This is a genomic window from Methylomonas subterranea (assembly GCF_024505185.1).
GTDB lineage: Bacteria > Pseudomonadota > Gammaproteobacteria > Methylococcales > Methylomonadaceae > Methylomonas > Methylomonas subterranea.
Window position 1 is genome coordinate 57,672 of sequence record NZ_JANIBJ010000010.1, and the last position, 57,671, is coordinate 115,342.

56 protein-coding genes (2 of these 56 cut by a window edge) are annotated in these 57,671 nt (G+C 54.7%); 15 read left to right on the forward strand and 41 right to left on the reverse strand.

All coding sequences use genetic code 11. From position 1 onward, the window contains the following. On the reverse strand, positions 1-225 hold the 5' end (the start) of the coding sequence (locus tag NP590_RS06940; RefSeq protein WP_256601644.1) for a threonine aldolase family protein. It extends 825 nt beyond the left edge of the window; only the first 225 of its 1,050 coding nucleotides appear in the window; the start codon lies at positions 223-225; its stop codon lies beyond the left edge, outside the window. A 237-nt stretch (positions 226-462) separates the two neighbouring features. Between NP590_RS06940 and NP590_RS06945 the strand changes: the two genes are divergently transcribed. Further along, complete coding sequence (locus tag NP590_RS06945) at positions 463-795, forward strand: hypothetical protein (protein WP_256601578.1); 333 nt, start codon at positions 463-465, stop codon at positions 793-795. Positions 796-942: 147 nt separating this feature from the next. Here the strand turns inward: NP590_RS06945 and gspF are convergent, their stop codons facing one another. Genes gspF through NP590_RS06965 form a run of 4 tightly spaced genes read right to left on the reverse strand, consistent with a single transcriptional unit; the run spans position 943 to position 6,097 of the window. After that, positions 943-2,154, reverse strand: coding sequence for a type II secretion system inner membrane protein GspF (gspF, locus tag NP590_RS06950; protein ID WP_256601579.1), 1,212 nt, complete (start codon positions 2,152-2,154; stop codon positions 943-945). A gap of 3 nt (positions 2,155-2,157) precedes the next feature. Further along, positions 2,158-3,684 (reverse strand): type II secretion system ATPase GspE, encoded by a 1,527-nt coding sequence (gene gspE, locus NP590_RS06955; protein WP_256601581.1) that lies wholly within the window; start codon positions 3,682-3,684, stop codon positions 2,158-2,160. Next, positions 3,671-5,542, reverse strand: a complete 1,872-nt coding sequence (gene gspD, locus NP590_RS06960) for a type II secretion system secretin GspD (protein WP_256601582.1) — start codon at positions 5,540-5,542, stop codon at positions 3,671-3,673. Before gspD ends, gspE begins: the two co-directional genes overlap by 14 nt. Before the next feature lie 21 nt (positions 5,543-5,563). After that, a complete protein-coding gene (locus NP590_RS06965; protein ID WP_256601583.1) occupies positions 5,564-6,097 on the reverse strand; it encodes a type II secretion system protein N in 534 nt (177 codons plus the stop codon). Between the two features lie 285 nt (positions 6,098-6,382). On the opposite strand from NP590_RS06965, the gene NP590_RS06970 reads away from it, so the two are divergent. Further along, positions 6,383-6,910 (forward strand): hypothetical protein, encoded by a 528-nt coding sequence (locus NP590_RS06970; RefSeq protein WP_256601584.1) that lies wholly within the window; start codon positions 6,383-6,385, stop codon positions 6,908-6,910. A gap of 194 nt (positions 6,911-7,104) precedes the next feature. On the opposite strand, the gene rimI is transcribed toward NP590_RS06970, so the two are convergent. From rimI to NP590_RS06990, 4 genes are all read right to left on the reverse strand, one after another. Next, on the reverse strand, positions 7,105-7,659 hold the full coding sequence (gene rimI / locus NP590_RS06975; RefSeq protein WP_256601645.1) for a ribosomal protein S18-alanine N-acetyltransferase: 555 nt from the start codon (positions 7,657-7,659) through the stop codon (positions 7,105-7,107). 5 nt (positions 7,660-7,664) lie between these two features. Continuing rightward, entirely contained in the window at positions 7,665-8,450 is a 786-nt protein-coding gene (locus NP590_RS06980) for a uracil-DNA glycosylase (RefSeq protein WP_256601585.1), read from the reverse strand. A 9-nt stretch (positions 8,451-8,459) separates the two neighbouring features. Then, positions 8,460-10,004 carry a 2-isopropylmalate synthase gene (locus tag NP590_RS06985; protein WP_256601586.1) on the reverse strand — a complete coding sequence of 515 codons (1,545 nt, stop codon included), beginning with the start codon at positions 10,002-10,004 and terminating at the stop codon, positions 8,460-8,462. Between the two features lie 1,276 nt (positions 10,005-11,280). Further along, positions 11,281-12,003, reverse strand: a complete 723-nt coding sequence (locus NP590_RS06990; protein ID WP_256601587.1) for a hypothetical protein — start codon at positions 12,001-12,003, stop codon at positions 11,281-11,283. 165 nt (positions 12,004-12,168) lie between these two features. Here NP590_RS06990 and NP590_RS06995 point away from each other — a divergent pair, with 165 nt between their 5' ends. Continuing rightward, complete coding sequence (locus tag NP590_RS06995; protein WP_256601588.1) at positions 12,169-12,306, forward strand: hypothetical protein; 138 nt, start codon at positions 12,169-12,171, stop codon at positions 12,304-12,306. A gap of 36 nt (positions 12,307-12,342) precedes the next feature. Here the strand turns inward: NP590_RS06995 and NP590_RS07000 are convergent, their stop codons facing one another. The 8 genes from NP590_RS07000 to hslV all read right to left on the reverse strand — a co-directional run bounded on the left by NP590_RS07000 (position 12,343) and on the right by hslV (position 19,085). After that, entirely contained in the window at positions 12,343-12,879 is a 537-nt protein-coding gene (locus NP590_RS07000; protein ID WP_256601589.1) for an REP-associated tyrosine transposase, read from the reverse strand. 303 nt (positions 12,880-13,182) lie between these two features. Then, positions 13,183-14,760, reverse strand: coding sequence for a ubiquinone biosynthesis regulatory protein kinase UbiB (ubiB, locus tag NP590_RS07005; protein WP_256601590.1), 1,578 nt, complete (start codon positions 14,758-14,760; stop codon positions 13,183-13,185). 17 nt (positions 14,761-14,777) lie between these two features. Further along, entirely contained in the window at positions 14,778-15,422 is a 645-nt protein-coding gene (locus NP590_RS07010) for a ubiquinone biosynthesis accessory factor UbiJ (RefSeq protein WP_256601591.1), read from the reverse strand. Continuing rightward, entirely contained in the window at positions 15,422-16,015 is a 594-nt protein-coding gene (locus NP590_RS07015; RefSeq protein WP_256601592.1) for a Uma2 family endonuclease, read from the reverse strand. Before NP590_RS07015 ends, NP590_RS07010 begins: the two co-directional genes overlap by 1 nt. A gap of 28 nt (positions 16,016-16,043) precedes the next feature. Next, a complete protein-coding gene (gene ubiE / locus NP590_RS07020) occupies positions 16,044-16,793 on the reverse strand; it encodes a bifunctional demethylmenaquinone methyltransferase/2-methoxy-6-polyprenyl-1,4-benzoquinol methylase UbiE (RefSeq protein ID WP_256601646.1) in 750 nt (249 codons plus the stop codon). Positions 16,794-16,801: 8 nt separating this feature from the next. Then, entirely contained in the window at positions 16,802-17,191 is a 390-nt protein-coding gene (locus tag NP590_RS07025; RefSeq protein ID WP_256601593.1) for a gamma-butyrobetaine hydroxylase family protein, read from the reverse strand. A gap of 3 nt (positions 17,192-17,194) precedes the next feature. Beyond that, complete coding sequence (gene hslU / locus NP590_RS07030) at positions 17,195-18,514, reverse strand: ATP-dependent protease ATPase subunit HslU (protein WP_256601594.1); 1,320 nt, start codon at positions 18,512-18,514, stop codon at positions 17,195-17,197. Between the two features lie 4 nt (positions 18,515-18,518). Beyond that, complete coding sequence (gene hslV, locus NP590_RS07035) at positions 18,519-19,085, reverse strand: ATP-dependent protease subunit HslV (protein WP_256601595.1); 567 nt, start codon at positions 19,083-19,085, stop codon at positions 18,519-18,521. A 175-nt stretch (positions 19,086-19,260) separates the two neighbouring features. Here hslV and NP590_RS07040 point away from each other — a divergent pair, with 175 nt between their 5' ends. Then, entirely contained in the window at positions 19,261-19,728 is a 468-nt protein-coding gene (locus tag NP590_RS07040; RefSeq protein WP_256601597.1) for a hypothetical protein, read from the forward strand. Positions 19,729-19,760: 32 nt separating this feature from the next. On the opposite strand, the gene NP590_RS07045 is transcribed toward NP590_RS07040, so the two are convergent. The 8 genes from NP590_RS07045 to NP590_RS07080 all read right to left on the reverse strand — a co-directional run bounded on the left by NP590_RS07045 (position 19,761) and on the right by NP590_RS07080 (position 29,086). Beyond that, on the reverse strand, positions 19,761-20,603 hold the full coding sequence (locus tag NP590_RS07045; RefSeq protein ID WP_256601598.1) for a hypothetical protein: 843 nt from the start codon (positions 20,601-20,603) through the stop codon (positions 19,761-19,763). Between the two features lie 434 nt (positions 20,604-21,037). Further along, a complete protein-coding gene (locus NP590_RS07050; protein ID WP_256601599.1) occupies positions 21,038-23,185 on the reverse strand; it encodes a putative bifunctional diguanylate cyclase/phosphodiesterase in 2,148 nt (715 codons plus the stop codon). Then, positions 23,182-24,072, reverse strand: a complete 891-nt coding sequence (locus NP590_RS07055) for an ABC transporter substrate-binding protein (RefSeq protein ID WP_256601601.1) — start codon at positions 24,070-24,072, stop codon at positions 23,182-23,184. Before NP590_RS07055 ends, NP590_RS07050 begins: the two co-directional genes overlap by 4 nt. Positions 24,073-24,341: 269 nt before the next feature. Beyond that, positions 24,342-26,318 carry a TonB-dependent receptor plug domain-containing protein gene (locus NP590_RS07060; RefSeq protein ID WP_256601603.1) on the reverse strand — a complete coding sequence of 659 codons (1,977 nt, stop codon included), beginning with the start codon at positions 26,316-26,318 and terminating at the stop codon, positions 24,342-24,344. Between the two features lie 63 nt (positions 26,319-26,381). Beyond that, positions 26,382-26,846 carry a nucleoside deaminase gene (locus tag NP590_RS07065; RefSeq protein WP_256601604.1) on the reverse strand — a complete coding sequence of 155 codons (465 nt, stop codon included), beginning with the start codon at positions 26,844-26,846 and terminating at the stop codon, positions 26,382-26,384. Beyond that, positions 26,847-27,911 (reverse strand): homoserine O-succinyltransferase MetA, encoded by a 1,065-nt coding sequence (gene metA / locus NP590_RS07070; RefSeq protein ID WP_256601605.1) that lies wholly within the window; start codon positions 27,909-27,911, stop codon positions 26,847-26,849. Between the two features lie 13 nt (positions 27,912-27,924). Next, positions 27,925-28,773, reverse strand: a complete 849-nt coding sequence (locus NP590_RS07075) for an ATPase (protein WP_256601606.1) — start codon at positions 28,771-28,773, stop codon at positions 27,925-27,927. A 10-nt stretch (positions 28,774-28,783) separates the two neighbouring features. After that, on the reverse strand, positions 28,784-29,086 hold the full coding sequence (locus NP590_RS07080) for a DUF6763 family protein (protein ID WP_256601607.1): 303 nt from the start codon (positions 29,084-29,086) through the stop codon (positions 28,784-28,786). Between the two features lie 118 nt (positions 29,087-29,204). Here NP590_RS07080 and NP590_RS07085 point away from each other — a divergent pair, with 118 nt between their 5' ends. Further along, positions 29,205-29,411 (forward strand): SlyX family protein, encoded by a 207-nt coding sequence (locus tag NP590_RS07085; protein ID WP_256601608.1) that lies wholly within the window; start codon positions 29,205-29,207, stop codon positions 29,409-29,411. Between the two features lie 228 nt (positions 29,412-29,639). Here the strand turns inward: NP590_RS07085 and NP590_RS07090 are convergent, their stop codons facing one another. The 12 genes from NP590_RS07090 to NP590_RS07145 all read right to left on the reverse strand — a co-directional run bounded on the left by NP590_RS07090 (position 29,640) and on the right by NP590_RS07145 (position 39,615). After that, on the reverse strand, positions 29,640-30,905 hold the full coding sequence (locus NP590_RS07090) for a D-alanyl-D-alanine carboxypeptidase family protein (RefSeq protein ID WP_256601609.1): 1,266 nt from the start codon (positions 30,903-30,905) through the stop codon (positions 29,640-29,642). Positions 30,906-31,086: 181 nt separating this feature from the next. Further along, positions 31,087-33,384: a TonB-dependent receptor family protein gene (locus NP590_RS07095; protein ID WP_256601610.1), complete on the reverse strand. Its 2,298-nt coding sequence runs from the start codon at positions 33,382-33,384 to the stop codon at positions 31,087-31,089. Positions 33,385-33,810: 426 nt separating this feature from the next. After that, positions 33,811-35,133, reverse strand: coding sequence for a sensor histidine kinase (locus NP590_RS07100; protein ID WP_256601611.1), 1,323 nt, complete (start codon positions 35,131-35,133; stop codon positions 33,811-33,813). After that, positions 35,130-35,795, reverse strand: a complete 666-nt coding sequence (locus NP590_RS07105) for a response regulator transcription factor (RefSeq protein WP_256601612.1) — start codon at positions 35,793-35,795, stop codon at positions 35,130-35,132. The genes NP590_RS07100 and NP590_RS07105 overlap by 4 nt, the downstream gene beginning before the upstream one ends. 16 nt (positions 35,796-35,811) lie before the next feature. Continuing rightward, positions 35,812-36,000, reverse strand: coding sequence for a hypothetical protein (locus NP590_RS07110; RefSeq protein WP_256601613.1), 189 nt, complete (start codon positions 35,998-36,000; stop codon positions 35,812-35,814). Between the two features lie 31 nt (positions 36,001-36,031). Beyond that, positions 36,032-36,400: a hypothetical protein gene (locus NP590_RS07115; RefSeq protein WP_256601614.1), complete on the reverse strand. Its 369-nt coding sequence runs from the start codon at positions 36,398-36,400 to the stop codon at positions 36,032-36,034. A gap of 140 nt (positions 36,401-36,540) precedes the next feature. Next, complete coding sequence (locus NP590_RS07120; RefSeq protein ID WP_256601615.1) at positions 36,541-37,098, reverse strand: HupE/UreJ family protein; 558 nt, start codon at positions 37,096-37,098, stop codon at positions 36,541-36,543. 45 nt (positions 37,099-37,143) lie between these two features. Beyond that, a complete protein-coding gene (locus NP590_RS07125) occupies positions 37,144-37,575 on the reverse strand; it encodes a DUF6694 family lipoprotein (protein WP_256601616.1) in 432 nt (143 codons plus the stop codon). A 28-nt stretch (positions 37,576-37,603) separates the two neighbouring features. After that, the gene (locus NP590_RS07130; protein ID WP_256601617.1) at positions 37,604-38,218 is read right to left on the reverse strand and encodes a hypothetical protein; all 615 of its coding nucleotides are present in this window, start codon (positions 38,216-38,218) and stop codon (positions 37,604-37,606) included. After that, the gene (locus tag NP590_RS07135; protein WP_256601619.1) at positions 38,215-38,607 is read right to left on the reverse strand and encodes a copper resistance CopC family protein; all 393 of its coding nucleotides are present in this window, start codon (positions 38,605-38,607) and stop codon (positions 38,215-38,217) included. The genes NP590_RS07130 and NP590_RS07135 overlap by 4 nt, the downstream gene beginning before the upstream one ends. Before the next feature lie 8 nt (positions 38,608-38,615). Next, positions 38,616-39,020, reverse strand: a complete 405-nt coding sequence (locus NP590_RS07140; protein ID WP_256601620.1) for a hypothetical protein — start codon at positions 39,018-39,020, stop codon at positions 38,616-38,618. A gap of 16 nt (positions 39,021-39,036) precedes the next feature. Then, a complete protein-coding gene (locus tag NP590_RS07145) occupies positions 39,037-39,615 on the reverse strand; it encodes a hypothetical protein (RefSeq protein ID WP_256601621.1) in 579 nt (192 codons plus the stop codon). Between the two features lie 124 nt (positions 39,616-39,739). On the opposite strand from NP590_RS07145, the gene nikR reads away from it, so the two are divergent. The 9 genes from nikR (at position 39,740) to NP590_RS07190 (ending at position 52,107) form a co-directional block, all read left to right on the forward strand. After that, the gene (gene nikR / locus NP590_RS07150; protein ID WP_256601622.1) at positions 39,740-40,189 is read left to right on the forward strand and encodes a nickel-responsive transcriptional regulator NikR; all 450 of its coding nucleotides are present in this window, start codon (positions 39,740-39,742) and stop codon (positions 40,187-40,189) included. A gap of 655 nt (positions 40,190-40,844) precedes the next feature. After that, complete coding sequence (locus tag NP590_RS07155) at positions 40,845-41,870, forward strand: GlxA family transcriptional regulator (RefSeq protein WP_256601623.1); 1,026 nt, start codon at positions 40,845-40,847, stop codon at positions 41,868-41,870. Positions 41,871-41,945: 75 nt separating this feature from the next. Beyond that, positions 41,946-44,108: a hemerythrin domain-containing protein gene (locus tag NP590_RS07160; RefSeq protein WP_256601624.1), complete on the forward strand. Its 2,163-nt coding sequence runs from the start codon at positions 41,946-41,948 to the stop codon at positions 44,106-44,108. 164 nt (positions 44,109-44,272) lie between these two features. Further along, positions 44,273-44,425, forward strand: a complete 153-nt coding sequence (locus NP590_RS07165; protein ID WP_256601625.1) for a hypothetical protein — start codon at positions 44,273-44,275, stop codon at positions 44,423-44,425. Between the two features lie 27 nt (positions 44,426-44,452). After that, positions 44,453-45,196: a DUF4405 domain-containing protein gene (locus NP590_RS07170; protein ID WP_256601626.1), complete on the forward strand. Its 744-nt coding sequence runs from the start codon at positions 44,453-44,455 to the stop codon at positions 45,194-45,196. A gap of 218 nt (positions 45,197-45,414) precedes the next feature. Next, on the forward strand, positions 45,415-48,885 hold the full coding sequence (locus NP590_RS07175) for a PPi-type phosphoenolpyruvate carboxykinase family protein (RefSeq protein WP_256601628.1): 3,471 nt from the start codon (positions 45,415-45,417) through the stop codon (positions 48,883-48,885). 61 nt (positions 48,886-48,946) lie between these two features. Further along, positions 48,947-49,351: a bacteriohemerythrin gene (locus NP590_RS07180; protein WP_256601629.1), complete on the forward strand. Its 405-nt coding sequence runs from the start codon at positions 48,947-48,949 to the stop codon at positions 49,349-49,351. Between the two features lie 267 nt (positions 49,352-49,618). After that, complete coding sequence (locus NP590_RS07185) at positions 49,619-50,155, forward strand: REP-associated tyrosine transposase (protein ID WP_256601630.1); 537 nt, start codon at positions 49,619-49,621, stop codon at positions 50,153-50,155. Positions 50,156-51,249: 1,094 nt separating this feature from the next. After that, positions 51,250-52,107 carry a TOBE domain-containing protein gene (locus NP590_RS07190; RefSeq protein ID WP_256601631.1) on the forward strand — a complete coding sequence of 286 codons (858 nt, stop codon included), beginning with the start codon at positions 51,250-51,252 and terminating at the stop codon, positions 52,105-52,107. Here the strand turns inward: NP590_RS07190 and NP590_RS07195 are convergent. Then, complete coding sequence (locus NP590_RS07195) at positions 52,087-53,679, reverse strand: phospholipase D-like domain-containing protein (RefSeq protein WP_256601632.1); 1,593 nt, start codon at positions 53,677-53,679, stop codon at positions 52,087-52,089. The genes NP590_RS07190 and NP590_RS07195 overlap by 21 nt on opposite strands. A gap of 250 nt (positions 53,680-53,929) precedes the next feature. Here NP590_RS07195 and NP590_RS07200 point away from each other — a divergent pair, with 250 nt between their 5' ends. Beyond that, positions 53,930-54,190, forward strand: coding sequence for a hypothetical protein (locus NP590_RS07200; protein ID WP_256601633.1), 261 nt, complete (start codon positions 53,930-53,932; stop codon positions 54,188-54,190). Between the two features lie 202 nt (positions 54,191-54,392). On the opposite strand, the gene NP590_RS07205 is transcribed toward NP590_RS07200, so the two are convergent. The 3 genes in view from NP590_RS07205 to NP590_RS07215 are tightly spaced (at most 3 nt apart) and all read right to left on the reverse strand, a layout consistent with a single transcriptional unit that may run on beyond the window. After that, a complete protein-coding gene (locus tag NP590_RS07205; RefSeq protein WP_256601634.1) occupies positions 54,393-55,862 on the reverse strand; it encodes an endonuclease/exonuclease/phosphatase family protein in 1,470 nt (489 codons plus the stop codon). Between the two features lie 3 nt (positions 55,863-55,865). Beyond that, the gene (locus NP590_RS07210; protein WP_256601635.1) at positions 55,866-57,473 is read right to left on the reverse strand and encodes a glycoside hydrolase family 57 protein; all 1,608 of its coding nucleotides are present in this window, start codon (positions 57,471-57,473) and stop codon (positions 55,866-55,868) included. Next, on the reverse strand, positions 57,466-57,671 hold the 3' portion of the coding sequence (locus NP590_RS07215; protein ID WP_256601636.1) for a DUF4912 domain-containing protein. Its footprint extends 481 nt past the window's final position; only the last 206 of its 687 coding nucleotides appear in the window; the start codon falls outside the window, past its right edge; the stop codon is at positions 57,466-57,468. Before NP590_RS07215 ends, NP590_RS07210 begins: the two co-directional genes overlap by 8 nt.

Below are 57,671 nucleotides of genomic sequence, written 5' to 3' on the forward strand. Positions count from 1 at the left end.
GCCGCCCGGCCGGTTTACCGCCGCCAACGCCAGGGAATTGGCCGCGGTGCCCGTGCCGACAAAGAAAACCGCCACTTCGCGTTCGAACAGGTCGTTGAATTTTTGTTCAACCAGCCTGTCCAGCTCGCTGGCGCCGTAGGGTACGGAAAAACCGCCCGACTCCTCCAGCAGCCGCCGCGCAATCACGGGGTGGGCACCCGCCCAGTTATCCGAACCAAATATCATCACAGTTTCTCCTGACCTGTAACCACGCCAAGGGCTTAGGATTCCGCCCAAAATAACTTCCGCATTCTATTCCCGCCGGAGGCTATCGTGAAAGCCAATCAGTCCCTTCTCCCGCCGCACCCGCGGGGCATAAAGGAGAAGGTTAGGATGAGGGATCAGCGAAGTAATTAGGAACGGGTTCCTTATGGCCGCTATTTTCCGAACGCTTCCCTATCCGCGCATGGGCGCCGACAAGGGATGGATAAAAAGTTCGATTTATCCGCCGACTCTTTTAATTTAATCATAATCAAAACTTCACGGCATTTTAAGGCGGCAACGTTAGAATCCTCACGCCCGATCCGGTTTATGGGATTTTGTCCCGCCAGCCTCATTCGCCTTGGCGGTGCAGACAAACCGGGGTTTCGGGCGAACCGGCAAGAAGGGGGAACAGACATGAAAAACAAAACAACCGCCAATAATGATCTTTATAAAACCATGGGCTATGCCGCGCTAATGTTGAGCCTATCCCTTCCGCTTTCCATCTTGGTCATGCAGATATTCGACTTCATTTTGGACAACAAGGGCATCTGACGAAGCCTTCCGGCGGTAATTTGATCCCCGCCCCGTAATCCGCTACGTTCCGGCTCACTGAAAAAACATTCCAACGCCGGAAACGCTGAAATCGCCAAGAAAATCCAAGCGTTCGACTCTTTATAACCTTTGGCGGCGCGCCGTTTCTCAGCGAATCAGCTGATTCATTTCGAATATCGGCAACAAAATCGCCAGCACGATGAGCAACACCAGCAAGCCCATGCTTAAAATCAGCGCCGGCTCGAACAGCCCCATGGTCAGTTCGGTCAGATCCTGCATGTCGCGTTCCTGGTCATCGGCGGCGCTTTCCAACATGCGCGGCAACTGGCCGCTGGCCTCGCCGCTGGCGACCAGATGTATGGTCACCGGCGGAAATAGTCGGCTGGTTTCCAGAGCCTTATTAAGGCTCTGCCCCTCCCGCACTCTCAGCGCGGCGGTTTCCACGGCTTTGCGCATGGCGTCGTTGGCCAGTACCTGGCTGGAAATTCTCAAAGCCACCAGCAATTCCACGCCGCTGTTGGTCAAAATGGCCAGCGTGCGGGTAAAGCGGGCGTTGTTGATGCCGCGGGAAAACTTGCTCACTATCGGCGTATTCAACAGCCAGCGGTGAAACAGCATGCGCGGTTTATCCCGCCGCAATACCAGTTTGGCCGCCAAACCGGCCAGCGCGGCCAACAGCAACAACAGCAAGCCGTAACGCTGAAAAAATCCGCTGCAGGCGATCAAACCCTGGGTAATGCCGGGCAGTTCCCGCCCCGTCTTGTCGAACACCCCGGTAATTTCCGGCACCACGTAAGTCAACAAGCCTATCACCACCAACAGAGACACCAGAGTCAACAGAACCGGATAAATCATTGCCATTTGCAATTTACGATGCAACTGGCCCTTGTCGCTCAAATAATCCGCCAGTTTTTCCAGTACCTGATCCAGCTTGCCGGACGATTCGCCGGCCTCGATGGTGGCCCGATACAAGGGCGGAAAGGTGCTGGGAAACCACTGGCAGGCCTGGGCCAGACTCTGGCCTTCCAACACCCGGCTTCTGACCGCCAGCAAAATCCGCCGCGCCTTGGCCGATTCCAGTTGCCGCGCCACGATGGCCAGGGCTTCGTCTATGGCCAGACCGGATTTCAACAGGGCCGCCAGTTGCCGGGTGATATGCGCCAGCGCCCGCATACCTATGCGTTGTTGCCAGAGCCGCAAACCACCGCCGGCTTCCTTTTTACGGACTTCCTGTATATCCAACAGCGTCAGACCCCGACTCTTCAGCTGCTGGCGGGCGGTTTTGGCGCTATCGCTTTCCAGCGCGCCCTTAAGGCCGCGGCCTTGCTTGTCTATCGCCTGATATTCGAAGGCCGGCATGGTTTAGTCCTTCAACGTCATCCGCAAGGCTTCATCGAGACTGGTTTCGCCGGCCAGCACCTTGTCCAGCGCGCTTTGCTGAATACTGGGCGCCAGCGTGCGGGCATACTGCTCGAGCTCCATATCGCCGGCACCATCATGTATCCGTTTTGTCATGCCGCTATCCAGCGCTATCAATTCAAAAATCCCGGCCCGGCCCTTGTAGCCGTGGCCATAACAGAGCGGGCAACCCTGCGGCCGATAGACCTTCACGACGGCATCCGGCATCCCCGCATACCCCAGGCCGAGTAAATCCCGCCCATCGACGGCGGCCGCTTGCTTGCAATGCGGACACAACACCCGCACCAGGCGCTGGGCTATCACGCCGACCAGACTGGAAGCCAGCAAAAACGGCTCTACGCCCATGTCGCGCAAGCGGGTAATGGCGCCGACCGCGGTATTGGTATGCAGGGTGGACAGCACCAAATGCCCGGTCAAACTGGCCTGCACGGCGATTTCGGCGGTTTCCCGGTCGCGTATCTCTCCCACCATCACCACATCCGGGTCTTGCCGTAAAATGGCCCGCAAGCCCTTGGCGAAAGTCATTTCCACCTTGCTGTTGACCTGGGTCTGACCTATGCCGTCCAGGTAATATTCTATGGGGTCTTCCACGGTCAGAATATTGCGGCTGCGTTGATTGAGCTGGTTGACGATGGCGTACAGGCTGGTGGTTTTACCGGAACCGGTGGGGCCGGTCACCAAAATGATGCCGTGCGGGCGGGCTATCATGCCTTGAATACACTCCAACTCGCTCTGAGCCATGCCGACCTGCTTCAGGTTTAATTGATTGGCCTGCTTGTCCAGCAAGCGCAACACCACCCGCTCGCCGTGGCCGGACGGCAGGGTCGATACCCGCACATCCACCGTGCGACCGCCGATATTCAGCGAGATGCGTCCATCCTGCGGCAGGCGTTTTTCGGCGATATCCAGTTTGGCCATCACTTTCAAGCGCGAAATTACCATGGGGGCGAATTCGCGCTGCGGCTCGATAATCTCCCGCAACACACCGTCCACCCGAAAGCGCACCACCATGCGCGCTTCGTAGGGCTCGATGTGTATGTCGGAGGCATTTTCCTTGACGGCTTCGGTCAGCAAGGCGTTGATCAGGCGAATGATCGGCGCTTCGTCCTCGCTTTCCAGCAAGTCTTCCGGCTTGGGCAGATGCTGGGCCATCTCGGATAAATCGAGATTTTCGTGCAGGTCATCGACCATTTGCCGGGCATGGCCGGCCTTATGTTCGTAGGCCGTTTGCAGGCGGCGCTCGAAATCCCGCTCGGAAACCGCTTCGAAAGGCGCCGCCCGCTCCAGCAGGCGTCTTACTTCCAGCAAGGCCGTCACAGGCGCGTCCGGACGATAAACCACGCGAGCCTGTTGCGCCTCGTTGTAGACCACGACGACGCCGAAGCGCTTGGCAAAGCCGTAGCCGGGCATGCGCCTGGCCGCAGACACCGGTTCCGTTAATTCGCCGCTCGGCAATTCAAGGTTCGACATTTAGAGGGTATTGATCGGTGGCGTCCGGCAACAGCGGCGGCTGCTCGTTGGGCAGCAACAGCAGTCCGTCCCGATTGAACTGCCGTTGCTGGTCGCGCATATAGCTGTATTTGTCTTGGGTCACGCCGGCGGCGGCTTCGCCTTCCCGCATGATGCGCGCTCTTAAAAACACCATCAGATTGGTCTTGTTGACCGTGGTACTGGTCGATTGAAACAAATAACCCAATAGTGGAATGTCCGAAAGCAGCGGCACCTTGTCGACCACTTCGTTGACGTCGTCCTTGATCAAACCGCCCAGCACCAGCACCTTGCCGTCGTCGACCAACACCGAGGTTTCGATCTGGCGCTTGTCGAAACTTTGTCCATCCTTACCGGTGACGCTGGACACTTCCTGGGTGACTTTCAACTTGACCGCATCGCCTTCGTTGATTTGCGGCAACACCTTGAGTTTGATGCCCACGTCCTGACGCTGCACGGTCGTGAAAGGGTTGCTGGCTCCCGAGGTATTGGTGGTGAAGCTGCCGGTATTTAACGGGATGTTCTGGCCGACGATGATGCTGGCTTCTTCGTTATCCATCGTCACCAGGGATGGAGTCGACAGAATGTTGACATCGGTATCGGTGGCGAAGGCATTGATCAAAGCCTTGATTTCGCTGCCGGCCAGATAGCCGACGCTCAAGCCCTTGCCCAGGGAAGTGACGAATTGCGAGAAATCCAGCGATTCCTTGCCGTCCTTGCTATAGGCACCGAACACCTTGCTGCCTTCCTTGGTTTGCCATTCCACCCCCAGTTGCTGGTTCTTGTCGTAGCGCACTTCGGCAATGATGGCTTCGATATGCACTTGCGCCCGTCTGACGTCCAGTTGCCGCACCACGTTTTTCAAGGTACGCATCTTGTCGCGCGGCGCCGTGATAATCAGTGAATTGGAGGCTTCGTCGGCCCGCACGTCGAACACTTTGTCGGCATGGGCCTTGGGCGTGGCCTTGTCGGCGGCCGCGTCCTTCAAGGCGCCCACTCCGGTCAAGGTTTCCACCAAGTCCTTGGCCAGAGCGTAACGCATGTATATCACTTCGGTGTCGCCGTCCTTTTCTATCGGCGCGTCCAAGTTGGCTATCAAGGCCCGCATTTGCAGCCGCGTATCCGAATTGCCGCCGATGATGATGCTGTTGGTGCGCTCGTCCGCCACCAAGGGCGGCGGAGGCGTGGCTTTACCGGCATTGCCGGCGGTGAGCATATTGTTCAGCGGTTGAATCAGCTCCACCGCATTGCCGTGGCGCAGATTGATCACTTCGATGGCTTGGGCATCGCTTTTGTCGACCTGTCTGATCATCATTTCCAGCCGCGCCACGTTGGCGGCGGTATCCGAAATGATCACGGTATTGCTCTCGGGCACGGCCGCCATAAAGGCGTATTGCGGCATCAGCGGCATCAAGGTCTGCACCAGTTGATTGGCGTCGACATGCTGGACCTGCACGATGCGGGTTTGCTGTTCGTCGGCGTTTTTGGCATCGGGCCGCAACTCGCCCGGCGCTCCGTCCTGCTTGGCCGAAGTATTGGGCACAATTTTGACGATATTGCCGTTGGGCACCGCCGAGTAGCCGTGCACCTTCAATATCGACAGAAATACATCGTATACCTGTGCCGACCGCATGGGAGTGGAGGTCACCACGGTAATGTTGCCGGTGATACGCGGGTCGACCACAAAATTTTTGCCGGTGGCGTCCGCCACGGTTTCGATCAAGGCCCGGATATCCACATCCTTGAGATTCAGCGAAAACTCCTGCTGCTCCGCCCAGCTGGTTTGGCATAACAAAACCAATAGCCAGCCCAGCCACGCGCGTGTTTTTTTAATTGCCATGCTGTTGAATTGAAGAGTGAATTAGGGATTGGGCGCCGACAACGACAGGGGATTGGGGTCGAATTGCAGGGATTCGTTACGCTGCCGGCGTTCCAACAGTACCCGCGTTTTTTCGATACGCCTCAGCACCGCTTCTTCCGGCAGAGTGTCGCCTTCGCGGTACTTTTGTTGCATGCCATCGGCGTTTTGGATGATGGCGTAACGGTTAGCCGACGGGCCGGAAAGTAAAAAAGTCCCCAACAATTTGAGCCGCAAAGTGGTCGCCGCCACTTCGGCGGCCTCCTCTTCAACGCCGGTTTCTTCCCTTCCGAGTAAATGCCAGTCGGCGATATCCAGATAATCGGCGACAGGTTCTGCCGCCGGCGCCGGCGGCAACTCCTCGGCCGGCATCTCCGTGAATTCCGCCGGTCCGGGCCAACTAAACAAAACCCAAATCAGATACAGCGCGCTGGCAACGGCCGCCGCCAGCGGCGGCACCACTTGCCCGCCGAATGACAGGGTGGAAAATCGCGCCTTCGCGGTTTCGTTTACGGATAGTAGCCATAACTTCGTCATGGCCGAATTATGCGAAGTCAATATGACTGTTTTATGACAGGAGGCGGATTCCCGACCGCTGGCCCGCTCCGATTCAATCAGGGACTGCAAGCGCCGGCGGCTGAGACGGGCATATTTACCCCGAACGGCCGGGTTACGGCAGGCCTGCCGTCAGCGCCGGCAGTCTGCATGAAAAAGAACTTTGTAATCAAACTGTTATAAAGCTGTAACAAAACAGCAGTATTCTGGCCGGATGTAACCTTAGCCACCTCGGCCTTGATTGATACTTTAAAAAGGAAGCAGGCATTGAGCGAAAACGAATTATTTAACGATAGGAAGTACATAGTCTCCATGCGTTTGAGCAATGCGGACCGCATCGCCGTCAGATCGACGGCGGCCCGCTTATTTGTGCGCGAATCCAAGCTGTACCGCTTTGCCATTCATCATCTATTAAACCGGCTGCACCGGCTCAACGACGACAGCTGTTGCGGCAGCGACTTGTTATTGCTGTTTCTGGAATTCAAGGAAGAACTTTCGGTACACCTGGAATTGAAAAAGCACCAGTTGTTCAAGATTTTCAACGGCCGCAACACCCATCCGGACAAATACGTGGCCATGGCCGACATCGAGTTGTTGCTGATGCCCGACCATGCGGTCAGGCAGAGACTGCAAATGACGCCGGACGCCGCCAAGAGCAAACATGCGGAAACCAGAGTCTGGTTGCGGGGATATTTTTTGGATAAATACCAGATAGCCGCGGACGCCTACACGGATTCCGACGATTTCACGTCCCTGGTCAACGAAATGCAGCGCGCCGCGCAAGAAGACGATTGAACCGGAAACGCCTATCAGCTCGGGATTCCGCCCAAGATGATTTGCGCATTCTGCTCGCTCGCTCTCTGGGAGAATTAACGTGGGAGCGCCTTTCATTTGCCGGGGCGATACACCGACCTCATGATCGTTAGGGGCGGAATCCTTTCCAATGCCCCATGGGTATTTCGGTCCAGCCGTGAATCCGTATCCGGGTTTTACAGCAACGGCACCAGATCCAGCTCGAACATGATGGCGTCTTCCCGGCCGCCCTTGGCGGGGTAATAACCCTTGCGCACGCCGATTTCCCGAAAACCGGTTTGCCGATACAGACTGATGGCGCCGGGATTGCTCGGCCGCACTTCCAGAAACAGCTTCTCGGCCCGCGGCCGGGCGTATTCGACCAGATGATTCAGCATCTTGCGGCCGGCGCCCTGGCGCTGAAATTCCGGGCTGACGCTGATGTTCATGATATGGGCCTCGCCGGCCATCACCGAAATGATGCAATAGCCGACAATAGCGTCTCCCGGCGCCTCGCAAACCCAGTTGACGTAATTCATGGCCCTGAAACAATCCTTGAACACGCCTTCCGACCAGGGAAAGTCGTAATTCAGGTTTTCGATTTTCAACACCTCGGGCAAATCGCCGTGGTCCATCTTGCGCAGCCTCAGCAAATCCTTTCTGTCCACCGAATCCGGAAACACCTTGGCGTAAAACTCTCGGTCGGCGTCGTATACCACGGCGTCTTTCAATTTATGCAACAATTTCCACATCATTATTATTGTTCTGGTAGCGATTGATAAACGGACAACGCAAATTGCAGATCGTCCCAGGCTTTGGCTTTTTCCGTTAATGCGCGTAACAAATAAGCCGGATGATGCACCACCACCAGCGGAATATTTTCCAGCCGGTGTTGAATTCCGCGTAATTTTGCCAGAGGTTGCTGGGTTTCGAGTAAATTTTGCGCGGCGATGCGACCAACCGCCAGAATGATTCTCGGTTGCAGCAGCGCAATCTGCCGACGCAGAAACTCGCGACAGGCGGCCACTTCTTCCGCTTGCGGATCGCGGTTGGCGGGCGGACGGCATTTCAGCACATTGGCGATAAAGACTTCACGCCGCTCCAAACCGATTGCCCGCAGCATTTCGTTCAACAACTGGCCGGCCTTGCCGACGAAGGGCTCGCCTTGTAAATCCTCGTTTTGGCCCGGCGCTTCGCCGATCAGCATCCAGCCGGCCCGATGACTGCCGACGCCGAACACGGTCTGCGTGCGGGTTTCGCACAGGCCGCAGGCCCGGCAACGCGAGACTTCCAGTTGCAATTCGTTCCAGGCGCGGTCGTCGGCATGCGGTTCGGGTTGGTCCGAATGCGATACCGCCGAGCGCTCGGGTGCTGGTATCGCGATGTTTTCAGATGTAACGCCAGAACAAGCGATGGCCGGTTCGGCCAAAACGGGCCCGGATAGATCTTCCAATGCCCGCATGGCGGCGACGGGCGGCTGTCTGGCAACCCAAACCGCTATGCCCATCGCCTCCAGATATTGCAAGCGAAGCGATTCATCCATGCTCAACGATCAGACATCGCCTTTTTGCGGATGCTGGCGTTGGTCCGGACTTTGCAATTTATTGACCGCATTGATGTAAGCCTTGGCCGAAGCGATGACGATGTCGGTATCGGCGCCGGAACCGTTGACGATGCGGCCGGCGTTTTCCAGCCGCACGGTCACTTCGCCCTGGGCGTCGGTGCCGTTGGTGATGTTGTTGACTGAATACAAGGCCAAGGTGGCGCCGGTTTTCACCAGGCTTTCGATGGCTTTCAAGCTGGCATCCACCGCGCCGCCGCCTTGGGCACAGCCGGTCATTTCCTTGCCGCCTACGCGTATGGTTACCGTGGCGTTGGGCACCTCACCGGTTTCGGAACAGACTTTTAACGCCACCAACTTGATATGTTCGTCCTCGGCTTCGAAACCTTGTTCGGAAATCAAGGCCTGCAAGTCTTCGTCGAAAATTTCGTGTTTTTTGTCGGCCAATTGTTTGAAGCGGAAAAACGCATCGTTCAACTCGGCTTCGCCGGCAAAATCCACCCCTAATTCCGCCATGCGGGTTTTGAAGGCATTGCGGCCGGAATGCTTGCCCAATACCATGCGGTTGGTGGTCCAGCCCACGTCCTCGGCGCGCATGATTTCGTATGTCTCGCGATTCTTGAGAACGCCATCCTGATGAATGCCGGATTCGTGGGCAAATGCATTGGCGCCGACAATGGCCTTGTTCGGTTGCACCGGAAAACCGGTAATCGACGACACCAATTTCGAACAGGTAACGATTTCCCGCGCATCCAGGCCGGTATCGCAATTAAAGAAATCCTGCCGGGTGCGCACCGCCATCACCACCTCTTCCAGGGAAGCGTTGCCGGCCCGTTCGCCCAAACCGTTGATGGTGCATTCCACTTGGCGGGCGCCGTTCATCACCGCCGACAGGGAGTTGGCTACCGCGAGACCTAAATCGTTGTGACAATGTACGGAGAAAATCGCTTTGTCGGAGTTGGGTATGCGCTGGATCAAGTTGGCGATGGTGGCGCCGAACTGTTGCGGCATGCTGTAACCGACCGTATCGGGAATATTCAAGGTGCGGGCACCGGCATCGATCACCGCTTCCAGAATCCGGCACAAAAAGTCCTCTTCCGAGCGGCCGGCGTCTTCCGGCGAAAACTCCACATTATCGGTATATTGGCGCGCCCGCTTGACCGCACGCACCGCGTACTCGATGACCTGATCCGGGGTCATGTTGAGTTTTTTCTGCATGTGGATGGGGGAAGTGGCAATAAAGGTGTGGATGCGCGAACTCCGCGCGCCCTTCAAAGCCTCGCCGGCCCGGTCGATGTCTTTATCCAGCGCCCGCGCCAAACCGCATACAGTGCTGTCTTTGATCGCATCGGCCACGGCTTGCACCGCTTCGAAGTCGCCTTGACTGGCGGCCGGAAAACCGGCTTCAATCACATCGACCTTCATGCGTTCCAACGCTCGAGCAATCCGCACTTTTTCATCGCGCGTCATCGACGCACCGGGGCTTTGCTCGCCGTCGCGCAAAGTGGTATCGAAAATTATCAATTTGTCTTTCATGAGAACTCCGTCATGAAGCGTTCGGCTTTATGCGCCGAGTAACAGAAAAAGGGTTTGTTTTTAAGTAGATAGAATGCGCGCCCCTCAGGGCAGCAGCAGTCTTAAAGACAGGGCGAACGGTAAGCCGCCGGAGAATGGCAGGCAAATCAAATCAGCAAAATGCATGTGTGACTGAGTGTTCATGGCTTTGAACTATACTGCATTGCGAAAGCCGGCTCAAGTCTCCGATTGCCACTGGGTGCGATTCAAACCGAGGCATCAGTTAATAATCGCTAAGCGAAACCGGTTTTGACGCCGGTTGCGTGTCGAATAAGGGAATTAGTGGGAAATAGTCGATTGATTTTTATCCGGATTTTGTGCCACTAATTATTGAAAAACTTCGCACCGCGCGAATTTCACTAAAATCCGCCGGCGATTCCAATTTAACCCTCTCGGGCAAACCCGCTGGTGCAGACCGGCCAAAAATCGCCTGACGGAATAGAAATACCAAGGACAAATGTCCAGCCGAAAGCAGTCATTGGGTGTGGTGAGTTTACGAACCGCACCAATCGCGAACGATGCGCTTCACGCTGTGAAGCACATCCTACGGCCCTGCTTTCGGGCAGAAGAGTATGCCCATGCCTACTGCCGAATCTCCAGCTATCTGCAAACCATGGCCAGCCGGGGATATAATCTGCTCATCGCCATTCAAATGGCTTTGGCTGGCAACGCTCTGACTATGGGGCGCGAGTAGTTACGATTTAAGAACTATTCCCTCTCCCGCCGGGTTAGGGTGAGGGGAGTTTTAAATTTGTGTCGCTGCCTCGACAGTTATTTAGAAGTCGGTTCGCGGACCGACGGCCGCGATACTTTTCTTTGCTTGTCCTCGGCAATTGCTCCTGCATTGCCCTACCTCCTGCATCCATGCAGTCGAAAGAAAAATATCCAAAAGAAACGACACCCGGATGCCGCTTTTATCCTGCGTTTCGAAGGCTTTGAGCGGGGTTTCCCGAAGGGGCTTCCCAGCCCCGCGGAAAACGCGATGCATCCCTGCATCGCCCCTACCGGGCTGTTCCGCCCAAACTCTCCGGTGCTCGGCGCGGCATGACGGGGATAAAACCTTCCCGCAATTCGTGAGAAACCCAATACTAAAATTACGGTTACGAAATGTAGGATGTGCCAAAATTCGGAGGCGCATCAATCGCGAATGATGCGCTTCACCTTGTTCAGCACATCCTACGGCCCTTATTTAATATCCTTTCGATTCAATTGCCTCATTAAATAAACAAGTTAAATTTTAATAGTTGATCTTCACATTATAAAGTCTCAGCATCAAGGAACAAAAAATATCTTTATCTCTTGTTGCATGAATAGTAAGATCCCCATGAATTTCTTTTGTATAATGCGATGAATTTATTGACAAGCCTATCAATCCTCTCCCGACCTTGTTTAGAATTGATGGGTTTATTGGCACAAGTTCAATAAAGGAATCATGATTATGGATCTTATAATCAGCAAGTGATATTACCTTCTTTCCCCTGGTTTCTATTCGACCATCATTGAAGAATTTGCAGTTATCATAAATAAAGTATTTTTCTGATTTCAACACCCTTGCGTATGAATTGAATCTCGATACAAAAGATATTCCTGATAAAAAATTTTTTGCTGTCCATATGTCATCTTTTTCTTCAACTAAAATTAACGCTCTCGTTTTTCGTTTTTCTTTGATAATTTTGCCATCTGTCATGTGTAAGGTTAATTCGGCTTTTGTAGACTCAGACATTGGATGAAGACCAAAATATGTCTTAGTATGCAATTCGTCAAAGTCTATATGTCTTATTTCGGTATACTTATGCTTTTTACCTTTGTACTCGAAATTATCTAAATTTAGAATGAATGATCCGTAACTAATTGGCCACTCAGCTGGAGTTACAAGCATATGCATAGGCCAATAGCTACACTGTGAACAAAGCCCTTCGTTTGAAGCGGTATTATTCCCACAAAAATTACAATAAGCCATGATTTGTCCTTATATAAATAATTGAAAACTTGATTAATAATCAATTTTCTGTGTATGGTGGGCACCTGTCTTTACCCTGAATCCGTGTTTGAATTTAGATAATTCGCTGTATACATATGACAAATAAGGTAAAATATAGTTTTCCCATATTCACCCATTTTGATTATGGCACGATTTAAGCTTAAAGAATCCAAGAAGGAACTCACGTCCTATGCAGGGCTGTCGTTAATCGGCCAATGCCTGGAAGTCGTCAATGTCGAAGCGATAGTGGACGGACGAATTCCGGTTTCGCTAGGGCCGTAGGGCGGATAAGCGTAGCGTCATCCGCCGATAAAACCATCAATTATCCGGTTCACCCACTTCCAACAATGGCAAGTCCAACCCCGCCCAATTTAACGGATAAATATCCATCTTGACCAAGCGATGAAAACTTGAATATGGCCAATCCTTAACTGTGACTGCCCAACCATGCTTGACCGGGTTGTAATGGATGTAATCCATATGTGCCGCATAGTCGGCATCATCGATAATGGTATGTTCCCAAAATCGACGTTGCCATATTCCGCGCTCGTGGCGTTTTATTCGGATTGCTGAACGATATTCGGTTTTAGGTATCGCTTTCGAGAAGGCTTTTTTTATCGCTCGCCATCGGTTGGAATATTGATCGTCGCCGGCCGGTAATGTCCAAATCGCATGCATATGATCAGGCAAAACCACCCAGGCATCGATATGAAATGGCTGCTTTTCCCGGATCACTCGCACCGCTTCCCGTAACTCTGCAATATGCTCGATCAACAGCGACGATTTCCGTTCGAGCAAGTTAACGGTGAAAAAATAGGTGCCGCCAGGAATACGATTGCGTCGATAGTTTGGCATGAAAAGAGTTTAATTGATTTGGCGGATGACGCTACGCTTATCCTCCCTACAGCCAATTTGAAATGTTGAACAAACTGCCGGGATTAATGGGTTCTTGTAAGGGCTAAACCAGTCATTCACTAGTAATATGGGTCTGCCTGCTCATGGTCGTTCTTACCAGTCAGCGTAGCCCATTGGAATGTAATGAAATCCGGGGAATGAAGCTATAAAATCCTGATTGTGTTTCGCATTGGGCGAAGGTTTTCGGAAGGGGAATTCCGCCTCAAGGGAAACTAAAGGCCTACCGGAAAAAGCGGGTAGGCTTTAACCGAGAAAACCCGCCAACAACGGCGATTGCAGCAGAATTGCTCCCGCCACCGCCAACGCGCCGGTTAAAATCGCCCACAGCGTGCGGTTATTATTGCGGTTTAACTGTTTACGCAGTTGCATCATTTCCTGGTTATGCTGCTGAATCTGTTGCTGCATCTGGGCGTTGCTTTGCAGAGCCTGAAAGATCAGGGCCGGAAATTCCGGCAGTTGCTCGGTCATTTCCGGCAATTTGGACAGCAATTCCTTGATTTTGGCTGCCGGGCCCAACCGTTGTTTAAACCAGTTTTCCAGAAACGGTTTGGCGGTTTGCCATAAATCCAGCTCTGGATATAGCTGGCGGCCCAAACCTTCGATATTCAGCAAGGTTTTTTGCAGCAGAACCAGTTGAGGCTGCACCACCATATCGAAACGGCGGGCGGTCTGGAACAATCTCAACAACAGCAAACCGAAGGAAATGTCTTTCAAGGGTTTTTCGAAAATCGGCTCGCAGACGCTACGGATCGCCGCCTCGAATTCTTCCACCCGGGTGGTCGGCGGCACCCAGCCGGATTCGATGTGCATTTGGGCGACGCGGCGGTAATCGTGGTTGAAAAACGCCAAAAAATTTTCCGCCAGATAACGCTGATCGGAATCGGACAGGCTGCCGACGATGCCGAAATCCACCGCCAGATATTTGTCCGGCAATTGCACGAAAATATTGCCGGGATGCATGTCGGCATGGAAAAAGTTATCCCGGAACACCTGAGTAAAAAAGATTTCCACCCCGCGCTCGGCCAGCTTTTTGAAATCGGCGTTACCATTGCGTAAGGCCTGAATGTCGCCGACCGGAATGCCGTAGATGCGCTCCATCACCAGTACCTTGCGGCGGGTCAGCGGCCAATGGATTTCCGGAATGTAGAGCGATTCGGACTTTTTGAAATTATTGCGTATCGCGCTGGCATTGGCCGCCTCGCGCAGCAAATCCAGCTCGTCCAGTATGGTTTTTTCGAATTCGGCCACCACTTCGGTGGCCCTCAGGCGGCGGGCGTCGCTCCAGAAACGCTCGGCCAGCTTGGCCAGCTCATACAACAGGCCGACGTCGGAATAAATCTTGTCTTCGATATCCGGCCGCAAGACCTTGACAATGACTTGTTCGCCGGTTTTTAGGCGGGCGGTATGCACTTGCGCTACCGACGCCGAGGCTAGGGGCCGAGGGTCGAATTCGTCGAAAGCCGCTTCGATGGACTGGCCCAATTGTTCTTCTATGATACCGCGCGCGGTTTCGGCGGAAAACGGCGGCACCCTGTCCTGTAATTTGACCAGTTCTTCGGCAATGTCCTCGGGCAGCAAGTCCTTGCGGGTGGACAGGGTTTGGCCGAATTTGACGTAAATCGGCCCCAAGTCTTCCAGGGTACGGCGTATCCTGACGCCACGCGATTCCTTGGGTTTGCGAAACCAAAACGTTGGCGACAGATAAGCCAGATAACGGATAGGCCGCAGCAAATGGGTTTTTAGAACGATCTCATCCAGGCCGTGAGCCATCATGACCCAATTGATATGGATCAGGCGCATGAGAATTTTGGGGCGTATCACAACAAAAGTCCTTGTGTTTAATGAGGCTGGTCGGCTTTATGCAGCGCGGCCGCCAGGCGCTCGACCCTGGCATTCAGCCGGTCGGCATCGCCGCGCAGGGCGTCTACCCGTTGAAAAACCAGCTCGGCCTCGGCCTTGGCGGGCAGATCGCGGGTTTCTTCCTGCAGGAATTCTTCCAGATTCAAACGGAAACTACTCAAGCCATGCCGGGTCCAGTCGCGGCTGCCGCGCAGCCAAGCGCTCAAACGTCGGGCAAAACCGTCGCCGGTGTAACGGGCCAGTTTGGCTTCCGGATCGATATCCAGTTTTTCGAACAATCGTTGCAGCTTTTGCGCCAGCTGGGTGTCGCCTTCCATACGCACATCACCCTTGAACAAGGCACGCATCGGAGTGGCGCTCAAGCCCATCAGACCCAGGGCCGACAGCGAACCGCTCAAGCGGGCATCCGCCTCGCCGGCGTAATTTTCCAGGATCTGCATACGATCGTGGGTGGGACACAAATACAGGGTTTCGTTAAACGGGGTAATATGAACGGCGATGACTTTGCCGGCCATGGGCGCCAAGTACTGCTCGATATGCTCGTCGAGGCTCAGATAGCTGTTCAGCGCAGTTTCCAGGGCGCCGATAAACAGCGGTTTGATATACATTAAATTGCCGGTCATCAGCCTGCCTGTTGCGCGAGTTGTTGCAGATAATCCCGCATGTCTTCGTTGTCGACCCGGTGGTACAGGTCGGTAACATTAACGGTCAAATCTATCGATTCCAGGTTAAAGCTATCGCCGAGAAAATAATGCTCGGCAAACCAATTTTGCGATCGGCGAAATAGTTCGACTTCGACATGGTCCTGTTCGATCAGCACATATTCCAACAGGCTGGGCAAGGTTTTGTAAGCCGCCAGTTTGGTGGTTTTGTCCATACGGCGCGTGGTTTTGGACAACACTTCGACGATCAGTGTCGGTTTGTCGATGTAATACTCGTCACCATTGGCATCATCGCAAACCACGACCAAATCGGGATAAAAAAAACAGCTTTCGGCCTTGACCTTTAAATCGTTAGCGAACGGCTCGCACGGATGATTAGCCAGATACCGATTCAACGCCGCATGCAGATTTCCGACCAAGCGCTGGTGATTGCGACTAGCCCCGGCCATAGCAAACACTTCGCCATCGATATACTCGTGTTTGGTTTCGGCCAGCATCTCGCCGCTAAGATACTCGGTTTCGCCGATAAAATTCTCTGCCCGTTTTAACGACATAAAACCTCCTAAGCGTGTGGCGGCGGCCTTAAAACTTATAACCCCTATGCACCGCCACGATACCCTGCGTCATGTTGAAATACTCGCAACGTTCCAGACCGGCCTCTTCCATCATGCGTTTCAATTCATCCTGCTTGGGATGCATGCGGATGGATTCGGCCAAATAGCGGTAGCTGTCTTCGTCCTTGGCGACGATGGCGCCGATTTTCGGCAGCAGATTAAAGGAGTAAAAATCGTAGACTTTTTCGGTGACCGGATCGATGGGGTGGGAAAACTCCAGCACGATCACCCGGCCGCCCGGTTTCAATACTCGGTACATGGAGCGTAGCGCCGCATCCTTGTCTGTGACGTTGCGCAAGCCGAAACCTATGCAGACGCAATCGAAGGTATTGTCGGCGAACGGCAGGCATTCGGCGTTGACTTGCGCATACTCGATATTGCCGGCCAGTCCGCGGTTGATCAGGCGGTCGCGCCCGGTGCGCAGCATGGCGGCGTTGATGTCGGCCAATACCACCCGGCCTGTTTTGCCCACCCGCTTCTCGAACAGGGTGGTCAAATCGCCGGTACCGCCGGCCAGATCCAGCACCTGGTCGCCCTCGCGCACATTGGCCAATTGCACCGCCACCCGTTTCCAGATCCGATGTATGCCCAGCGACATCAAGTCGTTCATCACATCGTACTGGCTGGCTACCGAATCGAACACGCCGCGCACCAGCGCAACCTTGTCCTGTTTGGGAACTTGCTTGAAACCGAAGTGGGTAGTGTTGTCGTTTGTCATATTGGCCATTAATTTTTTAGGGGCGACTTGCGGCTGATGCCGGCCGCGCTGAGTTGTTCCAGATAATTCGACCACAGCAGCGGAAATTCGGAACCTAGTTTATACAGCAAATCCCAGGAATAAATTCCGCTGTCGTGTCCGTCGCTAAAGGTCAAGGCAATGGCGTAATTGCCGACCGGACGGACATCGGTGATAGTGACATCCTGCTTGCCGATTTGCAGGGTTTCCTGGCCCGGGCCATGGCCGACGGCTTCGGCGGATTGGGTATACACCCGCAGGTATTCGCTGGGCATCTCGAAAATGCTGCCGTCGTCGAAATGGATTTCCAGGATCGCCGACAGCTTGTGCAGCTTGATTTCGGTCGGCGAGCAGTGGCAAGGGGTGATTTTCAGGCGCATGGTTTACAGAATGTAGCGGCTCAAATCTTCATCGGCGGCCAGCTCCCGCAGATGCGCGTCCACATAGGCGGCATCGATACGAACGGTTTTTTCCGGCATATCCGGCGCATCGAAGGAAATTTCTTCCAGCAGTTTTTCCAAAATGGTATGCAAACGGCGCGCGCCGATATTTTCCACGCTTTCATTCACCTGCCAACCCAGTTCGGCTATGCGTTGGATACCGTCGGCGGTGAAACTGACGTCCACGCCTTCGGTGGCCAACAAGGCTTGATATTGCTCGGTCAGGGAGGCATCCGGCTCGGTCAGGATACGCACGAAATCCTCCGCGCTCAAGGCGCTGAGTTCTACCCGGATCGGAAACCGGCCTTGCAGTTCGGGAATCAGATCCGACGGCTTGGTCAAATGGAAGGCGCCGGAAGCGATAAACAGAATATGGTCGGTTTTGATCATGCCGTATTTGGTGGTGACGGTGCTGCCTTCCACCAGCGGCAGCAAATCGCGCTGCACGCCTTCGCGCGACACTTCGCCGCCGCCCATTTCCGCCCGCTTGCAGATCTTGTCGATTTCATCCAGGAACACGATGCCGTGCTGTTCGACGGCTTCCAGCGCGGTTTGCTTGATATCGTCTTCATTCACCAGCTTGGCCGCTTCCTCTTCCTGCAGCAGCTTGATGGCGTCCTTGATTTTCAATTTGCGTTCCTTTGTGCGGCCGCTATGCAGATTCTGAAACATGCCCTGCAACTGGCTGGTCATTTCTTCCATGCCCGGCGGCGCCATGATTTCCACACCCACCGCGGGTGCCGCCACGTCAATCTGAATTTCCTTGTCGTCCAATTGGCCTTCGCGCAATTTTTTACGCATTTTTTGCCGGGTGGATTCCTCGGATTCGGATAGCATGCCCCCCTCCGCTCTGGGCAACAAAATATCCAGCACTTTTTCCTCGGCCGCATCGGCGGCGCGGTTTTGCACCTTTTCCATCGCCGACAGACGGGTCATTTTTACCGCCGTGTCCACCAGATCGCGAATGATGGACTCCACATCGCGGCCGACGTAACCGACTTCGGTGAATTTGGTGGCTTCGATCTTGATGAAAGGCGCATTGGCCAAGCGGGCCAAACGGCGGGCGATTTCGGTTTTACCGACGCCGGTGGGGCCTATCATAAGTATGTTTTTCGGGGTGATTTCCTCGCGCAGTTCCGGCGCGACCTGGCTACGGCGCCAGCGGTTGCGCAACGCAATGGCCACCGAACGCTTGGCGTCGGCTTGGCCGATAATGTGTTTGTCCAGTTCGCTGACGATTTCTCTTGGGGTCATTTGACTCATGGGCTTATTCGTTCTCCGACGCTTGCGGCGCGGCATCCAGTTCTTCGATGCGCAGATTATGATTGGTGTAAATACAGATATCGGCGGCAATATTCAGGGATTTTTCCACGATTTCGCGCGCGCTCAAGTCGGTATTTTCCAGCAAGGCACGGGCGGCGCTTTGCGCAAACGCACCGCCGGAACCGATGGCCATGAAATCGTGCTCGGGCTCGATGACGTCGCCGTTGCCTGAAATGGTCAGCAAGGCCTTGCCGTCGGCTATGATCAGCAAGGCTTCCAGTTTGCGCAAGGCCCGGTCAGTGCGCCAGTCCTTGGCCATTTCCACGGCGGCGCGGGTCAGGTTGCCGCGATGTTTTTCCAGTTTACCTTCAAAATGTTCAAACAAGGTGAAGGCATCGGCGGTGGCGCCGGCAAAACCGGCAATCACCTTGTCGTGATACAAGCGCCTAACCTTGCGGGCATTGCCCTTCATGACGGTATTTCCCAAAGTGACCTGCCCGTCGCCGCCGATTACGACCTTATCGCCGCGCCTTACGGCCAGGATAGTGGTGCCTCTCAGTTCTATACTCATGTGTTCCAACTGCTACCAGGAAAAGCCGGGGATTTTACATGGTCTGACTGGCGATGGGCCAGAAGTTTAAAGTGCCCACACCGCTTATCCGGTTGTTTAATGATTGAATTGTGCGAAAAAACTGATTAAAGTTGGATTGGAAAAACATAATAAAAACAACATCAAGAGGCCCACTATGAAATCGTCCACATCCTGGAAATGCGCCATCCTGCTAACCGGCTTGGCCTTTGCCCCCCTGGTTTCGGCAGTCACTCCCGCCGAGGAAACGGAAAAGAAATGCGTCAAACCCAAATTCAGGGACTTTTCTCCCGCTCCCAATGTGGAAGTCAAACCGGAGTCGGACATTTCCTTTCACATCAACCGCAACGCCGATCCCTTGCACGTCAGCGCCAGCGCCAAAAAAATTCCGCTGAAGGTTGTCGTCAACGACAAGAAGACTTTTTATTACGTCACCGCCAAATTGCCGACGGAACTCAGAGACGGATTTGCCCGCATTCACATAGAGGCCAAAGCGGCCGAAGGCGACTGCCTGGGCCAGGACGGCTGGCTGATTAAAGTCTCGGAACAAGCGGGCGCCGCAAGCGAAACAAAAACCGAAACAGCGCAGAAGCAATCCGCCCCCACTACCGAAGACGGCAAATGACCCATCAAGCCGTCCGGCATTAGAAACTCAGATCAATTATCAAGCGCGAGCCGGTATCTAAGCTTCCGGCTCGCTTCCAAGCCAGGGGTGGCGGCAAACAAAACCCAGCCCAACAAAATCAGCATGAAGGAACCAGGCTCGGAAACCGTAACCGACTGTATGGTGGAACTTAACTGGGCGGGGGTAAATACAATCAGATTTTGCGTACTTCTGCTTGCCCCCGCGTCACTTAAATACGTCAGGGTAAAATTTCCCGTGCGAGCCGCGACATCCAAATTCGCCAACCAATCGTTAGCCATGGCGACATATTCCGAAATGGCGGTATGGGCGTCCACGCGAAAACCTGGATCGTTGGCGGTAATTCGATATTGTCCATTTTGATCCGGCGTCCCATAAGTAATTGCCCATACCGCCAATTGAAAGGCCGCGCTGTCGACCCTGGTTGCCAACGTGCTGTAAACCGTATTGGCCAAGCCAAGCAAATCATTGACACGCTGCGCGCCGTCAAAAGGACCCGGGCGTAACCCCGTTAACAAGCCGGCAAGCTCGCTCCCGGTTTCAACGTTATAGACCGAAGTACCCGTCGACATCCAGTTATATATATCCACGCACCAGGCATTAAACACCCCGGCGGATGAGAATAAATAGTCGGTATCATGCGTGGTTAAACCGATTCCGCCGATCCCCACCCCTCTGAGACCGGATGACGCAGGATTTGGGGCGATTTGCCCATACTGATAACCTACCTGTTGACCATTCAGAATGGCGGAACCCGAATAATTGACGACGATGTTCGCCGCATCGACCGCGCTTAACGGAGTCACTGCAGCCAAGAACCCCGTCATTAATAAGCCATTGATTTTGTTGAGTTTCATTGACACTATTCCACGTTAAATTCTTATGATTAAGCAAAATAGATACCAATAAAATATATTTAAGCCGAATTAAAGACTTAAATAAAACCCGCTTCACAATAAATCGCGCGCCCGACAAAATTGGCAGCTCACAAAAATCAAAAAAACCTACCATATCAACAACTTGCAAAAAGACCCCATTTTAAAAGTTCGCCAGAAATGGCAGGCATGACAAGCTCGCATGCATACCGCCAAGGCAAGCGCGGCTAGACTGGAACCACCGCCAAAAGCACTAACTAAAGCAGTGTTCCGCTCAAGCGGAAATAAAGCCGAAAAGCTGAAGCAGAGCCGACCGAAATCGCCGCGGTACACAGCCATGCAAGGCTCCACCATTAATTTGAATTTCGCCGCAAATAAAACCATGCTCGAATCGCTTGCAAGCAAAGCGAACGAATTCAGGTCGATACCGTCAACCCCGTCCCGTTCAATACCGAGGTTCCACATATCGGATGCCGGGCGAAATCCCGGCAAAATCCGGCAAACATTTCCGCGCTCATGGGTTTGGCCAACAGATAACCTTGCAGCAGATAGCAGCCGGCATCCCTTAGAAAAACCGCGTGTTCGGTCGTTTCCACACCCTCCGCTATCACTTCCAGCCCCAGACCGCGAGCCATGGCGATAATGGCACGGATGATGGTGGCATCGCTGGGGTCGTCAATGCAGTCGCGGACAAAGGATTGATCGATTTTTAAAACATCCAGCGGAAATTGTTTCAAATAGCTGAGACTGGAATAGCCGGTACCGAAATCGTCAACGGCAAAACGCACGCCAGCCCGCCGCAAGCGGTCAAAGCAACGCAAGCTTTCTTCGGTGGGGCGAAGCAGACAGCTTTCCGTCAATTCCAGTTCCAAGGCACCCGCCGCGTCGGGCAGGAAATGCCGGAGTATATCCAGTGTGTGCTGGGCAAACCGAGGATGCCAGAATTGCGACGGCGCCACATTGACCGCCATATGAAAATGCGCATCGACGATACCGGCCGCGCGCCATTCCGCCAGAGTTCTCAGCGCCGTTTCCAATACCCATTCGCCAATCGGCAGTATCAAGCCTGTTTCTTCCGCCAGCGGGATGAATTCCACCGGCGACACCCAAACATCTTGAAACCGCCAGCGCAGCAAGGCTTCCGCTCCTATCAGCTTGGCGCCACGACTATCGTATTTGGGCTGAAAATAAAGGGACAGCTGATCGAGTTCCAAAGCTTGTTTCAAGCCGTTTTCCAAATACAGGCGCCGCATGCCCCGTTGCTGCAGCGAGGGATCATAAAAATGGTAGGTATTGCGTCCGCGCGTTTTGGCTTCATACATCGCGCAATCGGCATTGCGCGTCAACTCTTCGCCCGATTCGCCGTCGTGCGGATAAAAGGCTATGCCGATACTGAAACTGGTGCTGATGTTGTGCTCATGAATGGAAAACGGCTGACTCAAAACCTGACCGATCTGTCGGGCAATGCGGCTGGTATCCCGCCGGGCCAATTCCACATCCGCATGCAGATCGTTGAGAATCACAATAAACTCATCGCCGCCCATGCGGGCCACGGTATCCCCTGCCCGCAGCTGCAGGCGCAAGCGCTCGGAAATTTGTTGCAGCAATCGATCGCCAAACGAGTGACCCAGGGTGTCGTTGACGTACTTGAAGCGATCCAGATCCAGAAACAACAACGCCGAGGTGGTTTTACGACGCTGAGCGCTGCTTATGGCTTGTTGCAGATGATCCTTGAGCAGTACCCGATTCGCCAATCCGGTCAAATCGTCATAATAAGCTTGGCGTTCCAGCATGGCTTGATAACTTTGCACCTCGCCGTGATAGTCGCTCAGCCAGTTGATCATCAAATTGAAGGCCTTACCCAACTCCTGTAACTCCGGCCCTCCGCTATCCAGGGTCTGCGCCGCCAATTGGCCTTCAATGACCTGGTGCGCGGCTTCGCTCAATTGCTTCAGCGGCCGGGTAATATGCGCGGTCATGAGCATGAAAATAGCCAGACTGACAACCAAAATCAGCAACACCACCGCCAGGCTCAGCAAAAAGGTATTGCGTAAAATTATCTCGAAATAGGCCGGATTCATCGCCAGCCGGACCTGCCCAAGCGTTTTGGCCGATGCGGCAGAATCGAGAAACAGCGCATCCTCGTGTTGCAAATCGCGGCTGTTTATCGCCTGCACAATGTCGGAAAACCCTTGACCGCCACTGCGTTGCCACCAACGCCAGAAAATCAGCGAATTCCGACTGCCGTCCAGAGGCCGCGGATTGATTCGGGCCAGTATATTGCCGTCCGCATCCAGAATAGCCACATATGCCAGACCCGAAAGGTCCGCCAGCCTGTCCAACTGCTTTTCCAATAAAGCATATTGCCGCGTGTAGACTGCGTATTCACTGGATTCAGCCAATAGGCTGACCAGCGCCTGATTATATTCATGCCGGGCATCGAATTGCGCCGATAGCAATTTATAGGTGACGATAAAGCCAACGCTCAGGGCGGTCAGCAACACCAGCGCCGCGTTGAGCAAATTGAAACGCGTGGCCAAATTCAACGACTGAAACGGCTTCATGGGATCACCTCCGACAATTCGGGCAACCAGCGTTCGGCTATCCGCAGCTTCATGTGCTCGGCGGTTTTTAGATTCAACACAGCCCTGACCTTACGGGGAGCGCGAGGCGGCAATGCCGCCGGCGGGATACCTTTCAGCAATATGTCGGCGGCAAGGTCGGCCAATTGCGCGCCCAGATCCCAGTAATCCCAATCCAGCGCATACAAAGCACCGGCCTTGACCCATTGCGCGGACAAACCTATCAACGGCACCCGGTTGCGAAACGAATACAACAGCAACTCGCGCACGGCCGCCGCGCTATACGCCGACGCTCCATCGACCACCCACAAGGCATCGAGTTGCGGCGGCAAATTTTGCATCATCGCCGGCAAATCCGCCGCCGCGCCGATGGGTGCCCGCGTCAACGTGATGCCTTCGACCAGTGCCAGTTTTTGCAGCTCTCGTAAAAGCACCGAACCTTGCCTTGGCTCATAAAGTACCGCGATTTGCCGGGCATCCGGCAACAAGCGCCGCAACCACAGCCATTGCAGATCGGCGGAAAAATTCAACCCCACTCCAGTAACTTGGGGGTTTCGGTTCAGTTCGTCGGCATCCAGCACCAAGCCGGCAACGATAGGCGTGCCGGCCACCCCTGCCAGCGCGGCTCGGGTGGCGGGGGTCCCCAGAGCCAGGGTCAACTTGATCTCGGCCTGCCGTGACAACGGATTCAGCACATCCTGCTCGTTCGACAAAATCAGCGTCCGGTAAACCGCCTCCAGGCGACTGTGCGCCAAGCCTGCCTGAAAGCCCGCCAGGGTCTGTTGATAGGGCATGCTGTCATGGCTTTGCAGAATCAGTATTTCGCTAGCCGCGGCAGCCGCCGTACAGAACATCAGGCAGCAGATCACGGCCAGACTAAGGATTCCGCCCCTGATAACTTCCCTATTTATATCCCTCACCCTCTCCGGGAGGGCGAGGGAACACAATGCGGAAGTGATTTTGAGCGGAATACCAAATGCCGCGGAATACGGCAACATGAGAAGTAGACAAGGATCTGTGCGATGAGCTTTTGCCAGCGCAGCTTCCATCTTGAAAGCCAAACCCCGGCCGACCATAATTGCGGACGGTATGGATTGGTGCGTATGCAGCATGCCGGCGAGTTGGTCGGGCCGCCGCATCAGAACTCGTAAATCATCCGCAGACGAAAGTTGCGGCCATCCTGAGAGATGCTATCGGGCGACAAAGGCGGACTGGCGGGATCGGCGTAACGCTCGTTGAACAAGTTATACAGGCCGCCGCTCAGTTCCAAACCAGGCAACCAACGCCGCGAGGTCAACGTCAGATTGGTCAAGGAATAGTTGGGCAGCCGATTGCCGGCAATAGTGGCGCGCGAACTGACATATTGCACTTCCAGCCCGGCAAACAACTTGTCGCTCCAAAGCGGCGCACCGAGATTAAGCTTGAGCATGTGCCGGGCCGCGTTGGGCGCCGCCACATAGCCGGCGATGCGGCTTTGTTGATAGGTATGGCTGAAACGCCCCTCGAAGTTTTCATAATGCCCCTTCAACTGGGTTTCCAAGCCATGCGCTTCGGCATTGCCCTGATTCTGAAACTGCCTGACCTCGGACGGGGAGACTGTCAGATTGATCAGGTTGCTTAAGCGGTTGTAGTAAGGACTGACCCGCAAATCCGCATACGACCCCAGACGCTGTTCCCAGACGAATTCGTAACTTTCGATTTCTTCCGGTTTCAGGCCTGAATTACCTATCCACGGCGTAGAATCCGCGCAACAGGTATAAACGCTCTCAAAGGCGTTGGGGGCGCGAAAAGCGGTGCCGTATAACAACTTGAGGGTGGTGCCGTCGAACGGTTCGGCTATCAGGCCCAGGCGCGGGTTGAAGGTACCGCCGAAGTTGTCGTAATGATCATAACGAGCTCCCGCCTGCAGACTTAAATTGGGCAATATCGTCCACTCGTCCTGTAAATAAATACCGTAAATACTACTGGTTTCGCGCGTGTTGGCCCAGAGAAAATAGGGCTCGACATCGTGATTGAGCATCAGTTGCCGAAAATTGCGCCGATACTCGCTACCCACGGTCAGTCTATGACTGTCAAAAAACGTGCGACTGACCATCAACTCGGCGCCAAACCACTGTCCACGCCACAAGTCTTTGTTGACAGTGACGGGGCCACCCGCTGCCCGGTAAGGCAAAACATCGTCAAACTCATAACTGTCCCAAAAAGCTCGGCCGGTCACATCCCAGTCAGCGCTGAAACTATGGTGATAATTCAGATCGGCGTAGGCCCGGCGGTCACGATAATTGGTTTGAGGTTCGCCGAAGGTGGTGCCGGTGGTGCCGGTGGGTAAATATTTTTTCCGCCCCATCCAGCTACCGCTGAGGGTAAAATCGTCCCAAGCCAGCTTGCCATGCAAGCGCTCGACTTCTTCTTGATCCAGATTATGCGCGGTTCCCAGGCCGGGAAAACTCAGATTCTCCCGGCCGTCGCTATAGAAATGACTGGCGGATATAAAGGATTCCATGCCGTTACTGAATTTTTGGCCGTGACTGACCTGGCCGCGATGCGTGCCGTAGCTGCCCAGATCCGCGGACAGCCGCACTCCCTGCAAGTCCCGTCCCCGTTGCGTAATGACATTGACGACGGCAAACAAGGCGCTACTGCCATAGAGCGCCGAAGCCGGCCCGCGTACCACCTCCACCCGCTCGATATTCGCCATGTCGACTAAAAAATCCCGACCGAGCCCGGCATAGTCTTGCAGGCTTTCGTTGACCCGGTGACCGTCGATCAATACCAAAATGCGGGTATTGTAGTCTCCGGGCGGCGCAAAACCTCGCACGCCGTTGTGGTGGTAGGCACGATCATAGGTACTGATAAAACCTGGCAAACTGCCGAGCAAGGCGGAAACAGTCCGCCAGCCGTAACGCTTGATTTGTTCCGACGTTATGATGTCGACCGAGGCCGGAGCTTTAGTGACGGGTTGCTCGTGGCGCGAGGCGCTGAATACCGAGGGCAGCTCGCTAAACAACAGATCCTGCTCATCGGCGGATTCCGTGGCCAAGGGCCGCAGCTCCTCGGCATGAGCCAAAAGGCCAAAACACAACAGCGCGGCGATGGTGAGTGGATAAGCAGGCATAAGTCAGTAAACTCGATGCATCGCAACGCATGCAACAAGCCCGGGCTTACATAACCCAAACATTCAATAACGCCGCTTGTTTTCCAACCGGCTCCAAGCCTGAAATGGCGACCTGGCCCCCGCCAAATCGATCAAGTGCATGGCGATGTTGCGTTCCTCCGGTAATTTGGGAATTTCATCGTAAATAAAGCTGTCGTCGAAGCCGGCGGCGGCGGCGGCGAAACGGTTGCAGGCAAAATAAACGGCTTGCGGACGCGCCCAATAAATCGCTCCCAGACACATCGGGCAAGGCTCGCAGCTGGAGTACAGAATGCAACCGGTCAACTGAAAATCGCCCAAGTATTGACAGGCGAGCCGGATGGCCATGATTTCGGCATGGGCGGTAGGATCGAGATTGGGTGTAACCCGGTTTCCGCTGCTGGCGATAATGCGATTATCCTTGACCACCAGCGCGCCGAACGGCCCGCCGCCGCCAGTGACATTGTCGCAAGCCAACTCGACCGCCTGTCGTAAAAAATCCGCGTGCATTTACAAGCCCAAGGGGTTTTCCGGATCGACGCCGTCCATAAACGGCAGACCCCGGTCTTCGTTGGTGATTTGATACACCTTGCCCAACCAGTTGTTAAACACCGCCTTGGCCGAATCGCGCCAGGTAATATCCAGATGCGGCAGAATCAGCGCTTCCGGCATGGCTTCCAACGGTAAGCCCTTGGCCTTGGCGAGTATCACCCGGCCGGCATAATCGGCCAGTATTTTTTGCACCTCGGCATCGAAATAATGCTCGGGAAAGGGTGGATAATCGTTCCGTTCGCCGTTGTAGTACCTCAAGACCTCTCGCTTGTATTCCTTCAGCAGGCTGATGTCGTCGTATTCCGGATGACCTTGAAAAAACACGATGCGAAAGCCGTCCGGACTAACCGCCAGATGCACGCCGGCCTCTTCGCTGGCCACCAACACCCTCAAGCCATGCTTTTCCATGTCGGTTTGAAACACTTCGTTAAAACGCGAATGCGGCACATCGAAGCGAGTGTTGATTTCAGCTATCAGGGGATGCCGCCTGTCCACGACCTTATGCGAAAACACGCCCCAGCGCTTTTCCGGCAAGCGGGTGCGCTCGACGCCGTAACAACTTTGTATCAGTGCATGCGTGGCCAGACAGGAACAGAGGATGGACGTCACGTTGAGTTTGGCCCATTCGAACACTTCGGTCAGGGGTTGCCAAAAAGCCTCGTCCTGCAAATGATCGTGGGTGACATTGGCGCCGCTGATAATTAGCGCATCCAGGCCATCCTGTTTTATCTGTTCAAAGCTCTCGTAGTGTCTATGGATATGATCCCAGGCCGCCGGACTCCTTTCCAGACCTTCGATGGTAAAGGGATGCACATGAAACTGGGCAATCTGGTTACAGGCGCCCACCAGACGAAAAAACTGCCGCTCGGTGGCCTCCAGCGCCGCATCCGGCATGATGTTGAGCAGGCCGATATGCAGCTCGCGTATGCATTGATGACTGGCGCGGTCCGGACTGAGGATTTCCTCGCCCTCTTCTTGCAGGCGCCGGAAAGTCGGCAAATCGGTATGGGCAACTAAGGGCATTGCGACAACCCGCTCACTGTTGCTGTTGCGCAATCGCTTGCGCAATCAATTGCATGAAATCGTCTTCATTACGAATTTTGGCCACCTCGTCGCCATCGACCGTGTAACCGTATTGTTCGGCAATGGCCTCATAACGCGGCACCCGCGCCTTGAACAACTCGGGAAACACCCAACAAACGAAATCGTCCGGATCGATCTGCTCGGTGGAGGTAAAGCCTCTTTCGCGCATGAACAGCGCCAGCTTTTCATCGACGAATTCCGGCCGGTAGTACAGCGGCTTGGGATCTTTTTTGGCTCGCTCGATGATGGTCTGTTCCAGATGCGGCGGGATTTTGATGTACAGAAGCAAGGTATGCCGGGCCAGATTTTCTATCGTTTCCGGGCAATTCAATTCGCAAACGCTGCCGCCGGCGTCATTGATGAAGTGTTTGTAGCCATAGATGGCTTCTGCCTTGTGAATGAACTCGGGCACGTCGTTCATGGCGGCAATTTCCGCCTCATGGTGCAGGGCCTGCCGGCGTTTGAATTCCGCCAAACTCAAACCGCCCTTGGCCGGATCGCCGATTTTGCCCAGAAAGCTGGACACCGGCGCCAGATTGTCGACCGTGATGTTGCTGCAAATATAGATGGAGTCGGATTTCAGCAAGTCCCGCAAAAAGGGCACCCCCATGGCCTGCTGTTTGATGTTGTCCAGAATAGGCTCTTCCAGGTATTTGGTACCGATGCGGTAATCGCCGGAATAATGAAACCATTTGTCGCGCGGCAATTTGCTGGACAACGTGGTTTTGCCGGCGCCGGACATGGCCAACAGGGTGATGCTCTTGGATTCCCAGTCCAGAAATTGTTGCGGGGTCATTTTCATAAAACGTTACTCAATCCAAAAAATTGCTGATATCCAAATCTTCCTGGTCCGGTCGGGCGTGCCGGTCTGGATCGCTATATCCCAAGTCGTCCGGCTCCAAATCGTCGAACGGCGCGCTCCAGTCTTCCGGATCTTCTATATAGTCGAACGTCGACGCATACCAGGCGTCATTGTCGTACTCGCCCAGATCGCCATTGGCATATTGCACGCCTATGGCTTCATCCTTGGTATCTATCGCCACGACTTTAAAGGTGAGGTTATTTTCGAAATCTTTATACCAACGGCCTATGACCGGATCAGTGATCGTTGTCATTGTCGCATCCTCGCTGTGGTTGATGGTGGGGCTATCATAGCCGAGATTTTTCGGGGCGTGTCAACGGCCGGGCAAAATTCCATTAGAATGTGACTAACATCCCTACGTCGTCAACATCATGAACGAAGAACGCATTATCGAACTGGAAATCAGGCAAGCGTACCAGGAGGACTTGCTGCAAGCCCTGAATAGCGTGGTTGCCGAGCAACAAAAACAAATCGGCAAATTGGAAGAAACCTGCAAATTACTGCACGACAAGCTTAAAAGCCTGGCCCGGGCCGAACCCAGCCCAGGACTGGCCGACGAGAGGCCGCCGCATTATTGATGCCATAGCCGGCAGCGCACGGCTAAAGCGCTCCCCTAACGCTCATGAAAAAGCGGCATCACCCCGGCAAATGAAAGGCAGTCTCGTGGGAGCGGCGCACAGTTGCGATGATGGCCTTGCGAATCGCGACTATGCGCCGCTCCCACCATGACTTTCAGAGTAAAAACCGATACTGAACGCCTTGCAAAACAGCAAGGCTGAATCAGCATTACGCGGCGGGCGGCACTATTAGCCAGGCAACAAGGTACAACTCTGTCCCTTGGAGCGTATTTTCTTGCAGAAGTCCTTGGCCTGATTGGAATTCAAGCCCATCCACTCCGTGCGCCACAACATTCTGCCCTTGGTTTTGACCCTGACGATATGGGGCTGGCCGCTTTTTGCCGCCGGACCCAAGGCGTAACGGGCTTGTTTCAAGTTGACATCGGCATCGATTTTGCGGCCGTGGTCGCCCAACATCACCGCCCATTGCCCGCCGGCTGCCCGGTTTTTCGCTTCGGCGGTCTTTACCGGCCGATTTTCGGCCAAACGAGTGGATTTGCCGGGTTTGATTCGAATGGGATCGGCAGCGCCGGAACTTGAATCGGCGCCCATCTGTGCAGCGCTGCCCGCGCAGCGATTGGAAGACAGTTGGAACGGCGGCGGCGTAAAATTCGCATCCCGCAATTGGTCCACCGGCATGCCATAGGCACCGAGCTGGGATTTTTCGAAACCCAGATCGAGTAAATTGGCCATTTGCTGGAAGCGCTCGGCGCTACTGTGCGCGCCCAGCAACACGCCGATAAGACGATGGCCGTCGCGACGGGCCGACGCGATCAGGTTATAACCGGAACCGCAGGTAAATCCGGTTTTCAAGCCGTCGGCATCCGGATAGGTTTTCAGGATCTTGTTGGTATTCGGCAAAACCCGGCCGTTATAGGCGAATTCGGTGGCCGAAAAATAGCGGTAATATTGCGGAAAATCCCGAATCAGGGCGGCGGACAACAAGGCCAGGTCGCGAGCGCTGCTGATCTGGCCCTCGTCGGGCAATCCGCTGGCGTTTTGAAAGGAACTGTTATACATGCCCATGCTACGGGCTTGTTGAGTCATCATGGCGGCAAACCGAGACTCGCTGCCGCCCAGCCGTTCGGCCAACACCACGGCGGCATCGTTGGCTGAACGGGTAGTGACGGCCATAATGGCGTTTTCGACGCTGATGGCCTGACCTTGCCGCAATCCCAATTTGGAGGTTGGTTGCCGGGCCGCGTGCGCGGACACGCTCAGCGTATCGCGCAGATGCAGTTGGCCCGCCTCGATGGCGGCAAATGTCATATAAATCGTCATGACCTTGGTCAGGGAAGCGGGATACCAGCGCTGGGTGGACTCCACTTCGTGCACAATGCGGCCGCTGTCGGCATCGATGACTATCGCCGCGTAACGCGCGGATGCGGCCCCGCTGGTCAGCAATAAAAAAGCGCCGGCGAGCAGGCTGGTTTTGAGGTTTGAAACTGGGTTCAAGATGTTAATTCTCTGCGGATTAATGACCTAAAATATCTGCCGGCCATTTAAGCAGAATTATCGAATTCAAAAAAGACCCAATTCGGGATGGTGCGAAAAAATAACTCCCCCTGACCGGGAGACCTTATTCTTGGGAAGGCGGCCGATTTTACCGTGTGTCCAATTTTGAATGCGCTGCCGGTCAAAATTCGTATTTGAAGCCCGCCTGCACCAAACGCGGCATACCCGGTTGAATACCGCGTACCCGGTCGACAATGTACGTGTTGTCCAGCATGTTTTTCATGTTGAAAAACAGGGTCAAATCCTTGCGCACTTTGTATGAGGTGGCGAAATTGACCACCACATAATCGTTGATTTTGCCGAACTGGCCGGATTTGATTAAATTATCCCGCCGCGCGACATCCAGCGGCAAATCGTTGGCATTATGCAGATTCATGAAATCGGCATATTGCTCGCTGACGAACACCGCTTCCAGATGCGCATCGAAACCATTGGCGTGCGAATAACCCAAGGTCGCGGTCAACAGGCTTTCCGATGCATAGGGCGCGCGTTTGCCGGCCGCCGAGCCGAAAACGTTGCCACCCGGACAAAAACTGGTAAAGGTGTTATTCACCCCGGTGCCCGAGGCCTGCCCACTGTCATCCACGCAACGGAACGGCGAGGTGGTTTCGGCGCTGGGCAGCCACTGATAAGCCACTTGCGCATAGGGATTGTGATCGGAACCGAAGATTTCGCCAAAGTCGGCCCGCGCCATCAACTCGATACCTTCGTACAAGGCCTTGCCTTGCGCCACCGGCGTATCGACGCCACCGATGGTGCCCAATGCCGTCAGGCTGTCGAAATCATTGTGGAAGTATGTCAAATCGGCTTTCACCCCGCGCATCGGCCGGGTTCTGACGCCGAATTCGCTATTCCAGCTCAGTTCGGGCCCAATAGTGACTGGCGCCCCGCTGCTACGATTAATGGTGTCTTCGACTCGCGGCGGCGCGAAACCGCGATGGATGCCGAAAAAGAACGTTGCCTGGTCTACGGGCGAATAAGTCATGGCAAACGACGGCAAAATTTCCGTCAAGCTGTTTTGCCCTTGCTTGTTATTCATGAAGTTCACTTCCTTGTAACTGACCGACTCAACTCTCACCCCCGGCGTAAAGGTCCATTCATCCCAGATGAATTTATTCTGGAAGAAGCCGGAATAGGCATCGGCATAGCGCTCGTTAAGCTCTTGCCGGGTAGAACCGTTGCTGATGTCTTCCGCATAAGGCGAATTAACCACTACCCTGCGCCGGTATTGGTTCTCGAAATGCGCTCGGAAGCCGGCATCGAGTTGGCTTTCGATGCCGAACAGATCGTGTTTGGCGCGCAGAGTCGGCGCCACGCCCCAGGCTTCGTATTGCCGCAAGCGACCGACATTGTAGTTACATTGATCCATATCGACCTGCACGCCGTTTTCCCGATCCGTAACATAGCCGGCCATGCCTCGCGTGGCGCATTGATTTTCAGTCGGAAACTGATTCTGCTGACGCCACCAGTTGCGCTCGTACTGCTGCCAGTAAAAACTGGTTTCCAGTGACACGTCGTCGTTGAAACTGTGCTCCCAGGTAACCGAGGTGGCCCAGCGATCGTTGATAAAACTGGCGTTTTTGTCCGGATTGTAATTCGCACCGATATTGCGGTATTCGGCATCGGTCAAACCGAAGGCGGCACCTTGCTCATCCTGGTAAAAAAAATCCCCGCGCAGGGTCAGGCGGTTGCGGGCATCAAAATCGATGATACCTTTCAGATTGGCGTTGTCGAGCGTGGCATAGGTATTATCGCGATTACCCATGGACTCCTTGTGCAGGAAATCGGCCACGCCACCGACAGCATCCATGCCCTGGACATTCTTGAGCATGCCGCCGTAACGGGCATGCCCGCTAAGGAAGTCGCGGTTACCGCCCATGAAACTGACAAAGCCGCCGGGTTCAACCGGCACCCTGGGCGTCAGATAATTGACCGCGCCGTTGATGGTCTGCGGGCCGAATTGGGTCAGGTCGGCGCCCTTGTAAATCTCTATGCCGTCGTAGCGTTCGATGGGCGGGTGGAAATAAATGTCGTTGTCGCCGTACGGGGCGAAGTTGAACGGAATGCCGTCTTCCAGGAACAGCACCTTGGTCGAGCGAAACGGGTTCTGGCCGCGAAAAGCGATGTTCGGCCGCAAACCCAAACCCTCTTCGTCGCGCACGTAGACGCCCGGGGCCTTGCGCAAGGCTTCGTTGACGGTGAAAACCTGATCGCGTTCCAGAACGTCCTTGTCGATCACGGAGGTAGAACCGGAAAAGGTCTCGGCTTTATGGACGCTTTCCTCGACTTCCACGCTGGGCAAGGCCTCCGGCTCATGCTGTTGACGTTTGCCATTTTGATCCGATTCGGCCGCAACCGCGCAGTGCGCGATGATGTTCAACAGCAAAACCGCTAAGAACCCCTGTTTGTTCCGCTTCATTTTTTTCCTCATGGCGATTGAAATTGAAAGCGCCGTTCCATCGGAACTTCCACCCGCCGGTCCGCCGCCGAGAGAACGCGCTGCTAAGCTAAGGATTCCGCCTAAAATAACTTCCGCATTCAGTGCCCTCTCCCTCTGGGAGAGGGTTGCAGTGAGAGATATAAATAGGGAAGTTATTAGTTCTACTTTGTCAGATTCTTGAAGGAATTCGTTATTCCGGCGGGGATTGCCGGAATCCAGGCGCCATGAATGGATCGAAGCCTGCTATCCATGGCGCTGGATGCCCGCTTCCAGGCGGGCATGACGGCGGTTTTTAAATGTAACAAAGTAGAATTAGGCAAGGAGCCCTAAATGCGCGTCTAATTTAACCAAGCAACCTGAATCGAAACTGAAAAAAGGCCATCGCAGAAGATAGCCGGGAAATTTTCAATGCAGCGGCAATTCCACCGTGACCAGAAAGCCGCCCAAGGATTTGCTGCGGCCGACATTCAATCGACCTTGGTAGGTATTGACGATATCCCACACGATGGACAGGCCGAGTCCATGCCCCTGCACCGACTCATCCAGTCTTTTCCCGCGCCGAATCAGGCTGCCGGCATCGGCCTCGTCGCAACCGGGGCCGTCGTCCGCGATGCGGATCAGCAAGGTGTCGGTATATTCCAGCTCGACATCTATTCGTTGCCGGGCCCATTTGCAGGCGTTATCCAACAGATTGCCCGCCAATTCCATGATGTCTTCGCGGTCGAAACGTATCCGCCGGTCGGGCGCGGTGATTTGAATATCCAACGGTTTTTCGCTGTACAGGGAGCGCAAAATCTTCTTAAGCGCAAAGAGTTCGGTTCTGGGATTGAAGACGGTGGCCACATGTGGATCGCCGGCAATTCGCGCCCGCTTCAGTTCCCGCTCGATGCAACGGTGAATGATTTCGCTCTGCACCCGCAGTTGCCGGCGCAATTCCGGATGATCTTGCAAGGCGGACTCCGCGGTCATGCTGTACAAAATCGCCACCGGCCGTTTCAATGCGTGTGCCAGATTGCCGATGGCGGTGCGGGATTGCCGCAAACGGCGCACGACCAATTCCAGCAGCCGATTGATTTCCAACACCAGCGGAACGATCTCGGCCGGCACATCCGGGTCGATCCGTTGCCGCCGCCCGCTGGAAACCTGTTCGAGTTCGCCGCCCACCGATATGACCGGCAACAGCGAGCGCCTGATATCCCAGCCCAGCAACAGCAGCGCGCAAAGCAATATCGTCAGACTCAAACCGAAATAGGCCATGCGTATCGCCGTAATATCGTGGTCCACGGCGGACAGGTCCTCGGCAACGCTGATATTGATCCTGTGCCCGTATCGCACCATGCCCAGTCCCAGCACCAACAAGGGCCGCTGTTCCGGCCCGCTTAGATGGTAGATTCTGGATTGCTCCGGGCCCATGGCCATGGTTTGCAGCGGAAAATCGAGCAATGAAGGCGACGGATAAACCCGGGCGTCGACCTTGATCTGGTAGTAATGGCCGGACAACGGACGGCTGTACACTGAACTGATACGCAAGCCGTTGAAGGTCACGCTATCGTCCTCGCCGGCGGCCAGGGTTTCCATCAGCGAATAGCCGTCGTCCGCCAGCCGGTTAGCTATCTGCTTTTCCGCCACCGTCCGTATCACCCAATCGGCGGCGAACCAGTGCACCACGAAAACCAGGCACAGAACCGCGCCGAGGCCGCGACTCAGCCGTTTGCGCAAAGGCATCATGGCTTGATTCCGAAAACGTAGCCTTGGCCGCGACGGGTCTGGATGAGATCGCCGCCGACGATTTTGCGCAAGCGTTTCACATACACTTCGATTACATTGCTGTCCGGCTCAGCCGACTCGTTATAGATATGCTCGCCGAGTTGTATCTTGTTGAGCACTTTGCCGGCATTGAGCATGAAATAACGCAGCAATCTGAATTCGATGGCCGTCAGCGCTTGTACCGGCCCGCCATCCACCGAGACGGTTTGCTCGTCTTCGTCGAGTTCGATGCCCAGCAGTTTCAAATTCGCTTGATTGAAGCAGTGCACCCGTTTCATGATGGCCCGCAGGCGCAGCAACAATTCCTGGGGATGAAAGGGCTTACCCAGATAGTCGTCGGCACCGGCCTTGAAGCCGTCGACTTTTTCGTGCCAGGCATCGCGCGCGGTCAACACGATGACCGGCATCGCATTGCCGGCCAGACGCCAGCGTTTCAACACTTCCAGTCCAGGCATTTTCGGCAAGCCCAAATCCAGTATGGCGGCGTCGTAGTGTTCGGTCGCGCCCATGAATTCGCCGAGTTCGCCGTCCCGGACGCTATCGACGATATAACCGGCTTGCTCCAAATCCGTTTTCAGCGCGCGGGACAGCAGTTCATCGTCTTCCAGTAATAACAATCGCATGAATTGATCCTAACGCTCATGCAGGCCCGCTACCGCCCATGAAAGAAAGCCGCCAAGGGTAAGATTGATGTTGCAATTCGCCGCGGGGATTTTCAAGAATAAAAATCCGGCTCAGGGGATGATTCAGGCCCATTGACGGCGCTGAAAAAAATTCTTTTTGATTAGATAATCTTGGCGCGGGCATACAGCCACGGCAGGCTGCCATGGCTGTATGTTTCGTTACGCCATATCCGCGGTTACATGTATTTTTTCAGGTTGGCGAATCCCTCGCGGGCAGCTTTAATTTCGCTCTCGGCACCTGCAAAGTCGGATTTTTTAGCCAATTCGCGGGCTTTTTTCATTTTCAGCACGACTTTGTCGCGTTCGAATTCGAATTTATAGTTGGCGCTAAGTTCGCTGGCGCTTTCCGCAACATCTTTAATCAAGGTTGCAACCTGTTGAGCATCGCCGGCGGGAATCGCATCCAGCACGATCTGGATTTTGGCATCCACTTCCTTTAATACTTCGGGAACGGTCCTATGAGTCTCCTTGGCGAAGGCTGAAGAGGATAAACCGAACAGGGCGAACGACAGGATGACAGCGGTAAAAATTTTTTTAAATGACATATCTTGACTCTGTTTTTAATGAATATATTTAAGGGTTTAGCGGTTTCATGACATTACTGACTGATTTTTCGAGCTCCTATTATTTTGTATCTGTGTGGCATTGTTATTACAAACCCGGCGGGCACGACCCATCCGGCTGTTTATCGACTATTGACCGGACCATCCAGCTCGGGCGCATAGTTTTCCAACACCTTGCTCATGCCTATAGCGACAGCGATTACCATCAGCGTCGATAGAGCAAACCCCAGGGCGTACTCAATGGCATCGCTGTCCAACCAAATGTCGAAGGCATGCACGTAGCCGTGAATTAAAGCCAGATTACCCGCAACCAATGCGGCTATAAGCGGCGAAACCTTGGCATTGAAAAGCAACATCAGACCCAACAGACCGGCAGACAGGATCATGATATTTTCCGCATGGGCAATCTCGATGGGAATCAGGGTTAAAGCGCCGCCGATGATCATCATTGCCACAACCAGCAAGGGCAACATCATAAGCGAGCGCCGGCTGGCGCGAGCTATCCAGAAACCCACCACCAGCATGGCGATGATGTGGTCGGAACCGGTCAATGGATGCAGCATGCCGGCGAAAAAACCGTTAACCTCGCTGGTAAAATGCCAAGCATGGGCATCGGCAATCAAGGGGTTTGCCATCCCGGCCAAACCGAATAATTGAAAAAAAACTGCCTTTTTCGTCATTTCCGCCTCCTGATTTTGTTAGTAAAAATTCAAGCCAAAAGCCGCTCACATGGCGTGCATTTTGTAATCGACACGCGGATAGCCTTTTTTGTCCTTGGGATCGACCGCGCCGGAATCCTGTAGGCCGCGCTGCTCGATTTGCCGTGCCATCATCTGTTCCCAACTGTCGTAAGCCGCCACATCGGCGGCTCCCGCGGCTTTGCTGGCGGCAAATTGGGCTTTCGCCAGTTCGATAATATCGACCGCGGTTTTTTTATCCAGCGCCTTTAGAAATGCCTCATCGTCCATTAGCTGCTTGCGCAGGGCCCAATAGGCCGTTTCGAACTCGACCCGCTGATTGGCCGGCAAATGTTCCTTGATCCAGGTCGCCGATTTATGCGCCGTTTTCATGCTGCTGGCGTTGATTTGATTGGCGTTACCGCAGGCATTCAGCAATAGCACTAAGGACAACGCCAAATAACCGTGGGAAGCTTTCATGCTGACAATCCGGTAATGAAAAAACTTTTCACTGCTCAAGCGGCTGAGATTTAAGCAGCCGAGGTAAAAAGTAGGCCAAAGCGGCAACCAGGCTGCCAATGATGACGAACAGCACCAGCAGACCGTTTTTTTCGCCGCTTTGTCCGCTGGCCAATGCCACGGTCAGTGGGATATGCAGGGCGCTGACTTCGGGTTGCGTATGCAGATCGGTGTCGTCTACTGTCAACACCGCCCGATAATTACCGGGAGCTTTGAAATCCACCGTGGTCGACAGCACGCCCTGTTTGACAACAGCCATCGGCAGTTCGACCAAGGGTTGGCCGTCTTCTCGCAGTATCTTCAATCCCACCGGCTTTTTACGCAGATCCAGATCGAGCAGATCGATGGCCACCTGGGTTTTGCCCGTTGCCGGAATATCGACGCATTCGGCTTCCGGCAGGTTTCCGGCACCGGCGGCCCGGTCCGAATCGAGCTGATAGGCGGCGAAATTGACTACGTAGTAGTCGTTGCTCTGCATGCAGCCATACATGTCGTAACTGCCGCCCACACCCTTGCGGTTACCGCCCAGCGGCACCGATGCATCCGCCGCGCCAAGTCCGGCGAGCAACAAAAGCAAACCCGGGAAATAACGGCGGGATTTCATGGCTTGACCTCCGCTGTTCCGGCGGTATCGACGATGGAAAATTTCAGGACCCCGCTGACGATCAATCCGTCTTCGGTGATCACCCTGTAGCGCGTTGCATAGGGGCCGGGGAGCAAGGGTTTGGTGCTTGCGGTCAATCGGTGGCGTTCGCCCAGCACCAGCCGGGTATCGCCATTGTCGACCCGGTTGCCCTTGCCGTCGACGACGACGATGGACGGCGAGCGCTGACCGACATTACCGTTAAACCAAAGTTTGACGGTGCCGTCGAAATTCGACACTTCGGCATTGTTTTTGGGGTCGGATTTTAACAGCACGCCTTCGGCGCGACCTGTCAGGCTAAGGACCGACAGCAACAAGGCCGTCAAGGATTTAAACACCATTCTTTTCATACTTACCACTACGCTATCCCGAACAAGCCGGCGATAAACAACACGACAGGATCGGACAGGGGGTGGAAAAATCCCAGGGTAATCGCCAGCAAACCGATGACGAAAATCCGCGTCCAGGCCCGTACGGACAATTCCTGTCTGCGCCATAAAAAATGAAAAATCAGCCAACTGCTCAGCCAGACACCGAGCGCCAAGGTTTCCTTGCCGGAATAAGAACCTATGCTGCCGTCCGGACCGCTACCCGTCGAACCGGGTATCCAGTGCCCATAGGCATGCACGATGTTGTCCAGTTCCCTGGTCAATCTGGAAATATGATGGCTGACCATCAAGGTCAAAAATGCCAGCAACAGCGACAGACTGGCGGCCACCAAGGGGCCGGAGTATAGTTTTTGCGGATCGGTATCTTCTTGCATCGCGCCCATTTCCTCGTCAAACAAAACGTAACTTGGCCAATATCAGGCCCGCCACAAAACCCAGCAGCAAAAAACTCCACGAAACCAAAATGGTAACGCCGACAAAGCGACCGATATCGTGCCGGAATTGCAGCGACGCACCGTAGTAATACAGCATGAAAGCGGCGGACAACATCAACGGAAACGGGAACAATGAGGCAAATTCCTTGAATTCCATCAATACGTTATGAAAATTGGGGACCCGTTCCAATATCCAATCGCGCGGTCCGTCCTGGCCGCGATAGCGCATGTAAATCCAGTTGCCGCTGACGGCGCCCGCCAAATTTATCAGGGTGGCCGCCGCGACCCAATGACGTAACGATTCCAACCGGACCCGCATGCCTTTGACCAAGGGAATGGCCCGATGAGTCAAATAGGTACCGACCACCACGGCCAAAATGGCACTGATGCCGTGAATGCCGGCCTTCAAAGCGTAATCGGTCGGATAGAAAAAATTGGCGGCCGGCAACATCAACAATAAACTACAGGCAATCGCCACCTGAATGCGGATGACGGTTTTGCCGAAATGATCGTGTGAATAGTCTCCAGCCCGCATGTAGCCCTCAAAAACCAAATTTAAATCGCTGACTCGGCCGGCCACGCTGTGCGTCCGGCCTGCCAGGTCAAGCCTTGCGTTATAATTTCGCCCCACCGATAACAATAAAAACAGGAGCCGGCCCATGGAACGTTTTACCATCTCCCTCAGCGACGAATTGGCCGCCGATTTCGACCGCTGGCTCGAAGCGCGCGGTTACCATAATCGCTCGGAAGCGGTCCGGGATTTACTCCGGAAGGAAATCGAAAACCGAAGGCTGGATCAAGACCAGACCCTATACAGCGTCGCCACCTTCTCGTTTGTCTATAACCATCACGAGCGCAATCTGGCCGAACGGGTAACCCATCTGCAACACCAAGCCCACGACATGGTGGTTTCCTCCATGCATGTTCATCTCGATCATGACGACTGCCTGGAGACCTTGTTTCTACGCGGCCCAACCCAGCAAATCCGCGCGCTGGCCGAAAAACTCGCCGCCGAAACCGGCATCCGGCATGGCGCGCTGAACCTGATTCCGGTAAAAATCGCCGGCTTGCACTTTGCCCAACACGCCCACTTCCACCCGCACAGTTAATCTTTGGACTTAGGATTTAGTTACAAACGACCTCCTCCTTTAAAAAAGGCGGATCGAGGGGGATTTTTTAAAAATCTCCCCCACCCCCTCTTTGTCAAAGAGGGGCGTAATCATCGCGCCGTTCGTAACAATCCGAATTCCGGGATTTATTTCCAGCCGCATCCTTATTCCATCTAGGCGCCGCATGCCGATTCGGCGACAATTGTATGATACTTTTTTTTATTTTCATACAATTCAACAGTAAGCGCCACCACTTTTAGGTCGGAAGCAGACGCTCAACTCCAATAAAAACAACTTATTAACAAAAACTTATCAATCATATTGCCCGCAAAAAAACAGCCAAACAAAGCAAACCGCATGCCGCAAAAAATAAGAGTTTTTTATAATTTTTAAGAAAACTCCGGCCGACTGCTCGATTTAGACTCGGTCACGCCTCAAGCACCAAAATCAGCACCCATCAACTCCGCACCCTTGCCAAGCCGGCAAAATCGAACACAAGCCCGCCATAACGGGCGCCAAATCCATCGCCTTTGGCGCGAGCGTTGACGGCCGGCAGTCCGAAACTGAATTGGCTGAAAACGAGGGATTTTTGTCATTGCGCGCATCAAGGGAATTTCACATGATGTTAGTGCGTCACGAAACATGAGGCATAGCCATGACAAATTTCAGCTTGTCCAACCCCGATACCTTCAGCCATAAAACCCGCACAGTAGGCATTGTGGCGTTTCCGAATGCCGAGGTTTTGGATATTACCGGTCCGTTCGAAGTATTTAATTTCGCCAATTTGACCCTGATACGGCGCGGCTACACCGATAAAAACATTTATAGCCTCAAGTTGCTGGCCGAGCAGCCCGGACCGGTCACGACCCTGTCCGGGCTGCGGATTCTAGCGGACAATGTTTACGGCGACCCCAATGCCGAATTCGATACCTTGATCATACCCGGCGGCGACATCGAGGCCATTCTAAAAAACACCGCGTTACTGGATTGGATAAAGGCCATGAGCCTTAGGGTACGCCGCCTGGTATCGGTGTGCACCGGGGCGTTTTTGTTGGCCGAAGCCGGCCTGCTGGCGGACCGCAACGCCACCACCCATTGGGATTTTTGTCAGCAACTGGCCGACGACTATCCCGGAGTGCGCGTAAAACCGGACTATATCTTCATCAAGGACGGCCACATCTTCACCTCGGGCGGCATCACCTCCGGCATCGATCTGGCCTTGGCCTTGCTGGAGGAAGACTGGGGACGGGACCTGGCGCTGTTTGTGGCCCGCTATCTGGTGGTATTTTTAAAACGCCCCGGCGGCCAATCGCAATTCAGCGACTATTTGACGGTCGAGGCCAACCACCGCCCGGACATCCGCGACCTGCAGGCCTGGATCATGCAGCATATCCGGCAGGAGCTCAATATCGACTCGCTGGCCGAGCGGCTGGCGATGAGCCCGCGCAATTTTGCCCGCCTGTTTGCCGCCGAAACCGGCATGACCCCGGCCAAATTTGTCGAAATGGCCCGCATCGACCGCGCCCGCTATTTGCTGGAAACCGACTCGCTCCCGGTGGAAAACATCGCCGAACAAACCGGCTTCAAGGACGCCGAGCGCATGCGGCGCGCCTTCATCCGGCAACTCGGAGTCAATCCGCAAAATTACCGCGCGCGTTTCAGCGGCTCGACGACCGCTTAAGCCCGGCAATCTTAAATACCCAGGCCAAGCAATATTTACCGACAGCGCAAAAATAGTCCTCTTAAGGAGACCGACATGAAAATATTACTGATTTCCACGGCATTTTCGGGACTCACTCAACGCTTTTATACCGAGCTGACCGACGCAGGCTACGCGGTATCGGTCGAGCTGCATTTGGGTAACGACGCCCAACTGTTGGAAGGCGTACAGCTGTTTCAACCGAATCTGATTTTATGCCCCTTCCTGACCCGACGCTTGTCGGCCACCATCTACCAACATTATCCCTGCCTGATCGTGCATCCCGGCATCAAGGGCGACCGGGGCCCGTCTTCCCTGGACTGGGCAATACAGCAGGGCGAAGCCGAATGGGGCGTCACCCTGATGGAGGCCGCCGAGGAAATGGACAGCGGCGCCATTTGGGCCAGCAAAACCTTTCCCTTGCGCGCGGCCGGTAAAAGCAGCGTGTTCAATCGGGAAGTGACACAGACGGCCGTCGAGTGCCTGTGGGAGGCCCTGACCTATTTCGACGCCGCCGGTTTTCAAGCCGAACCGCTGGATTACAGCAAACCCGGCATCAAGGGACAATTGCGTGCGCAGATGAAGCAAGGAGACCGAAAAATCGACTGGAAAACGGCTAAAACCACCGACATCCTGCGGCGCATCCGGGCCGCCGACGGCAGTCCCGGCGTATTGGATGACATTTTCGGCCAGCCGTTTTATCTGTTCAATGCACATCCGGAAACGGTTCTACGCGGCAAGGCCGGCGATATTATCGCCGCCACCGATCAAGCCATCTGCCGCGCAACGGTCGATGGTGCCGTCTGGATCGGGCACCTGAAACCCAAGCTGGCCGACCATAACGACATCAAACTGCCGGCCGTCCAGGCCTTGAAAGACTGCTGGCCCAAGCCGAAGCCCGGCCTGCAAGCCTGGCGGGACAAACCCATCAAAACCATCGCCATCGATTATCACGCGCCCGGCCGACAACTGCCCTGCCAGGAAGTCTGGTACGAACTAAAGGGCGAGGCCGCCTACCTTTATTTTGCGTTTCATAACGGCGCCATGAGCACCGGACAATGCCGGCTACTGCTTTCGGTTTATCAACATGTCGCCACCCTGCCCGTTAAAGCCATTGTGTTGATGGGCGGCGAAGACATCTGGTCCAACGGCATCCATCTGAATCAAATCGAAGCCGCGCAAGACCCGGCCGAAGAATCCTGGCAAAACATCAATGCCATGAACGACCTGATTGCACAGATCATCAATACCCTGGATAAAGTGACGGTAGCGGCCGTTTGCGGCAATGCCGGCGCCGGCGGCGCCATTCTGGCAATTGCGCCGGATAAAGTCCTGGCTCGGGAAGGCGTGGTGTTCAATCCGCACTATAAAAACATGGGCGAACTGTACGGTTCCGAATATTGGACCTACTTGTTGCCCAAGCGGGTCGGCCAAGCCCCGGCCACCGACATCACCGAACAACGCCTGCCCATCAGCGCCAGAAAAGCCTGGCACATGGGACTGGTCGACAAGGTGCTGGACAAACAGCACTCAATTTTTAACGCCCAGGTCAAGCATCTGGTCGACAGCTATATCGGCAATCCGCTTGAATTGGCAAAACTGTTGAACGATAAAGCCAATACCCGCCGCATCGATGAAATCATCAAACCCTTGGCCGCGTACCGGAAATTCGAATTGACCCAAATGTACGCCAATTTTTTTACCGACACGGCCTATCACACGGCCAGACAATGCTTCGTCCACAAAAAACCTCGGACCGAAACACCGGCCAATCTGGCCAAACACAGATTGAACGTCGCCATAAAACCCGCATCGGCCGGCGGCATGGCGCATTTCGTCTGGAAGGACAGTTATGCGCTGGGCGATGAAAAAATAGACCGGGAACATCGGGATTTTTTTGAACTGGCGGAAAAACTATTGTCGGCCACGCATAAAACAACCCTGCTGGAAACCCTGTCCGATTTACAGCGACATGTGCAAGAGCACTTCGCCGCAGAAGAAAGGCTGATGCATGGCACCGGCTTTCACTTGCTCAAATCCCACTGCCAGGAGCATGCACTGATGCGGGAACAACTGGAGGCCATGACCGGCAGAATAGCGGACGACCATTGGCAAGCGGCGGATTTACAGACATTCATCGGCCACTGGGCCCATCACATTCAGCACGCCGATATGGCCTTCAATAGTCACTGGAAGGAAATGAACGTTTATTGCCTGTAAACTCCGTGCATACGGAGGGTTGACTTGCTTTCGAATCCGGATGCGCGCATTACGAACGCTTGGCGCAACTCGGGATGGCTCGGCTTCATTGGGCAACACCCGTCCTGGACAATCCCGACTTTTGCTCATAAGCTGAGCGCTTTGACACTGTTACGGAGCCCAGCATGGATATCACTTGTTATCGCGGAATGCCGAAATTCATCGGCGCATTCATCGATGCCTTATATCAAAATCCCAGCCTGTTGTTCGCGAGCATGGCCGGAATAAGCGCCCTGGCGGGCTTTTGCTGGCACAAGGCCAATAAAAAAACCGAATAAGTCCGTATCGGGCAGAAGTGAAGGAACATGAATAAAACCCTGGTCAATATCCTGATCGATCTGCTGGCGGCCCTGCTGTTTTTGGGCATGATTGCAACCGGTTATTTATTGCGCTTCCCCCTGCCGCCGGGCAGTAACAAGACACTGGCCCTATGGGGTTTCAGCAGGCATCAATGGGGCGATATTCATTTCTGGATAAGTCTCGGACTGTTGCTGGTGCTGTTGATACATATGGCACTGCACTGGAACTGGATTGTTACGGTCATAGGCAAGCGTTGCCACCGGGTAAAAACCACCCAGCCCTCCCTGTCGCGCAGCGGAATCGGGACTCTTTGCGTGTTTACCGTTCTGTTTGTCCTGTTCGGCTGGCTTGCCCAAAGAGATGTCAAAACGCTAACGGATTCCTGTTGCCCAACCGCGGCCGGCGGGGATCAAATCGCCACCCGGAATCATGACGTCTCCGCGGATCAAGCGAGCCAGCAGCCGGCCAAAGCGCTGGTTTGGGACGATATCTACCCAATTTTTGCCGCAAACTGCCTGGATTGCCACGGCCCACGGCAACGCTTGGCCGATTTCAGGGTCGACAGCCGGGAGGATTTTTTCAAAAACGCCGAGCGCCCGGCATTGGTTTGGCCCGGGCAGAGCGGCCAAAGTCCGCTGATTGCCATCATTTCCGGGGCGCGCACCGATATGCCGATGGCGAACAGCCATAGACTCGCGGACGCCGAGGTATCCCGCATCGCGGCCTGGATTGACCAGGGCGCGAAATAAGCACAGTTCCGCCCGCCCATCCGACAAGCCCGCCTCGCCCGCCCGCCGGTTCGACAAATATACCGTCCACCGCCGAGCCGGGTAAAATCAGGCTCTAATAGACAATAGCCGTTTCGGTGAATAATCTCACCCCGGCTCGAGCAAGCAATGGCTTATGCCGAAACCGGCAAGATTGCTATATCATGCCGCAATCAATCAACCAACCACGGGGGGACATTATGGATATGTTACGGGCGCTGGGTCTTGGAGCGGATAGTCAGGACCAGCAAAGCATCAGGCAGCAACTGCATCTTTACATCAATTTAAAGCTAGCATCCTGCGGACAACCCACCTGTAACGATGCCGAGTCCGCCGCCTTCATGGAAACCGCGCAGGATTTGCTGAACAGTTATCTGGAAAAAAACCGCCAGTTGGCCGGCACCTCCTTATACCCCGCCGACCGCCGCATCCAGAATTTCCTGGACCGCTATCTGGCCGATTTGGGCCTGGATAAAATCCCCTCGCTGCCCACCATGACTTTCGAACTGGACAGGCACGGGGTGGCCCGCGAACTGTCGCTGCCGCTGGGCGCCGACCAATTCAAATCGGAAATCGTCTCCAGTTACCGGGTCAAGCAAGGCGTGCTGCATAATCCCGCCAGCGACCGCCGCACCACCGAAGGCTCGTTTCATATCGCCGAAGGCGGTCTGCCGGTACCCGGCGACAAAAAACAGGTACCCAAGCTGACCTTCGCCAAAATGCTGGAGCAGGCCCTGCAGCCGCCGGCGGACATGCTGATCGTCCCCTTCACCGCCAACCAGCCGCGGCCGGCGCGCATGTTCGCCTCCCTGCTGTTGCGCCCGGTGATTTGTCCGGAAATCCCCGGCATGGAAGCGGAAAAATCCATGGAAATCCGCTTTTTCGCCCCCGGCAATCTGGTCAGCAATCTGGACTTCGTGGAAAGCATTTTCGGCAACGGCGGCAACCCGGCCCTGGCGGAATGCGACGCGGCGCTGGATTTCGAACATTGGAGCGGCCACAGCGGCTGCGTGATTTTGGCCCCGCATCTGGCCAAACTGCGCAAAATCGATGTCGGCCTGCCGCATTGGGACGACGCCAGCGAGCGGCAACGCGCCGACGGCATGTGCTGGCAACGGGAAGACGAACTGTATAACAACGGCCAGGCCTTTAAACTCTGCGCCCGCGACGCTTCCGGCGTCATCGTCACCCTGCTGGCCGACAACTATTACGGTTACTGCAAAAAAGAAGTCAAAACCCAAATCAGCTACGCCGCCAATCTGTTCGGCTCCGCCGAAGAGGAGCACGCCGGCGGCGCCCTGGCTTTCCGCCGCTTCAACCACGGCGACGAATTCGGCGTCGGCAGCCTGACCCGCGAACCCGGTTACGACTTCGACGACATGGCCTACCGCTACGGTGCCGTCATGACCGTGCAACCGGAAGGTTACGCCATCGATAACCGTTTTCCCGACGTGATTTATGTGCCGCAGGACTTGCGGATGAATCTGAACAGCCAGAAAATCACCTGGGTCAAAAACGGCAAAAGCCAGGCTATCCGCCTGCAACCGGGCAAAATCTATATCCAGCCCAACGGCTACAAAATCGAAATGTGCAAACACCCCGGCGCCCCCTCCTGGCGCTTGGTCGGCACGGTGGCGGAAGGCACTTTTTGCCATAAACCCTGCACGGTGTCCGGCGGCGGCAAATCGGAAATATCCAAATCCATCGAAGACGCAGTGATTTACGGCCCGCTGTTCGTCGACGATCTGCAGCGCGACCTGGACCGGGTACAGGCCATTTTCGACAAGGATTACACCGGCCGCTTTCTGCCCGGCTTCGAACACGAAGACCACGATCCCACCCGCGCCATCCTCAGCGAAGAACGCAGTTTGGGCTCGGTGATCAAACTGCTGACACCATCGCCCTGCCATACCGCCGAATTCAATGCTTGGTTAAAAGCCATTCCGCCCAGCATCATGGCCCTGGTGTTTTTGATCAAGCGTTTTTACCGCAACGAATGGGGCCAAAACTGGCGCGACCATTTATCGGTCGATGTTATCGACGGCGCGCCGGGGCACGAATTGAAGCTGGATCAACGCAAGATCGTCGCCACCTATCTCAGGGTGGGTTTCGACCTGGAAGGCGGCTGGCGCACTTTTAAAGTGCGGCAGGATTATCTGGCCTGCGAAAAAGTGCAGATGGAAGACGACATCAGCGCCTCGGTGGTGGTACCGTCGTCGGCGATACGGCCCTGGCTGGCCCAGGACGCGCGCGACCGCAGCGTCAAACTGGTCGCCAACTGCGAATACCGGCTGTTTCAGCGCCCGGACGACGCCGTCATTCCCGGTTACGACAAACAAACCGAACTCAATATGTCCGCGCCCGGCAATTTTATGGCCAATTTCGAACCGCTGGACCATACCAAGTTGGCCGAGGTGGTGGAAGACGTATTGACCTTTTCCAAGTTCACCCCGCCGATGCACGATTTGCTCAGCGAGGCTTATAGGCAACATCAGCCCTACGTGGTGTCGTCCGCGCACCCGCGCTTGGTGGACGGCAAACCCTCCAAGAACCCGCGCTATCTGGAAACCCGGCTGGATTTGATCAAGCCGATGCGCAAATACGTGGCGGAAATGGGCGCCCGCCTGCATCGCAAAATCCCCCTCAATCAACCGTTATGCCATCCGGTGGACGCCGTGCTGACCGGCCGCCGCAACAATCCGCCCGACGGCAAAATCCGCGCCCTGGCGGTCTACAACCCGATTCATTATCAGGACCTACCGGAACTGTTCATGGATTTTATCTGCTCGTTGACCGGCAAATCGCCTTCCACCACCGGCGCAGGCAGCGAAGGCGCGCTGACCAAGGGCCCGTTCAACGCCTTGCGGCCGACCGCCGACTTGAACAATGCCCTGGTGTCCTTCATTCTGACCGGCTACCCCGGCTTTTCCAGCTCCGCCGGCCATATCGGTCCGGACATCCGCGTCGATCACGATATCAGCCTGCTGATTCCGGAAATCTGGTCGCGTCTGTCCAAGGAAGAGCGGCAACCGGAATATCTGTTGAAACACGGCTATCTGGAACCGCTCAGCGACTTCGAGCACAAGGGCAATATCGTGCTGGCCAGCAGGCTGGGCTACCGTATCACCAGTCACTTCGTGCACGGCCTGATGGGCAAGATTTTCGATAACCCCTATGCGGTGTTTACCGACGACATTCTGCAACCCGAGTTGCAAAATCTGGACGTATTCGTCGACGGCGTCAACAACATCGTCGAAACCCAGCAGCGGGTGGCTCAACAGTATCTGGACGACGGCAGCGTGGAAGACGCCTGTCCGCCCTTGCGCGCCTTGCTGCACATCATGGCACTGGGCCATTACCAGGGCATGGACGCGCATCACCCGGACATACGCGCCATGTTCGGCCGGGAATATTTGCTGAATTCGGACTGGTACCGGGAAAGGCTGAGCATCAAGCAACAGCGCGACGTGGCCCTGTGGCGGCGGCATGTGGAATATCTGGACAAACTGTTGCAAGATGGCGGCCACCCATCTCAATCCGAGGAAGGCTATTGGCAAAAACGCCGCCGACAGGCCGCGGAAAAACTGGAAAAACTGCAGTCGCCGGACTATTTGCAAGCCTTGGTCGGCACGCTGGGCGCCGATCCGCTGGCACCCTATCAGTCAAGCTGACAAGCGGTTTTGCATGTATTGAACCGCTGACCCAAACATCAACCCTATACGAGGTACGCTCATGGCAATCGACATTCGCTGGGACAAACGCCTGGAAGTTGGTCATGCGCGTATCGACCACGAACACCAGGAATTTCTGGATTTGGTGCGTTGCGTTTCGCTGGCGGCGGAAACCGACGAGCCCAAACCCTGGTGCATGCGGCTACTGAACGAGGTTAAAAAATACGCCGATTTCCATTTTTTCAGTGAAGAAAACATCATGCTGAGAACCGGCTATCCGGAATATCCGGCCCATCAACAAAAGCACGCCGAATTACTGACCTTGCTGGACGACCGCATCCACGCCTATGCCACCGACCGCATCAATCTGGAGGCCGTAGTAGTGTTCATGTTCGACTGGTTTGCCATGCACACCACCAAATTGGATAAAAAACTGGGCAAATACATCGACGGACTCGAAAAATAAAGGGCTATTTGCAAAATCAAGAATGTAATGAAAGCCGCCAGGCATTATGTCGAATCCAGTTATTTCATTGGCATTCGGATTCTACTCCGGGTTGAGTAAGGCATGATCGTCTTGTCACGACCCGAAAGAGTCAGGCACCAGTTTCTGGTGAATGACTGGTTTAGCCCTTACAAGAACCCATTAATCCCGGCAGTTTGTTCAACATTTCAAATTGGCTGTAGGGAGGATAAGCGTAGCGTCATCCGCCAAATCAATTAAACTCCTTTCATGCCAAATTATCGACGCAATCGCATTCCTGGCGGCACCTATTTTTTCACCGTTAACTTGCTCGAACGGAAATCGTCGCTGTTGATCGAGCATATTGCAGAGTTACGGGAAGCGGTGCGAGTGATCCGGGAAAAGCAGCCATTTCATATCGATGCTTGGGTGGTTTTGCCTGATCATATGCATGCGATTTGGACATTACCGGCCGGCGACGATCAATATTCCAACCGATGGCGAGCGATAAAAAAAGCGTTCTCGAAAGCGATACCTAAAACCGAATATCGTTCAGCAATCCGAATAAAACGCCACGAGCGCGGAATATGGCAACGTCGATTTTGGGAACATACCATTATCGATGATGCCGACTATGTGGCACATATGGATTACATCCATTACAACCCGGTCAAGCATGGTTGGGCAGTCACAGTTAAGGATTGGCCATATTCAAGTTTTCATCGCTTGGTCAAGATGGATATTTATCCGTTAAATTGGGCGGGGTTGGACTTGCCATTGTTGGAAGTGGGTGAACCGGAAAATTGACGGTTTTATCGGCGGATGACGCTTCGCTTATCCGCCCTACGGCCCTAATCCCTATTTCATGGTTGATGGTTACGGCCTGTATATCGCAAGTACTTGCACAGAAGACCTTGCTGCTGTAGCTAGAAATAGGTTTGGAATTAACTACTTAGGCTGCATTCACTAGCATGACAATGGATCCTAACAATGCCATAAACTCGGATGTCAAAAAACTGCGCCGGTCGTTCCTCCCTTTGCAGCATTTTGCCCCCGGTTATGGCTGGCGTTAGGCATTTGAAATCATGACTCCTGAACAGACTGCCACTACTTACAACCAAATTGCTCAACACTGGGACTGCCCAGATTTCAATAGCAGCTACGGTATAAATCAACACGAGCGAGCATTACAGTTTGTTTCCGAATTCGGGAAGGCCATAAGGTGCGCTGACTATAGGGTGCTGCCGTCAGGCGCACCGTTCGCGATCGTTGCGCCTCGCATGGCTCGGCACAACCTATAGGCAGTCGCACCTTTTTGGGATTACGGCTGGCGGCTTTAGATCAATCAACAGACCTTCGCCATAAAAACCATCTGTCCACTTTTGGCCGAAACCGCGAAGCCTACCCGAATCCCGCCACACGACATCTCTCCCATCCCCCGAGCGTCCCAAGCGGACCATCAGAATTCGTATGCCATTCCGAAATCTATCCTGCGCTGGCCGACATCGACCGAGCCTTGCCGATACAGCGGATAACTCCAATCCACTTCCGTCACGATACGTTTCGGCACGGTGGAGCAGACAAATTTCTACTTTGTTTACCGACTGCGGTAAGATTCCCGCATCCTAAAAAACGCAGTCGAGCCCATCAAAATCCCGTTCGCCCCGAGCCTGTCGAAGGGTAGGAGGGGATTTTGATGGGCTCACAAAATGGGCGAGAAGGCGAAAACCGCTCATGGTTCGACAGGCTCGCCATTTATGCCCTGTGGGTACGAACGGTTTCCACGCGCCTCAACTGATTTTTTAGGTTCATGTATAAACCCAATTAATGGGCGAAAACCCGACTATTACCGCGATTCGGCGTTTAAACCACTAAGAACGCGCCGATCATATCCAAGCAATATGGCCAAAGATTCGACCCTGAACAAAGACAACCATCCCGATTACCACTGGGTTACCGGCCAATTATGCTTGGCCGGCATGCTGGATACCCGCATGCTTAGCTTACTGAGAGCGATCGAAGCAAGCGGCTCGATCAACCAGGCGGCGAAATTGGCGGGCTTGAGTTATAAGGGCGCTTGGCAGATCATAGAACGGGCCAACAACATGGCGCCCAAGGTGCTGATCTCCACCGCCACCGGCGGCAGCAAGGGCGGCGGCACGCGTTTGACCACGGCAGGTAAAGCCCTGTTGAATCTGTTCACGCAGTTGGAACAGCAACATCGGGCTTTCCTGGCCGAACTCAATCGCAAGCTTACCGACGATCCCGACATGCTGCTGCTGCTAAAACCCCTGGCCGTCAAAACCAGCGCAACCAATCAACTGTTCGGCAGAGTTAGCGAAATAGCGATCGGCGCGGTAAGCATCGAAGTACGCGTGTCCCTGAAAGGTGGCGATCACGTGGTCGCGTCCGTTACCCTGGACGAATGGCGCACCCTGGCTCTCGACGTCGGCAGCGAGGTGTTGGTGCTGGTCAATGCCTCGGAAATCATGCTGGCCGTGGAAACGCTGCCGCCGCTGTCGGCCCGCAACAGCCTGAAAGGACGGGTGATACGCATACTGCAAGACGGCGTGGACGCCGAAGTGATTTTGCGCCTGCCGGGCGGGGATACCCTGTCGGCTTCGATCACCCTGGCCAGTTTGCGTAACCTGAACTTGAAGAAAAACAGCGCCTGCCACGCGTTGTTCAAAAGCAACGCGCCGATTCTGGCGGCCTTGCCGACCGAGGCCGCGCCGATTTCAGTAATAGACCCGGAATGAGCGCTGGATTTGATCGAACTCGTATAGATAAGGTTTGGCCACATCGTGGTTGGCGGCCACCACGATCAAGTCGTGCGAGAACACCGAAGTGTTATACCAATTGAAACTGCCTTCGATGACGATGTAATTGTCTATCACGCAATACTTGGAATGTATCGGCGAATACGGCACCGGATGATCGTCCTGCCCGTACACCAAACCTACCCGGATTCCGCCCCACTTTAAGCGCTGCACGGCGGGCAACAAGGGCCGGTTCAATTCCTCGTGCATCGGCCTTTCCACGCCGATACGGCCCTGGCGGGCCAGATGGCCGTTGAACAGAATCTGCACGTCCACGCCGCGCTCCTTGGCCTGTATCAAGGCATTCACCACGCTGTCGTGATGGTCTCCCAGCAAATCGCCGATCAAAAACAGGCAGATCTTGATCGAATGCCGGGCCCGGTGAATTTCCGCCAGAATGGCGTGATGCGGGCGATAGACCTTACCGTTAGCCATGGTGTGCCGGCCGAAGGTATACAACAGGTTGAACGGGCTGAGCGGGTCGATGCCGTATTTTTGGATCACCCCGCCGCGCTGGCTTTGGAAAATATTGTCCAGCAAGCGGCACACGCCCTTGGAATGAAAGGTCATGCCGGATTCCCAGTTGGCCCACCAGCGGTCGAAGGTGATATTGAACGAGCCCAAAATACAGTCTTCGTCATTGAAAATCACGAACTTGGTATGCATGTCGGGCTCGACTTCGATCAAATGATGCTTGGGCGTGCAGAACACGCCGATCAGCTCAATGCCGGAGCGCTTCAAATTGGCGTAAGTCTGACTGTTGGTCAAGGTCATCTTGCGCCAATCCACCACGCATTGCACCCACACCCCCTGATGGCTGGCGTGGATCAGATGATTCACAAAGTCGTTGTCGTCTATGCAGTCCACGCTGACTTTAATGGTACACAGCCGGTTGGGATTATCCCGCTTGGCCATGATCACCTTGTCGATATGATCGTGAATAAAGCGTTTGGGGTGGTAGGGATGGTATTGCTGGCCCTTGGTGAATTTCGGGATCAGGTTCAGCGAATGAAAGTGATGGTTGTACCAGTCCACATCGGCTTGCAGTTCGCCGGGATTCAGCTCGTAGGTGCGGTAATAATTGGCCGTGGCGTGTTCGTCGGTAATGGTGCGCTGCTGATGATTGCCGTCCTGCAACTGATACCAGTCCATGAAGATGTATTCGCTACGCGAGGCGATGGAGTGTTCGCCCAGATGCACGATAAACGAAAACTTGATGCAGTTGATTTTGCCGAAATGCGCCGAACTGGGCAGGATGAAAAAATCCCGGGTGGCGCGCTTGTGCCGGTCCCATTGAATATCGTAGGCATCGGTATCGACAATGTATTTTTCGCAAACGTTGTCCCGATAAATCCACAGAATCACTTTCAGATTGGCCGACATGCCGTGAAACATATCGAACTCCAGCCTGCCCCAACGCAGATTAAAGGTATCCTTGAAATCGTTTACGCGCTGGAAATAGCCCCCCAGCTTGCCGAATACGGGTTTTGCATACTGTTCTGCGACTTGCATATCGTTGTCCGGAATAAATCAGTTAAGGGATTATGCACCAATTGGCCTTGGGATTCAGGTTTGCCGCTTCATGGAATGGCCGTTTTACCGTTGTCAAGTCTTCGCATCAAAAAACCGTCTAAAAAATCGATTGATTTTTGAATCGAAATTGCTAATTTGATCACGTTATTTTTTTAAAATAACAGGTCTGGAAAAGACTCTTTTCCTGGTAACGATGACTCGACACTCCGCAAGGAGATTGGAGCATGCCATGAATAAAATAACCCCCCATCTACTGAGAGATCTGGATTCCACCTTGCCTCGCGGCACGGAATGTTACCTGCGCCCTTCCGCGCGCGCGGCCCTGGCCAAATACCGCAACGGCAAACAGCCGGCCAGCTTCGTCGGCAAGGAAGCCGCCCTGCCGCTGCTGACCCAAGGCTTGGGGCGCGGCCTGAAACGCTTTTTGATCAAGGAAGTACGCGCGGCATTGCCGGCCGAACGCGCCTGCTCGCCGGAAAGAATGGCTTGAGCAAGCGGGCGCGCTTCCATAAGCACCACCAAAGAAACCGACACTTAGGATTTCGCCTGTAATAACTTCCCTGTTTATATCCCTCTCCCGAAGGGAGGGGGAACAGAATGCGGAAAGGTATTTTCAAGCACATCTTAATCATGCCCGACAGCTATCCCCCCCCTGCACGCGGGGGATAGTCCCTTCGGCAAATCGCCGATTGCTATTTCGGCTCGAAGCTCATCAAGTAGCCGACGTGGTCGGACACCCGGCCGTAATCCCATTCGGTAAACAACAGCCGCGCGGAAGTCACTTGCAGCCCGCTGTGCTTGTTCATGAAGATGTAATCGATGCGGTAATCGTCCGCCAGCCAATCGCCCCAGTGAACATCGTTGACCCGAAAGACTTTCTCGAACAATCCGCTGTGATTGGCGGCCAGATATTGATCTTCGTATTGGTTGCCGTTGACCACCTGTTTATAGCCCAGGGAACCGGCGGCGACGTTGAAATCCCCGCACAATAGGGTGGCGCTGACCGATGCGTCGCGCAGACTGTCGGCCCATTCGCTCAGTCGTTGGAATTGTTGCTGAAAGCCGTCTTCCCACCAGCTTAAATGGGCCGAAAACACATTGACCTCCCCCATGTAGGGTACTTGCACCCGCGCCATTACCACCTTGCGGGAATGAATGCTGAAGGCGTCGTCGCTGTCCGAAACGTAGCGGGATTGGGCATTGTGCAAGGGATAGCGGCTTAATATCGCCACTCCCTCGCGGTATTTGTCGAAACCCAGATGCGACCAGTCCGTGTAAAGATGCATGGACCGTTTCAGACGCTGGTTGATGATATTGGCGGCATTGGAATCCCAGTCGCCCCGGCCGTCGTTCCAGTGCTCGGCCACTTCCTGAAAACACACTACATCCGCCGCCTGTTCGTCGATGGCCCTGGCGATCAACGACAACTTATCGTCCTGCCCTTCTTCCTGGTAACAATGCAGATTCAAGACCATTACCTTGAACGGCTCGCGAGCGGCCTTGTAATCCTTGCCGCCGTTGTTGTCCCAAATGTCGCGCGGCGCGGTCCGGCAACAAACGCTGTAACGCAAGGCAAACGCCTCCTCCACCTTCAAACGGGCCGTCCAGACCTGAGCGCCGCGCTGCTTCAGGCGCCTGCTGCGATGACACTCGGTTTGCCGGGTGTGCCGCCAATTGTCGTCCGTCCAATGCAGAATCACGCTTTCCGCCCTCACCTCCGGGTCGACCGCGACCTTGACTTGCAGAAACTGCTGCCCCTGATCCAACTTGGGGTGTATCGCCAGATTCTGCACCTGCACACCGCGTCCCAAAGTGACTCCGCTGCCCGACCTGGATTGAAAATTCCAGCCGCCGTTGTTATTCCAAAACTCCCCGGCCCGGCAGCGCAAGCGCAGGGCAAAACTGATGTTTCCGGCCAGCTCGCGCCCGCTTTTGCCGTTTAACACCAGCCTTGCCCGCCAAAACTCGCGCCGCTCGCCGTGCGGACCCAGATATTGGGCCGACAGGGTATGCCACTCGCCATCAGCACCCGCCCACGCCACATCGACCTGCTTATCGAAATCCAGATTATCCACGGCCAGTAAAAACGCTATGACCTGCTGATTGCCGGTTTTTTTGCGGGCGACGGTGTTTTCCACCGCTAAACATTCAATGGCGGCCATGGTTTACTCCTTGGGCTTGCTGGGGCGGTAATCGCGAAAATCGATATCCGGAAAAATATCGTCCATCACTTCCAACGCGGTCAGATAGCGCTCGTCTATGCGATTCTTGCGTATGCACTCATGCAGATAATTGAAGCGCGCCAAATGATCGGTAAAGCGTTTCTTGGCATATTCGGCCGTGGTACCGGCCTTGAGGATAAAGGGCCAATCGGAAGCCTGCGCCAGCAATAGCGACCTCAAGGCCTGATTCAAGGCCCGTTTTTGCAGTTCGCTGACCTTAAAGGCCGTCAGATCGCCGACCATTTTTTCCATTTCGTTGCCGGCCTGATGCAGCAGGGGATAAATCCAGTCGTTGGTCTCGTTCAGCCAAAAATCCGCGTAACCCTGGTCGCCCCAGGTCGACATGGCCGGCACGGCTTGCTGCCGCACCGGTTGGCCTTGCAGATAATCACTACAGCTTACCGTTTGCAGGCCGCTATCTTCCCGGCCGGCCAAGCGCAGCAACTGCTCCAGCCACAAGGGGCCTTCATGCCACCAATGCCCGAACAATTCCGCGTCGTAGGGCGCGACGATCATGGGCGGCTGGGTCATCGCCGGACTCAAGGCTTGAATTTGCCGCCGACGCTGATCGATAAAATCCTCGGCGTGCCGACGGACGGTCTCCAACGCCCTGTCCGGCTGGTAGACCGCCTTGACCGGCGCATCGCGCCCGGTAATCCGATAATATTTTATCCCGGTATTGATGCGGGTATCCCCGTCCAGGATGTAGGGCGCGATGTAATCCAAGGGCAGGTCGAAACCGATATCGCGGTAATATTCGCGGTAATTCGGGTCGCCTGGATAGCCTTGTTCGGCGCTCCAGACCTGCTGGGAACATGCAGGGTCGCGGCCGAAGGCCATCACCCCGTTCCCGCAGTCCAGCGGCGCATAGACGCCATCGCGCGGTGCCTGACTGGCATCCATGATGCCGTGGCTGTCGACAAAAAAGTAAGCCACGCCGGCATCCCGCAACAGCTCTTCCAGGCCCGGATAAAAACCGCATTCAGGCAACCAGAAGCCGGCGGGAGCGAAGCCGAAGCAAGCCTTGAAGCTATCGATGCCGACTTTAATCTGGGTTCGCACCGCCGCTTCGCTGACGTTCAGCAAGGGCAAAAAACCGTGGGTAGCCGCCGTGGTGATCAATTCCAGCCGGCCGCCACGGCTATGCTTGGCAAACGCCGCCAGCAAATCGCCCTGATAATGGTTTTGGTAACAATGCAAGGCCTCCAGATAAGCCCGCCGATAGCCCTTGGCTAATTCCTGTAGCGCCGGCTGGCCTTCGGTGCGCACCACCTCCTTCCCGGCCAATTCCAGCAGTTTATACAGGTGCCTTAAGTAGCGCTCGCGCAGCAATTCATCCCGTAGCATGGTCATCAGCGGCGGCGACAACGACAAGGTCAGCCGGCATTGCACGTCGTCCCGCTGCAAGCGGTCCAGCATGGCGATCAAAGGCAGGTAACACTCGGTGATGGCCTCAAACAACCAGTTTTCCTCAAAAAAACTGTCATATTCCGGATGATGCACGTAGGGAAGATGCGCATGCAGAACGATGCAGAGATAGCCTTTATTCATCGTGAAAGTTCTTTCCTTGACCGGAGGCGGTTTTGCCGGCGGACGCCGCGTTATTCAAGGCCGGCATTATAAACGGAAGCATGGCGTCCGGCAGTTCCGCCCGCCGATCGGGCCTGACGGCATGCGGCGTCGAGGCCGTATTCGAATACACCCACGGCTTGAACTCCCCTTGCCCGGCCTTTTCGCCCAAGACGGCGC

Bases quoted from the DNA above. Each gene is read 5' to 3' on its own strand.
- NP590_RS06945 (WP_256601578.1), top strand. From the start codon at position 463: ATGGATAAAAAGTTCGATTTATCCGCCGACTCTTTTAATTTAATCATA.
- gspF (WP_256601579.1), bottom strand. From the start codon at position 2,154: ATGCCGGCCTTCGAATATCAGGCGATAGACAAGCAAGGCCGCGGCCTT.
- gspE (WP_256601581.1), bottom strand. From the start codon at position 3,684: ATGTCGAACCTTGAATTGCCGAGCGGCGAATTAACGGAACCGGTGTCT.
- gspD (WP_256601582.1), bottom strand. From the start codon at position 5,542: ATGGCAATTAAAAAAACACGCGCGTGGCTGGGCTGGCTATTGGTTTTG.
- NP590_RS06965 (WP_256601583.1), bottom strand. From the start codon at position 6,097: ATGACGAAGTTATGGCTACTATCCGTAAACGAAACCGCGAAGGCGCGA.
- rimI (WP_256601645.1), bottom strand. From the start codon at position 7,659: ATGTGGAAATTGTTGCATAAATTGAAAGACGCCGTGGTATACGACGCC.
- NP590_RS06980 (WP_256601585.1), bottom strand. From the start codon at position 8,450: ATGGATGAATCGCTTCGCTTGCAATATCTGGAGGCGATGGGCATAGCG.
- NP590_RS06985 (WP_256601586.1), bottom strand. From the start codon at position 10,004: ATGAAAGACAAATTGATAATTTTCGATACCACTTTGCGCGACGGCGAG.
- NP590_RS06990 (WP_256601587.1), bottom strand. From the start codon at position 12,003: ATGGCTTATTGTAATTTTTGTGGGAATAATACCGCTTCAAACGAAGGG.
- NP590_RS06995 (WP_256601588.1), top strand. From the start codon at position 12,169: ATGGCACGATTTAAGCTTAAAGAATCCAAGAAGGAACTCACGTCCTAT.
- NP590_RS07000 (WP_256601589.1), bottom strand. From the start codon at position 12,879: ATGCCAAACTATCGACGCAATCGTATTCCTGGCGGCACCTATTTTTTC.
- NP590_RS07010 (WP_256601591.1), bottom strand. From the start codon at position 15,422: ATGACCGGCAATTTAATGTATATCAAACCGCTGTTTATCGGCGCCCTG.
- NP590_RS07015 (WP_256601592.1), bottom strand. From the start codon at position 16,015: ATGTCGTTAAAACGGGCAGAGAATTTTATCGGCGAAACCGAGTATCTT.
- ubiE (WP_256601646.1), bottom strand. From the start codon at position 16,793: ATGACAAACGACAACACTACCCACTTCGGTTTCAAGCAAGTTCCCAAA.
- NP590_RS07025 (WP_256601593.1), bottom strand. From the start codon at position 17,191: ATGCGCCTGAAAATCACCCCTTGCCACTGCTCGCCGACCGAAATCAAG.
- hslU (WP_256601594.1), bottom strand. From the start codon at position 18,514: ATGAGTCAAATGACCCCAAGAGAAATCGTCAGCGAACTGGACAAACAC.
- hslV (WP_256601595.1), bottom strand. From the start codon at position 19,085: ATGAGTATAGAACTGAGAGGCACCACTATCCTGGCCGTAAGGCGCGGC.
- NP590_RS07040 (WP_256601597.1), top strand. From the start codon at position 19,261: ATGAAATCGTCCACATCCTGGAAATGCGCCATCCTGCTAACCGGCTTG.
- NP590_RS07045 (WP_256601598.1), bottom strand. From the start codon at position 20,603: ATGAAACTCAACAAAATCAATGGCTTATTAATGACGGGGTTCTTGGCT.
- NP590_RS07050 (WP_256601599.1), bottom strand. From the start codon at position 23,185: ATGAAGCCGTTTCAGTCGTTGAATTTGGCCACGCGTTTCAATTTGCTC.
- NP590_RS07060 (WP_256601603.1), bottom strand. From the start codon at position 26,318: ATGCCTGCTTATCCACTCACCATCGCCGCGCTGTTGTGTTTTGGCCTT.
- NP590_RS07065 (WP_256601604.1), bottom strand. From the start codon at position 26,846: ATGCACGCGGATTTTTTACGACAGGCGGTCGAGTTGGCTTGCGACAAT.
- metA (WP_256601605.1), bottom strand. From the start codon at position 27,911: ATGCCCTTAGTTGCCCATACCGATTTGCCGACTTTCCGGCGCCTGCAA.
- NP590_RS07075 (WP_256601606.1), bottom strand. From the start codon at position 28,773: ATGAAAATGACCCCGCAACAATTTCTGGACTGGGAATCCAAGAGCATC.
- NP590_RS07080 (WP_256601607.1), bottom strand. From the start codon at position 29,086: ATGACAACGATCACTGATCCGGTCATAGGCCGTTGGTATAAAGATTTC.
- NP590_RS07085 (WP_256601608.1), top strand. From the start codon at position 29,205: ATGAACGAAGAACGCATTATCGAACTGGAAATCAGGCAAGCGTACCAG.
- NP590_RS07095 (WP_256601610.1), bottom strand. From the start codon at position 33,384: ATGAAGCGGAACAAACAGGGGTTCTTAGCGGTTTTGCTGTTGAACATC.
- NP590_RS07100 (WP_256601611.1), bottom strand. From the start codon at position 35,133: ATGATGCCTTTGCGCAAACGGCTGAGTCGCGGCCTCGGCGCGGTTCTG.
- NP590_RS07105 (WP_256601612.1), bottom strand. From the start codon at position 35,795: ATGCGATTGTTATTACTGGAAGACGATGAACTGCTGTCCCGCGCGCTG.
- NP590_RS07110 (WP_256601613.1), bottom strand. From the start codon at position 36,000: ATGGCAGCCTGCCGTGGCTGTATGCCCGCGCCAAGATTATCTAATCAA.
- NP590_RS07115 (WP_256601614.1), bottom strand. From the start codon at position 36,400: ATGTCATTTAAAAAAATTTTTACCGCTGTCATCCTGTCGTTCGCCCTG.
- NP590_RS07120 (WP_256601615.1), bottom strand. From the start codon at position 37,098: ATGACGAAAAAGGCAGTTTTTTTTCAATTATTCGGTTTGGCCGGGATG.
- NP590_RS07125 (WP_256601616.1), bottom strand. From the start codon at position 37,575: ATGAAAGCTTCCCACGGTTATTTGGCGTTGTCCTTAGTGCTATTGCTG.
- NP590_RS07130 (WP_256601617.1), bottom strand. From the start codon at position 38,218: ATGAAATCCCGCCGTTATTTCCCGGGTTTGCTTTTGTTGCTCGCCGGA.
- NP590_RS07135 (WP_256601619.1), bottom strand. From the start codon at position 38,607: ATGAAAAGAATGGTGTTTAAATCCTTGACGGCCTTGTTGCTGTCGGTC.
- NP590_RS07140 (WP_256601620.1), bottom strand. From the start codon at position 39,020: ATGCAAGAAGATACCGATCCGCAAAAACTATACTCCGGCCCCTTGGTG.
- NP590_RS07145 (WP_256601621.1), bottom strand. From the start codon at position 39,615: ATGCGGGCTGGAGACTATTCACACGATCATTTCGGCAAAACCGTCATC.
- nikR (WP_256601622.1), top strand. From the start codon at position 39,740: ATGGAACGTTTTACCATCTCCCTCAGCGACGAATTGGCCGCCGATTTC.
- NP590_RS07155 (WP_256601623.1), top strand. From the start codon at position 40,845: ATGACAAATTTCAGCTTGTCCAACCCCGATACCTTCAGCCATAAAACC.
- NP590_RS07160 (WP_256601624.1), top strand. From the start codon at position 41,946: ATGAAAATATTACTGATTTCCACGGCATTTTCGGGACTCACTCAACGC.
- NP590_RS07165 (WP_256601625.1), top strand. From the start codon at position 44,273: ATGGATATCACTTGTTATCGCGGAATGCCGAAATTCATCGGCGCATTC.
- NP590_RS07170 (WP_256601626.1), top strand. From the start codon at position 44,453: ATGAATAAAACCCTGGTCAATATCCTGATCGATCTGCTGGCGGCCCTG.
- NP590_RS07175 (WP_256601628.1), top strand. From the start codon at position 45,415: ATGGATATGTTACGGGCGCTGGGTCTTGGAGCGGATAGTCAGGACCAG.
- NP590_RS07180 (WP_256601629.1), top strand. From the start codon at position 48,947: ATGGCAATCGACATTCGCTGGGACAAACGCCTGGAAGTTGGTCATGCG.
- NP590_RS07185 (WP_256601630.1), top strand. From the start codon at position 49,619: ATGCCAAATTATCGACGCAATCGCATTCCTGGCGGCACCTATTTTTTC.
- NP590_RS07190 (WP_256601631.1), top strand. From the start codon at position 51,250: ATGGCCAAAGATTCGACCCTGAACAAAGACAACCATCCCGATTACCAC.
- NP590_RS07195 (WP_256601632.1), bottom strand. From the start codon at position 53,679: ATGCAAGTCGCAGAACAGTATGCAAAACCCGTATTCGGCAAGCTGGGG.
- NP590_RS07200 (WP_256601633.1), top strand. From the start codon at position 53,930: ATGAATAAAATAACCCCCCATCTACTGAGAGATCTGGATTCCACCTTG.
- NP590_RS07205 (WP_256601634.1), bottom strand. From the start codon at position 55,862: ATGGCCGCCATTGAATGTTTAGCGGTGGAAAACACCGTCGCCCGCAAA.
- NP590_RS07210 (WP_256601635.1), bottom strand. From the start codon at position 57,473: ATGAATAAAGGCTATCTCTGCATCGTTCTGCATGCGCATCTTCCCTAC.